This is a genomic window from Pseudoalteromonas sp. NGC95 (assembly GCF_015864705.1).
Taxonomy (GTDB): Bacteria; Pseudomonadota; Gammaproteobacteria; order Enterobacterales; family Alteromonadaceae; genus Pseudoalteromonas; species Pseudoalteromonas arctica.
Genome location: NZ_JADYWR010000013.1, coordinates 57,672 through 115,342 on the forward strand (window position 1 = coordinate 57,672; position 57,671 = coordinate 115,342).

The following is a 57,671-nucleotide window of genomic DNA, read 5'->3' on the forward strand; positions in this document are numbered from 1 at the left end:
GTGTACGTATTTGGTAGGTAATACTTACTTTTTATTACTTAGTAAGGCAACCTGTTATACAGGTTGCCTTTTTTATTGAGTTAAATTTACAATAATAGATATCATTCCAACGTCAAAATCCCTCGATAATTCCCTCACTAAAATGCACTTTAGATGGACTTTAAACGCTACAGTTTTAATCGGCTTTAATACTTACTAGCCCTTGAATGCATTTACCTTTAGAATACGCATTATAATTTTATTCTATTATTTACATATATTAAGGCGAAACGCAGATGGGAAGAGCTTACCAAAACAAAAAAGATTCAATGGCTAAGACTGCGGGTGCTAAAACTAAAGTTTATTCTAAGTACGGCAAAGAAATTTATATTTGTGCTAAAAACGGCGGTGTAGATCCAGATGGTAACTTATCATTACGTCGTTTAATTGAACGCGCTAAAAAAGACCAAGTACCAGCACACGTTATTGACCGCGCAATCGACAAAGCAAAAGGTGGCGGCGGCGAAGACTACTCAGCAACACGTTACGAAGGTTACGGCCCAGGTAACTGTATGATTATTGTTGATTGTTTAACAGACAACAACAAGCGTACCTTTGCTGATGTACGTGTTTGTTTTACCAAAGCAAATGCTAAAATTGGCGCTCAAAACTCTGTTTCACATTTATTTGATCACCTTGCTATTTTTGTATTTGACGGTGATGACGACGAAGCAGTACTTGAAGCATTAATGATGGCTGATGTTGATGTAACTGACGTAGAAGTAGATGACGGTAAAGTCACTGTTTTTGCTCCTCACACAGAGTACAACAACACACGTACAGCGCTTGAAGAAATGGGCGTGACTGAATTTGACGAAGACCTAATTAGCTTTGTGCCACAAATTGAAACGCCGATTGAGGGCGAAGACGTTGAAGTTATGGAACGCTTTTTAGCCATGTTAGAAGATTGCGACGACGTACAAAACGTTTACCATAACGCGCAATTCTAAAGAACGATTTAGTAAGTTAGAACGACTTTAAGCCAACAGCTATGTTGGCTTTTTCATTTTTAGAACGTGGTATAAATATGAACTCCCTTAAAGAGCTTAAAAGTGGCAAACTTGCTGGTGCTACTCACCTGCAATTAGTAGAAGAGTTAACAATATTCCCTGAAGAGATTTTTAGCTTAGCTGACACGCTCGAAGTACTCGATTTATCAAATAATAACTTATCAACACTACCTGATGAATTTGCCTGCTTAACACGCCTTAAGCGAGTATTTTTATCATTTAATCAGTTTAAGCATATTCCTGCTGTGCTGGCTAAATGCCCTGCTTTAATTATGGTTGCGTTTAAAGGTAACCAAATTTCTGAATTTGCTTTAAACAGCCTGCCAAAAAATATTGAGTGGCTCATACTCACCGATAATACTTTAAGCGAATTGCCTGAAGACTTTGGTAATTACACCCAGCTTAAAAAGCTCGCGCTTGCGGGCAATCAACTTAAGCAACTGCCAAGTAGCATGGCGCAGTGTAAAAACCTCGAGCTTGTTAGGCTCTCTGCTAATAACTTAACACACGTAGACGACTGGCTGTTTGAACTGCCTAAACTTGCTTGGCTTGCGTTTGCCGGTAACGATTTTAATAAAGCCCAGTGCCTTACAAAGTGCAGCTTAGAAAATAAACTTCTTAACGATTACACGCTTAGTCATGTTATTGGCCAAGGTGCATCGGGCGTTATTCATTTAGCGCAAGCTGCTAATAGCGCTGTAGCAATTAAATTATTTAAAGGTGCAATTACCAGCGACGGCTACCCGCTTGATGAAGTAAATTGCTGCTTACAAGCAGACGATCACGCTAATTTAATTAAAGTACTTGCCTACATTGAACAAAGTGATCAGTTAGGTTTAGTGATGGAGCTAATAGATAAAAGCTTTGCTAATTTAGGCCTGCCTCCAAGCCTTGAAACCTGTACACGTGATACCTTTAACAATGATTGCCATTACTCAACTCAAGCTATTTTAAAAATTGCACAGCAAATGGTAAGTACACTGCATCACTTACATGTTCGTAAAGTAAGTCACGGCGACATTTATGCGCATAACACTATGGTTAACCAAAACCATGACGTTCTGTTTGGTGATTTTGGTGCTGCAACTAATTTAACGAAGCTAAGTGAGTATCAACAAAAGCAACTAGAGTGGATAGAAGTAAGGGCTTTGGGCTGTTTAATTGAAGACTTATTAGGCACGGTAACCGGTGATGATAGGCAAAGTGAGCTATTTGGTGAAATGTCCGATATGGCAAAGTGTGCTATGCAACCTTCATTAAATCAGAGACCTACATTTACTGAGTTATTAGAAGAGCTAAATATATAATTGAGTAGAGTCATAAAAAAGAGCAACGCGTAGCACGTTGCTACTTTTTTAGTTTATGTTTATTAAATTAATCGAGCTCATTTAGTGCGCTTAAACGGGTAAATCTGTTGTTTAAGCATACCTACCGGCATGTAATCCCCGACTACACCATACGCTTCTGGCCACTCTTTTTGGCCTTTAACAGCAGTACCAAACGCGTAGTCTAAAAATGAAAAATGCGCAGCGTAATTGCGGTCAATTGCGGCTTTATCTGACGCATGATGCCAATGGTGAAACTGCGGTGTAACCATAAAATATTTTAGCCAACCAAATTTCACACGTACATTTGCATGGTTAAACACAGCCTGTAAACCCACAATTATTACGTATAAACTAATTATTTGCTGTGAAAATCCAAGTACAAATATGGGTGTGAGCACTAAGCTGCGCGTTACGAGTATTTCAAGAATATGTTGGCGAGAGCCCGCTAACCAATCCATTTCTTTAGCACTGTGATGTACGCCATGAAAGCGCCATAATAAAGGGACTTCGTGATAAGCACGATGCACCCAATACTGCATTAAATCAGCCACGAGTATTATTAAAAACAACTGCACTACAAATGGTGTTTGCTCTATATAACCTTGTACTGTAGATGATACAGCCCAGCCAAAACCATAATGCACAAAGTGGTTAGTAACGAGTAACACAAAACCAATAATTAAATGGTTTACGAAAAAGTGGTTTAAATCGCCTCGCCATTCGCTACGTAATATTTTTTGCTCTTTTCGATGGGGTAGCAGCTTTTCAATAACAATAAATATGAGTGTTGAGCCGAGTAAATCTAAAATAAACCAATCGAGCCCTATGTAAGGTGTGTCGGTGGCAAACTCATTTACCTCAACGTTTGGTCCGCCAAACATAATTGCAAGAACAATAAAAAACCACGCTGTAGCTCCTAAGCGTTTATTGGTATTACGTACAAAGTTAAGTAGCCCTAAACTACCCGAGACCAATAATGATGCAAACATAAGCTGACGTAAAAAGTCGACACTGTAGCTTTTGCGTAGTTCTGGTGTGGTTAAGTATTCAGGAAAGTGAAACGCTAATACGCCTAAGCAACTCAGTATTGCTAAAAAGCAGGCTATGTAGCCACTTATGTTGCCCTCACCTATCTGAAGATGATTTGTGCGAAATACCTTTCGTGATAAAGCTCTGATCATTTTTATTATTCCTTGCTTCGTTGAGTTGATTAAATACAACGAAATTCCATTGATTTACACACCCACATATTAACAAAATTTAGGGTATAAAAAATACAAATAGTTCCCTCCATAGTCTGAGTTGCAAATATACAGATAAACCAAACGCAAAAAAGCCACGCAATGCGTGGCTTGGTTGGATAAAGCTAAAACTTTACATCATTAGGGCTGTATTATAAAAACGCACCTAATGCTTTAACTTGGTCTAACATGCGGTTTGAGAAACCCCATTCGTTGTCGTACCAAGCCATTACTTTAACTAGATTGCCATCGGCTTTAGTTTGCGTTGCATCAAAGATAGATGACGCTGGGTTATGGTTAAAGTCGATAGAAACAAGCGGAAGCTCATTATATTGTAAAATATCTTTCATTGAACCCGTTGACGCTTCTTTCATGATTGCATTGATTTCTTCTGCAGTCGTATCGCGCTTAGTAATAAACGTAAAATCAACTAAAGATACGTTGATTGTTGGTACACGTACCGACATACCGTCTAATTTACCAGCAAGTTCTGGTAATACTAAACCAACAGCTGCCGCAGCACCTGTTTTAGTTGGGATCATAGATTGAGTCGCACTACGAGCACGGTATAGATCTGGGTGGTATACGTCAGATAGGTTTTGATCATTCGTATAAGAATGAATCGTTGTCATACTCCCCTTTTCAATACCTACGGTGTCGTTAATTGCTTTTGCAAGTGGTGCTAAACAGTTAGTAGTACACGATGCATTTGAGATGATTTGGCTATCAGCGTTAATTACATCGCTGTTTACACCATGAACCACTGTTGCATCCATATCTTTACCTGGAGCAGAAACGATTACTTTTTTAGCACCCGCTGTAATGTGCTTAGCAGCGTCATCACGTTTAGTGAAAAAACCAGTACATTCTAAAACGATATCTACGTTTAGTGCTTTCCACGGTAAATTTGCAGGGTCGCGTTCTTGCGTTAACGTAATTACGTCATCGTCAATTAACATGGTGTTATTTTCAAGTGTTACTTTTTTAGAAAATTGACCATGAACTGAGTCATACTGCGTTAAATGTGCATTAACGTTAGCAGGTGCTAAATCGTTAATTGCTACAATTTTAATTTCGCTGTTTTGAGCTGACTCATAAAGTGCACGTAAAACATTTCTACCGATACGGCCGTAACCGTTAATTGCTACATTAATCATTTTAGACTCCTATTTAAGTTCACTTGCTTGGCGAGCAAGCGCTTCAATTGCTTGCCAGTCTTTATTTTCAATTAGTTGTTTATCTAGCATCCACGTACCACCCACACAAATAACGTTGTTAAGCGCTAAATAGTTCGGTGCAGTTGCTAGGCTAATGCCGCCAGTTGGGCAAAAAGTAATATGTGGTAATGGGCCACCGATTGATTTAAGCATTGCTGTTCCGCCTGCAGCTTCTGCAGGGAAGAATTTTAAATACTTAAAACCATGCGACGCAAGTTGCATAATTTCACTTGCAGTTGCAGCGCCCGGTAAAAATGGTATATCTGATGTTTTAGCCAAAGCAATAAGCTCATCGCTCACACCTGGACTCACCATAAAATCTGCACCTGCGGCAACCGAAAGATCAAAACTTGCTTTATCTACTACCGTACCAGTACCTACATAGGCTTCAGGTACTTCTGCTTTCATCAGCTTTACAGCTTCTGCAGCAATAGGTGTACGAAGTGTGATCTCTAAGGCTTTTAAGCCACCGTTATATAACGCTCTTGCAAGTGGTGCTGCATCTTCTAATTTTTCGATTACAACCACTGGCACCACTGGTGCCGATGCTAAGATTTTTTCAATACTCATTACTTGTTCCTCATTACCCAGTATGGCTAATATTTATTCAAGTCCAAAAGCACTCGCGCCTAAATCGGCACTGCTTACGATATTTCTAAATCCAGTAAATAATTCGCGACCTGTACCAAATGTTGCACTTGGCAGGCTAAGTTCTGCTTCACGTTTAGCAAGTTCTTCGTCGCTAACGTGTACTTTTAATATTCCGTTTGGCGCATCAAGTGTCACTAAATCACCTTCTCGGATTTTAGCAATAATGCCGCCTTCTACTGCCTCTGGTGCTAAGTGAATAGCAGCTGGTACTTTACCTGATGCACCCGACATACGACCGTCAGTAACAATGGCTACTTTAAAGCCTTCATCTTGAAGCGTTGCCATTACTGGCGTTAATTTATGTAGCTCTGGCATACCTTTCGCTTTAGGGCCTTGCTCTTTTAGCACGGCAATAAAGTCTTGGTTTAATTCGCCACGCGTGTATGCATCTTGCAGAGCACTTTGTGAGCTAAACACTTTTGCAGGAGCAGTAACAACCTGATGTTCAATAGCAACAGCTGACACTTTAATAACAGCTTTACCTAAGTTACCCGTTAGAAGTTGCAGACCACCTTGCTTACTAAAAGGGTTACTCACTGGGCGAAGTACTTCTTCATCGTGTGAGTTTGCTGGGCAATCTACCCATTTAACTTTAGTTGGGCCGGTTGAGTTGCTCATGATCAGGCTATCGTCTTTATCCAAACGAGGCTCTGTCATGTAAGGTGCTAAACCATCGCCTAGCATTGTTTTAACATCTGTGTGTAAGTAACCAGCGCTTGCTAGCTCTCGCATTAAGAAACCCATACCGCCAGCTGCTTGGAAGTGGTTTACATCTGCAGAGCCGTTAGGGTAAATACGTGTAAGTAGTGGTACAACTTCTGATAAATCAGACATATCTTTCCACGTAACCTGAATGCCCGCCGCTTTTGCTATCGCAACAATATGAATTGCATGGTTAGTAGAACCACCTGTAGAAAGCAGGCCTACTAAACCGTTTATAATCGTTTTTTCGCTGATCACATCGGCCAAACACGGGCTTTCTTTATCATCTGTAAGCTGCTTAAGCATAGTTTCTACAGCATTACCTGTAAGACCATCGCGAAGCTCAGTGTAAGGATTAATAAACGAACTACCAGGAAGGTGTAAGCCCATTATTTCCATTAACATTTGGTTTGAGTTTGCAGTACCGTAAAACGTACAAGTACCTGCGCTGTGGTAAGACGCGCTTTCAGCCTCTAATAAGTCTTCGCGACTTACTAGACCTTGTGCAAATTTTTGACGAATACGTGCTTTTTCTTTATTAGGAATACCTGATTGCATTGGACCTGCTGGTAAAAAGAACACAGGTAAATGACCAAACGACAATGCACCAATTAATAAACCCGGGACGATTTTGTCACAAACGCCTAAACAAAAAACGCCATCAAACACATCGTGTGAAAGCGATATTGCCGTAGACATAGCAATTACATCACGAGAAAAAAGCGAAAGTTCCATGCCGTCACGCCCTTGCGTAACACCATCACACATTGCAGGAACGCCACCAGCAACTTGTGCTGTAGCATCGTATTTAGTAGCAATGTCTTTAATTAAATCTGGGTAATCTTTGTATGGCACATGAGCCGATAACATATCGTTATATGAGTTGATAATAGCAAGATTTGGCTGCTCATCAGCCTTTAAGCGCGCTTTGTCATCACTGCTACATGCAGCCATAACATGGGCTATATTTCCGCAACCTAAACCGGCACGAACTCTTGTTTGTTTTTTTGCGTGCGAAATACGTTCTAAATAATCTTGACGGGTATTTTTACTGCGTTCGATAACGCGCTGGGTAACTTCTTGAATACGAGGATGTAACATAATTTAACTCATCTCTATTAGTTAGAGGATAAAGGCTCAGTAGCAACTACAGACTCCACGTAAATAACTGTACTGAGCATCTTTGATTTACCCGTTCAAAGGTACGCTACCAGGGAGCCTCTCACAACAGCCCTGACACCGGTGTCACTGTATTAACGCATAGCAATGACACCGGTGTCAACCCCGGGTAACAAAAATAGTTTAATATTTTAACATGACCGAATAATGACCTAATTGATTTTTAGGCACAAAGTATATTTTAGCAAGTTCAGAGCAAAAAAAAGCCCGAATAAGCGTCACTCATATTCGGGCTACTGTGAAAGTGTTTTTAACTCACTATTTTATCGCAGAGGTAGACTCACGTGTAATTAAGCGCGACTCAAGCGTTACCTGATACGGCTGTTCTTGCGGTTGAGCTATGTGTGAAATAAGTTGAGTTACGGCTTGTTTAGTCATTTCTTCAACAGGCTGTGCAATAGTCGTTAAACCAGGCCAAATATGACGTGCAATGGGTGCATTATCAAAGCCGGCTATTGAAATATCATCAGGCACTTTTAATTGGCGCTGGGTAGCTAATTTTAATACCGCTGCCGCCATGTAATCGTTTGATGCAAATACAGCTGTTGGCCTAGGAGACAAATCTAAAATACTGCGTGCACTATCTACACCTGAGTGATAACTAAAGTTACCCTCCTCTACCAAGCGCTCATCAAACTCTATTCCATGGCTTGCAAGTGAACGCCTATAGCCTTTAAAGCGTTGTTGAGTGGCACTGTGATCCGGGTGCCCTTTAATAAACGCTATAGATTTATGCCCAAGGCTAATTAGATGCTCAGTAATTTCAAATGCGCCTTGTTCATCATTACTACGAACTGAAATAGAATCATCTTGAAGTAAAGCTGACGCAACCCTTGCGTAAGGAATTTTTTTAGATTTTAAAAAAGCAACAAGCTCTGCAAAATCACCAAAAGGAGGTGTTAGCACAATGCCATCTAATCGAGAAGTCTGTAGTAATTGCTCAATATTATTTATAAGGGCTTCACCACGAAACTCACAAGGGTGTATCAATAAATTATAGTTATTTTCTTTACATGCTTCTAAAGCACCCGTTTGCACGCGAGTAATGTAGCTTTTACTTGGGTTATCGTAAAGACACCCAATAATAAAGCTACGATTTTGTGCGAGGCCTCGTGCAATTGGATTTGGGGTGTAATCGAGTTCTTTAAATACCGCAAGCACCTTTTCTCGGGTTGCAGCACTAACATTAGGCTCGTTATTTAAAACGCGTGATACGGTTTTTTTAGAAACACCAGCATGACTTGCCACACTGTTTATTGTTACTTTTTTCATCACTCTATTTTTCCAAATGCGAACAAGGAAAGCTCCTTATTTGCTGTTGTGCAAACACGCTGCGGCACCAATTAGTGGAATATTATCTTGTGTTACAAGTGTTACAGGAATTTGCCCTGCGTATTGCGACATAATACCCTTTTGCGAAAATCGTTCAACAAAACGACTCTCTAGAAGTCTTGCTTGCATACGAGGCAGTATTCCACCGCCAATAAATAGTCCGCCTAAAGCACCGTAAACAACGGCTAGATCGCCAGCTACACTGCCGATCCAATCACAAAATTGATTAAGCGTTGCATCGCACACAGCACATTCACCGCTATTTGCTAGACTACTTATTTGCGCAGCATCTAAATTTTTAGCTGTTACACCCTTAACCGCAGACATCGCTTTGTATAAATGCGTTATGCCAGGGCCTGAAAATACAGTTTCGATAGAAACATGGGGATGATCTTTACGTAATTCATTTAATAGTAAAGTATCGAGTTCATTAACTGGTGCAAGCGATATATGTCCCCCTTCTGAACTTAAAACAGCGGTAGATTGCGACGTTCTAACTAAGCACGCGGCACCAAAACCAGTACCGGGACCTATAACACCAATGTTTGCATTATCATCAGCTTGGCCTGATTTAACAATGACATTTTGTTTAGGATCTAAGTAAGGAGCCGCATATGCAAAAGCAGCAAAATCGTTAATGACTTCTAGTTGCTGTAAATCAAAATGAGTTTTAAATTCACTAACACTAAAATGCCAACCTAAATTGGTTAAATGTACCTGCCCAGCTTTTATTGGACCTGCAACGGCTAAACATGCGCGTTTGGGTGTAATATGCGAGACTGTTTGTAAATATTGCTCAAGCGCACTTTCAAGTGAACCAAAATTAGCACTAGGAAAAATATTAATGTGCTCTATTACAAATTGGTTAGTGTGCTCATTAAAAGCAGTTATTAAAGCAAAGCGGGCATTGGTGCCGCCAACATCAGCAACTAAGATGGGATCAAATTGGGCAGAAGAGTTTAGGCTCATAGTATTATCTCTTTTGTTAAGCGACTCGTGCTTATTATTTTACAATGGTATACCATTGTTATTTATACTTTGAGCTATCACCTCAAAGTAGCTATCACAGTAAAAAATGCTGCCTATAAAATATATAAACAGCGAATACGTTTTGACAACAAAATGATAAAACATTTATATTATGACACCGGTGTCAGCCGTTTATCAATAAAAATATACGTTAATTCACAAAAAGCTTGAAATTATTCATTAATAACCGAAAATGGCACAATTATTTATCAAATTAATTAAGTTGTAACAATGAAAGGTAAAGCCACCTCATTTGATATTGCCCACTATGCAGGGGTATCTCAATCAACTGTATCTCGCGCTTTACGTAACAGCCATCTTGTTAATGAAGAAACACGTAAACGTGTTTTCGATATAGCTAAAAAGCTTAATTATAAAGTTGATAAAAATGCCAGCAACTTGCGTACACAACAAAGCAGCACACTTGCATTACTTCTTTTCGAAGACCCTACCTCTGATGAGTCACAAATTAATCCTTTCTTTTTAGCCATGCTTGGCAGCATTACCCGTGCTTGCGCTAAAGAAGGTTACGATTTATTAGTATCATTTCAATCGGCCAGTGCTGATTGGCAAGCAGACTATGAAGATAGCCACAGAGCCGATGGTATTATTTTACTCGGTTATGGCGATTACATTGATTACCAACCAAAATTTAACACCTTACTTGAACAAAACACTAAGTTTGTTTGTTGGGGGGCAACGGTTGATAATCGCCCAGATTTAACTGTTTGTTGTGATAACTACGGTGGCGGTAAGCTCGCCGCTGAGCACTTTATTGCTCACAGCAGAACTGATTGCGCTTTTATTGGGGATGCATCTGATCATAGCCCTGAATTCTTTAGTCGCTTTCAGGGCTTTAAAGATGAGCTACTGGCTAACAACGTTAAAATAAACGAGCGAAAAATGGCTAATGCTATATCTACCGAAGAATCTGGGTATCACGCCACTCGTTCGCTTATCGCTAATAATATTAAATTTAACGCCTTATTTGCTGCAAGCGACTTAATTGCTATTGGGGCTATACGTGCACTTAAAGAAGCAAATATTGACGTGCCAAAAGATGTTGCGGTAGTCGGCTTTGATAACATAGCCATTGCTAGTTATGTAAACCCACCGCTGACGACGATAGAGCAAAACACCACTGTTGCAGGGCAAATGCTCGTAGAGAACTTATTAAAACTGATACGTGGTGAAGAAGTGCAAAGTACCTTACTCCCACCTGTATTAATTTCTCGAAAAAGTAGCAGTTAAAAATTAAATATCCTAATAAGACTTCAACATAACAAAAAGGCTTCTAAATTTATTTAGAAGCCTTTTTTAATAACTACAGCATGTTTTATATTAGTCTTTAAGCGATTCGGCAACCACCGGATAATAGTCCCAAACTTGTTTATCACTGAGTGAGCGTACAAGCTTAATGTATTCTGCATGTGTCCAAGCTAGAGGTGTTGCTGAGTTTGTGCCCTCGCCTAACGCATAACCTGCTTTATTTACACCCACGCCATCCCATACTTGCTCAGGTAGCATCATGCCGCTATTAGCAAACTGCTCTAAACCTTTTACGTAACTATTTTTAATGTCCGCTTGTTTTGCATCATCTAGCGTATTATTTGCGTTTGCGGCCGCTATTTCATAGTGTCCGCGTTCGCCTGTAAAAAATGGCCATACACGACCACGTTGGCCTGGCGTGTTGCTCCCGCTTTCGGCGTAATTAGTACCTGTGGTTTCATCTTCGCCGTAACCGTCGTTGCCATAACGGCGATAGCCTGCAAATGTGCCGCTACCATCGGTAAAGTTAAAGCTGTATTTAACTTGTAAGTTATCTTCAAGCGTTTCGTCGTCATACTCAGGCAGGGTTTTAACTATACTTGAATCGTTGGCACTTCTTACTCCATAGCGGACTAATTCTAAAAAACCACCGTCTAAAATCTGCTTTTTGTTAAAACCTTCACGGCCATTGTTGGCGTTAATTTTAGTATTAGAGTTAGCGTCGGTGTCTTGACCTATACGAATAAAATACTCGCCATCGGTGCTATCACCTTTTAAATTACCTTCGGTGGTAAACATTTGCGATTCTATATCACTGTTGTACTTTTTAGCCGTTGCTAAATAACGATCTGCATTTTGAGTATCACCACTGAGTGTTGCTATGTCACTGGCTGTTATAAGGCCAGCAACAACGGCAGCCGTTGTAGAGGGAGAATAACCACTTTGCTCTTCCCAGCGCTCTTGCTGTGTTGCGGGTGGAGTGATTTGCATGTCGTTCCATAAAATTTTAGCTCTTCCGCCATCAACTAAAAAGTCAGCTGCCGGTTTTAGCATGCGTGCGTACCAATCTTTAAGTTCGTTATCACTTAGTACGTTTGCTTGATGTAACTTCCACGCGAGCATAATTGGCATAGCCGTTTGATCTAGCTGTACCCCTACCCATTCCAGTTCACCATCAACATGTGTTTTTTGTAAAAACCATCCGGTGTCACCATTGTTACCGGGGGTTTTGCTAGTAACTTGTACTTTTTCAAGGTATTCGAAGGCCGTTTTTGCAGTCGCTGTATCGCCTAAGGCCATAAATGCCATAGCTACTTGATAAAAATCACGAACCCATACCGCTTTGTAACCAGTAGAACCCTGTTTGGCTGAAACAGTTTCACCCCAAGGATTAGAAAGTGAGGCAATGAGCGCACCCGCATTAGTTTTGTCTTCTTGCGCTTTTAGTACCATTGCACTGGTATAAAGTAGCTTACCGTCATCGGCTGTTTGCTTAACCATTGTATTTAATGGCTCAAGGCTTTGTAAATAATCTTCCCAGCCTAGCGCTTCACCTTTACCGTTGTAGGCATCAAGCACATTTTGATAACCTTTAGATAAGCTCTGTGCACCTTGTTGCTGGCTTTGCTGCTGCGTTTTACCAAAGCTTAGTGCTAAATCAAATGTGGTATTACTATCGATAGTACCAAGCTCTGCCAGCAGAGTGACGTTACCGGCCTTATCGCCTGTGTTTGAATATTGTTTGCTTAGTGTGTGTTGTTTTTTAAGTGAGGTGATGCCATCGCTCACGCCTGTAAAGCCTACGCTTTGCATTTTGAATGGCGTAGATGATTGTAACGTTAAAAAATTATCATCTTCCCATGCCACTAAGCCTTGCTCAGTGGTTTTTGCAAAATCACCTAAGCCGTTGTTGTTTATATAAGGGTTAACAGCAACATACGCTTTCACGCCTTTAAGTGATGTATTAAAAATACTGCGTACAAACAATGTTTGTCCGTCAGGGTCGGTGAATATGTGTTTTTCGAGGGTAAAACGCCCTTTCTTATCTGTACTTGTGACTTTGTAAGCAAGCGATAGTGGTCTGCCTTTATCGTCTTTATGTAAGTAATCAATTGTAACGTCTAAGTCGTCAGCTTCAGTGACTGTAAAATCTTTACCGGTTACTACAAACTGCATATCTTTAATCTGAGCTTGGTGAATGAGTCCAAACATAGTTTCGGTGATCATACCTTTGGCAATTGAAAACCATACTTTTGATACTTCACCTGTCGCAGCGTTGTTATTATATTGGCCGTTTTGGTATTGCTCAAAAGAAGTACCAATTCCGGTTTTACCCGCGTAAGCCCAATATGGTTCAGCACCCGGTGCGCCAGGAGCTGCTGAAACTGTAGCGTCAATATTTTCGTTATTCGTATTTTGTGCACCACAGGCTGTTAAACCCAAAGTTAAAAGAGCGGTGGTAACAAGGTTATATTTTTTCATTGTGTGACCCTTAGTTTGAATTTTTAACGCGCATTACAGCAATCGCAGCAACAACGAATGATGCAGCACCAATTAATAATGCGTAAATAGGCTGATTAGAAAATACGTGGCGTAAAATAAGTCCTAAAATACTCGCGGCAAGCAATTGCGGTATAACAATAAAGAAGTTAAAAATACCCATATACACGCCCATTTTATTACTCGGTAATGCATTACTTAACATTGCATAAGGAAGCGATAAAATAGACGCCCATGCAAAGCCAACGCCTATCATAGGAATAAGGAGCATTTTTGGATCTGTTATAAACATAAAGCTTGCAAGACCTAACGCGCCCAGCAATAAATTAAAACAATGCGCGCCTTTTAAGCCCATCTTTTTAACTAATAATGGAATACACATAGCGGCAATAGCTGCAAAGCCATTGTAGGCGGCAAATAAAATACCGACCCAATCAGCCCCATCGTTAAAGGCTTTACTTGTTGCATCACTGCTGCCGTAATGAAAGCTTGTTACTGCGGCTGTGGTGTATATCCACATAGCAAACAACGTAAACCAGCTAAAAAACTGCACCCAAGCAAGCTGCTTCATTGCCTCTGGCATGGTAAATACATCTTGTACTACTTGGTAAAAACCGCCTTGTATTTTGTTAGCAGCCTTTAATGCGCTTGCTATCCACTGCACAATACCAAACGCTAGTAAGCCACCAGCAAGTAGGTATAACTCTTTTTCAAGCGATAAACCCATTACTAATGTAAGGGTTGCTAAACCTAGCACCACAAAAATAATGGCACCTTTATTGAAATTGATATCTACTAATGCGGTGTTAGTCGGTTTGGCAGTGTGGTTTTCAAAAGCAGCTAATTGCTCAGGGCTATATTCTTTGGTTCGCATAACTGTCCAAAGAACTGCGACTAGCAATACGACCCCACCCCAATAAAATGAATATTTAACAGATTCAGGAATTTGCCCTAGCGCAGCGGTATTACTTACATCAAACCAATTGGTCATCATCCATGGTAGCGCTGAGGCTAATACCGCACCAATACCAATAAAAAAGCTTTGTAACCCGTAACCTGTAGCGCGTTGTTTTTCTGGCAGGTTATCGCCTACAAGTGCTCTAAAAGGTTCCATAGTGACATTGATTGAGGCATCCATAATCCATAACATACCTGCAGCAATCCAAAGGGTTGGTGAATGCGGCATGATAAAGAGTGAGATAGTAGTAAGTACCGCCCCTATGAAAAAGAATGGACGACGACGACCAAAACGCCCCCATGTTTTATCACTCCAATAACCAATTATTGGTTGCACTATTAAGCCCGTTAGCGGTGCTGCAACCCATAAAATAGGAATATCATCCACTTGTGCGCCTAGGGTTTGAAAAATACGGCTCACATTGCCGTTTTGTAGTGCAAAACCAAATTGAATACCTAAAAAGCCAAAGCACATATTCCATATTTGCCAGAAACTTAGATTTGGTTTGTTGCTGTCATAATTATTATTTTGATTATTCATGATTAGCCTTATTAGTTAAAACTGCGCTACTAAATGCATCTAGCGAAAGCATAAGCTTTGTAACTTCTTTGTCAGTGATGATCTTTACCGTGTTTTGTTCAAGTAAGTCGTGTAGCGGTTTATTTCGCTCAAAGGTATTTGCTTGCTCTGGTGTTAAATTAATTAATACCGTTTGTGGCTCCTCACTAAAATTACTAAAAACATAAACAGATTGCTGTCCCAGCGAGCGTACAAAACCAACAACGCGTTCGCTATTGCTAAGTGAAAGCTCTGACATGGTTCCACCTACAACAGCGGGCAAACTATTAAGAGCCATTATTGATTTATAATAATCACGAAGTGATGCTTGCTCGCTCGATAAGTTAGCGCCGTCGAATTTGCCGTTGTTCATCCATGCTTGATGCGCTGGTACACCAATATAGTCAAAAATACTGGTGCGAGTAGATGTGCCAAAACCTGCGTTTTCAGATCCGTCCTCCCCCACATCTTGGGCAAAATATAATAAAGTAGGTGCGCGACTCATTAAGCTAGAAACGACCATTGCTGGTTTCCCCCAGCGTGCATCACCTGCAAAATCAGGGCTAGCAATGCGTTGTTCGTCGTGATTTTCTAAAAAGTGCAGCATGTGCGCTTCAATATCAGCCACTTGGCTTTGGGCTGCAAAAATAGTATTAGCCGCTTGCTTACCCTGCATAATGGCTTTTAATGTGTCGTAAAAGCCGACTTTGTCATACAAGTAATCCATTTTTCCTTGCTGAATATACGCTCTGTACATTTGTGGGTTGTAAACTTCAGCCAATAAAAACGCATCGGGCTTTTGCATTTTTATTGATGAATTTAAAAAGCTCCAAAATTCAACCGGCACCATTTCGGCCATATCGTACCTAAAACCATCAACGCCTTTATCAAGCCAGTAAAGAGTGATATCTCTAAATTTATACCAGCTATTAGGCAGTTCCTTATTTTGCCAAAACGCATAATGAGCGCGATAATCTTGGTTTTCTAACTCTTTAGGTAATACAGGAAAGTCATAGCTGCCATCAGGCTTAACGCCATAATTCACTCTTACGGTTTCGTACCAATCGTTAATATCTGGCTTGGGTGCACGCGCGCCATTCCCCGTCCATTTCGCTGGCGTTTCATCAAAAAAACCGTCAGCTAAAGGGTGAGTATTACCCCCTAAAACTGTATAGCTTTGTGATGTTGGAACCTGAAAAGACTGACCTGGTACATAATAAAAGTTATTATTTTTATCGTACTCTTTGCTGGTGTCGTCTTGCTCACCAAAGTCTTTTATTCCTTTGGGTTTTGCTACTGATTTATAATTACGAGCCACATGGTTAGGTACAATATCTATAACCACTTTCATGCCATGCTCATGAGTGCGCTCAATCAGATCACTAAACTCACCCATTCTATTAGTCACATTTATGGCTAAATCTGGGTTTACGTCGTAGTAATCTTTTATTGCATAAGGTGAACCTGCACGGCCTTTAACTACATCAGGGTCGTCTTGCGTAATCCCATACTCGGTATAATCGCCCACTAGCGCATGATGTAAAACACCGGTATACCAAACATGGGTCGTACCCAATTCTTTAATACCTTTAAGTGCAGCATCGTTAAAGTCGGCAAATTTACCTACGCCATTTTGCTCTTTTGTACCCCAGGGCACATTCGCGGTCTGTGTGTTACCAAATAAGCGTGTAAATACTTGGTATACAACAGGCTTTGTTAACTCATTTTGCGCCTGTTTAGGCGCTTGCTGTTGTTCGGTTTCATTATTGTCTGAGCACGCACTTGTTATAAGTGCGCTACACAGTAATGCGGGTACATAAACTGATTTTTTCATTGTGTGTCTTTTTGTCAGTAGTGTTATAGCTTTATACTAAAGATATCTGCAGCAAGCATACAGTTGCTGCATACGTATTCACTTAAACATTCACGGCGTATTAATCACTAATACCGTAGCAGTCATTGGCTCTAAGTTAATACTGTTAGTTAGTTTAAAAGTGTGTTGTGTGAATAATGCCTGCGCATTGGCATTTTTTGGTATAACTTCTTGCATGTAATCAAGATTATGCTTTTGTGTTACTTTGTTTTTATTCATAAAAACTAATACTGTTTGCGTATCACTAACGCGAGCATAACTATAAACACCATTGTTCGGACTGAAATGAACGAGCTTACCCTTTGCAAGCGCCGGGCTTTGCTTTCTAAAGTTAAGTAGCGTGCTTATAGTTTCGTGCATATCGCGCTGATCTTTACTTAACCCGACTCCAGTAAACGCATTAGCGTTTTGATTTTTGAACCCACCTGGAAAATCAATGCGTATATCACCATGATCTTTACTCGGCGTATTATCCAATAATATTTCGGTTCCATAATATATTTGAGCAATGCCGCGCGTTGTTAAAAACAAAGTCATCGCCATTTTAGTTTTAGCTAAGTCTTGCCCAAGCTCCGTATATACACGGCTCATATCGTGGTTATCAGCAAACACCATAATGTTATTGGTGTCTGGGTATAAAAAATCGTTAGCTAATGACTGATATACTTTAACCCAGCCTGTGCTCCAACCCTCATCTTCATTTAAAGCTCGAATTACCGCCTCTTGCAACGAAAAGTCCATCACACTGGGTAAGCTTGACACATACCCATCTTGATTTACTTTACCGCGCTGCCAATACGACGCTATTGCAGGGTTTGAAGTCCACTCTTCGCCAACAATATTAAAGTGTGGGTATTCATCCATAATGGCCTTGGTCCAATCACTTAAAAACGCTTTATCTGAGTAAGAGTAAGTATCAACTCTAATACCGCTTAAATCTGCGTATTCAATCCACCAAATTGCATTTTGAATTAAATACTCATTTAATAATGGTTGGCGCTGGTTTAAATCGGGCATGCTAGCGACAAACCAACCATCGCTAAACTGGCGTTTATCGTAGTTACTTGCGTGTGGATCTTGAATTGTTTGGCGCGCATGGCTTGTGGCATTTTTGCCATTTTCAAACTGCCCATTAAAGTTAATCCAATCTTGAGTTGGTTTATCCTTCATCCACGGGTGCTCAGCACCAAAGTGATTAAGCACCATATCCATAACAAGCCCAATGCCCTGCTCTTTAGCCTTTATTGATAACGTTTTGTATAAATTATTTGATCCCATTCGCGGATCAACGTTGTAAAAGTCTGTAATCGCGTAACCATGATAAGAGTAATCTGGCATGTTGTTTTCAAGCACTGGAGTAAGCCAAAGCTGTGTTACACCTAAATTATTTAAATACGGTAATGCGTTAATAACACCTTGAATATCCCCTCCATGTCGCCCGCCTTTAAAACCTGGATTTACAGCTTCTAGCATGCTTTTAACGGTGTCATTTGTGGAGTCGCCATTTACAAAGCGATCTGGGTTAATTAAATATAAAGCATCTGCACTTGTGAAACCTTGGCGTTGCGCGCTATTTTTATCTCGGGTAAATAAAGGAAACTCAAAGCTATGCGCTGTATTAGTGCTGTTAAACTTGAGCGTTCCTGCTTTGGCGTTATCGCTAATATTTAAATGAAGGAAAGCATAATTAGGGTTGTCGGTACGTGTTACGTTATTAAGTTCAACCCCTTTATACTTATCTAATTTAAATTCTTCGTTAGCTATATTTTGCTCATGCACGAGTACTGTAATGTTATTTTTATTCATTCCGACCCACCAATTGGCAGGCTCTACATTAAGTGCATAACTAAAGCTTGGTAAGCTACATGCGCTTACTAGTAAAAGTGTGTTTAAAAATCGCATTGTTATACCTTTTTAATGCTGGCTAAAAAATTCTGGTGAGTTGGTAATTGCGTTACAGTTGAGCTGATCAACGTTTTTAAAGTAGAGAATAAATCGCTCAGTTGATCATCACTTAGTGAATCAACAATACTGTTATAGTCATCAGGGATAAGCCCTTGCCCTATCATGACTTGCTGCCAAGCAACTTCGGCGAATAGTTCATCATCTTCACGTATTACTTTGCCTGTGTGTTTAAATAAATTCAGTTTATGGGTAAGGGAATTTGGTATATCCATTTGCATGCATTGACGCCAAAACGGGGAGTCTTGTCGCTCGGTGAGTTTATAATGCAAAATAATAAAATCACGTATGTGTTCTAATTCAATAACGCTTTGTTTATTAAACTCCGTTACTAACGCATCGCTAATACCGTTGTGTGGAAATAGCTTAATTAAACGCGTAACCGCAGTTTGAATTAAATGAATACTGGTTGACTCTAGCGGCTCTAAAAAACCACTTGAGAGGCCAACCGACACCACATTTTTATGCCATTGCTTTAAACGCCGACCTGTTTTGAATTTTATAATACGGGGCTCTGTAATTGGCTCAGCGGGTAAGCTTTTTAGCAGTAACTGCTTAGCATCATCATCTGACAAGTATCTACTGCAATAAACAAGGCCATTACCAATACGATTTTGCAGTGGTATTTGCCATTGCCAACCAGCACTATGTGCAATAGATCGCGTATAGGGCTTAAGCTCATGAGTACTTTTTGTTTGTACGGCTACTGCACTATCGCATGGTAAGTAATGAGACCAATCAATAAACCCTGTATTTAGTGTTTGTTCAATTAATAGTGCACGCAGCCCGGTGCAATCTATAAATAAATCCCCACTAATTTGACTGTCGTTATCCAGTGCTAGGCTTTTAACATTGCCTGTATCGCATTGTTCAACATGGCTTATTTTTGCATCTATGTGTTTAACACCGCGCGATATAGCCAACTTTTTTAAGTATTCAGCGTAAAGCGTCGCATCAAAATGATATGCGTAACTCAGCCCAGGTAGTTGGGTATTAGGAATTGTATTGAGGGGTGCAAATTTATGCTGTTTAGCCGCTTGGTAATTGAGTGAAAAATCCCATAAGTCGTCTTCGCAACCCGTAATTTGACCTTTTAACCAAAAGTTATAAAAATCGCAAAAGGGAAAGTTTTTACCTAACGAGCCAAACGCATGCATGTAGCTATGCCCTGGCGTTTTCCAGTTTTCGAACTCAATACCTAATTTTATTGAAGCATTAGTAGCATTAATAAAATCTTGCTCGTTTATACCCAGCGCGTTATTAAGTTGAATAATGGGCGGTATCGTTGCTTCACCCACTCCTACCGTACCAATAGCTGATGATTCTATTAGTGTGATATTAATTACTTTACCTAACACTTTATTAAGCAGTGCTGCTGTTATCCACCCTGCGGTACCACCGCCTGCAATTACGACATGTTTTATTGGTTTCATATTATTGCCCACGCTTTAATACAGCGCTCAATAAACTTAATTAAGCTAATTGGTATTAATCAGTGTTTGATAAACTAGCTATAAAAAAGCCCTTGTAAAATAAATCACAAGGGCTTCTACACACAACTTTTATTATAGCTTGTAACTAAAGCCTAACAAGTAAGTACGACCGTAATCTTGGTAGTCACGTACTTGTAGAGCATTATCGCCAGAAAGTGACGTAAACGGTTCTTCAGTTAAGTTTTGTACTTGAAACTGAACAGATAAACCTTCAAGGCTTTCAATGCCGGCCTCAGAGAAGTCATAACCTGCTTGAACATCCCAAATAGTTTCACCTAAAATATCAACTTGTTCAGTGTTAAAACCTAAACCATATACATCACCTTTAAAGGCACTGCGTTTGCGCATACTGGTACGTAATTGCATACCATGCATTTCGTAGTAAACTGTTAAGCTTTGAATTTTATCCGAAAGACCTGGTAGCTCGTAATCGTTACCGTTTTGATCTTCAATATCAGACTCAATACCAGTATGACTAGCAATTAAACCAAAACCTTCAAGAGATGGATGGAATATTTTAAATGGTAACGCTAGTGAAAGCTCGTAACCATATAAATCGCCACCGCCGCCATTTATTTTACCGCTGCCTGTACCTGATGATGTTGCAGGAACTTCACCTGTTGAAGGGTCTGCTACGCCTGACATATCAATTGCATACGTGCCGTCAAAAATCCACTGAGTTAAATCTTTATAGAAAAACGCAGCAGAGAAGTAGCCTTCATCGCTAAAGTAATTCTCGTAAGTAAAATCGTAGCCGGTTGCTTCTTTAGGTTCTAAATTTGGGTTACCACCCGATACAGACCAATAGTTACCATTTTCATCAGGTGTTTGATTATATGAAGCATTAACTGATGAATTCATTTCATCTAAGCGTGCACGAGAAATTGTTTTAGCAGCACCAAAACGTATCGTTTGTTGCTCATCAATCGCAAGTGACAAGTTTAAGCTAGGTAATACGTGCGAGTAATCATGACTTATGTTTGTCGGTGATGTAACAACCACACCATCAACAGTACTAAATGCATTACCTTGTGATGATTGATCAGTTTGTACATAACGCACGCCCACGTTACCCGTTAATGCAAGGCCGCTTACTTCAGCATTAATATTTGCTTGAACAAATGCAGAAGTAATTTCTTCTTTTACAGTCCACGATTTAGTCGCATGACTTGTATTTGTTAAGCTCTCTGCCAATAAGTCGTAATAACCGTCGTTAACTAAGCCATTTACGTCATAAGCAATCATATCGCCCATGCCTATAAAGCCTAAATCAACACTTCCGTTACGGTACTGTTCTGGCACATTAAGCATGCCTGGGTTATCAAGCGAAAAGCTAGATAACGTCATAAAGTAACCTTCTGAATCTTTTGTTTTCTCACGTTCTTTGTAAGACATACCAAATTCAATAGAGCTTATGTACTCGTTTTCTAATACCTTTGAAGCCGCTATTTTTAATGTTGATAGCTCATCTTCAATGGTCGGTGCATTAATAAAACCATCTTGCGCTTGGTTTTCATACTCAGTACCAGTTAAACCATATTTATCGTTAAGTGCAGAGCTTGCACCCCACGATAGCGGGCCTCCTAACTGTATTAAACCATAATCGCTATAATCTAAGTCATGAGTAAAACTTGCGCCGGTATTTCCACCATTAAATGTATAACCTAAGTTATCTGCAACACCGCGAGCATCACCACGTCCTGTACCTGAGTAGCTCTCAACACTCCAGATTTTACGGTCTACTTGTGAATAACTTGCATCAAACTCTACTGACCACGAATCGTCAATATCATATTTAGTATTAAAACCAAAAGCTGTAAGTTCCGCTTCGCGTTCTTCATAATCGTTTCGAACTACTACACGTTGGCCTTGTGTTACTGCACTTGTTATAAAGCCAGATGCTTCATCAACTACAACACTATTTGCATCAATACTACCTTGACCCCATGCAAATGGAACTTCAATACCGCGTAGAATTTTTTCATCTGTAAAATCTACATATAACGCATCAAACGTCATGTTTAATTTGTCTGTAGGGGCGGCTTCTAAAACAAGCATTGCAGAATCGCGCTCAAGCGTTGATGAACGTACAAATGGTTTAGCGCCGCCTAAAATTGAATAATCGTTACCATTTTCGGTGAATTCTGGGTAGCCCCATGAGTTCCAACGTTTTTCTTGATTTGGTGAACTCATTGTATTTAAAGCAAATGCAACACCAATTGTATCGTCAGCAAACTGATCGATGTATGAGATAGTGCCTCGATAGCCGTCATCATTACCATCTGGATTTAATTTACCAAAGCTGGTTTGCTCATACTGCCCATTTACTTGCACAACACGCTCGCCTTTACTTAAAGGGCGCACGGTTTGCATATTAATAACACCGGCAATACCTTCAGCATCAATACTTGCATTTGGCGTTTTATAAACAGTTACACCGCTCATTATTTCTGATGGGTAAAGGTCAAACTCTACGCCGCGGTTATCACCAATCGATACCTGCTCACGACCGTTAAACGTTGTGCCACTTTCATTCTCGCCAAAACCACGAATAGAGACACGACTTGCTCGCCCGTCTAAGCGCTGGGCGGTTAAACCGGGTAAACGCGCAATCGATTCAGCAATAGAAGAATCTGGCAATTTGCCAATGTCTTCAGCCGATATAGATTCTACAACCTGTGTAGAGAAGCGTTTTGTGTTAATAGACTCAACCACACTGCCACGAAAGCCTTTAACTTCGATAACTTCTACATCATCTTTTTTTATTGTATCTTCTTGAGCAGCCTGTGTAGCAAAGCTTGATAAGCCTGCAGCTGTTAATGCCAAAGTTAATATACTTGGTTTGAACATAGACATAATGTTTTCCCGTTACCCATATTGTGATACCCGCGTTCAATGTTTAAGTGATAGTTAAACAAGGCGAGCTAATTTTGTTGTCAGGATGAATATTAACGCCAGATTTATTTTATTAACAACTTTATGCATACGTATTCAACAATTTCAATATAGCCTAATATTAACATACATTACACACATATAATTTTAACCATATGATTTTATTGAAAATAAACAAAACAAAAAACACTGAAAGGGCATGATAGATTAAATCTATTTTGTAGAAAACTAATAGCCTTCCTACTTGAATGTAAACAAGATGAAATTAATTAGCGCTGTTATATAACGTTTAAATAATTGCACATTTACTAAGTGTTAAATTGGTCAGACCATTTCTAGTAAAACCAAGGGTATATTTCCTTTATAGTACAAACTGTTAGGTTAAATTTAACTAAAAAATGAATGAATAACATAATTGGTAAATATTAAACACACAAAACGAACACCGCTAAAGATGCGCTAAGCGCTTATTTTAAATAATTTTATTGCATTATTTTTAGTGCATACGTATGCAGACTTTTTACAGAATTAAAGGCTTCACGTATGCTTTTTGAAAATAACGTGATTAATCGTAATCACAATAAAGAATAGTCTAAATACTGTGTGGAATGACGGAGAAAAGCATGACCAAAAAGCAGTGGTATAAAGGTGCGGTTATTTATCAAGTTTATCCGCGTAGCTTTCAAGATAGCAACAACGATGGTATTGGTGACTTAAAAGGGATTATTAATCGTATTGATTACATTAAAAGCTTAGGCGTTGATGCAATTTGGATTTCACCTTTTTTCAAATCGCCGATGAAAGACTTTGGCTACGATATTAGTGACTACCGTGACATTGACCCGCTTTTTGGTGATTTAAACGATTTTGATGAACTTATTAGCCAAGCCCACGATCGCAACATTAAAATTATAATTGACCAAGTACTAAGCCATACATCAGATCAACACCAATGGTTTACAGATAGCCGCGAAAATCAAAATAACGATAAAGCGGATTGGTATGTTTGGGCTGAAGCTAAAGATGACGGCACAGCACCTAATAATTGGCTGTCTATTTTTGGTGGTGGCGCGTGGCAGTGGGAACCTCGCCGTGGGCAATATTATTTGCATAACTTTTTAACCGAACAACCCGATTTAAACTTTCATAATCCTGACGTAAGACAAGCTGTACTTGATAACGTAGAGTTTTGGCTAAAAAAAGGCGTTGATGGCTTTAGATTAGATGCTATTAACTTTTGTTATCACGATGCACAACTTCGCGATAACCCAGCTAAACCAAAAGATAAGCGTCAGGGTCGTGGTTTTAGTGAAGATAACCCATACGCATTTCAGTATCATTACTACAACAACACTCAGCCAGAAAATATTGAGTTTATGCAAGACATTCGCACATTACTTAATAAATATCCAGGTACTGTATCGCTTGGCGAAATCTCATCAGAGGATTCATTGGCGACAATGGCGCAGTACACCCAAGGTGGCGATAAGCTGCACATGGGATATAGCTTTGAGCTCTTAACAAATGATTATTCAAGTGAATATATTAGAACTACGGTTCAAACTCTTGAACAACGTATGACTGAGGGTTGGCCGTGTTGGGCATTTAGCAACCATGATGTAGAGCGCGTAGCAAGTCGCTGGAGCGAAAATGGCGAAATAAACCCTCAGCAATGTAAAATGCTAACCGCCCTACTTGCCTCCCTTCGTGGCAGTGTATGTATGTACCAAGGTGAAGAATTAGGTTTAGGTGAAGCAAGTGTTGCCTTTGAAGACTTACAAGACCCATATGGCATTACATTTTGGCCTAACTTTAAAGGGCGTGATGGCTGTAGAACGCCAATGCCTTGGGAGCAAGCTGATTCACCTCATGCGGGTTTTAGTGACGTAAAACCTTGGCTACCTGTTGATGATGCACACAAACAGCAATCAGTCGCTGTGCAAACTAATGATAGCAACTCAATTTTAAACGCCTATCGTGAGTTTATGGCGTGGCGCAAGAGCCAAACTGTTTTACTTGAGGGTGATATTGAGTTTATTGAAACGCCTGAGCCTGTGCTTGCTTTTTATAGAACGCTTGGACCGCAAAAAATGCTGTGCATATTTAATCTTAGCTCTCAACAAACAAGTATTGATATGCCAACATCAATCGTTAAAGAATACAATGAGCTTAGCCACCACAGCGCAAAATTAAGCCAAGACACACTTACGCTTGAGCCTTTCGCTTGCTTTTATGCAAAGTGTTAATGACATCAATAATTACACTTAATATTACAGCTAAGCTCTAAACATAAAAAGCCCAAGTAAATTACTTGGGCTTTTTTGTGCGTTTAATTTTTCTAATGACTTTGGGTTTTACTGTTTAAGTAGTCAGTTAAAGCAAATAAAACGCCTGACATTACAAACGTAACATGAATAGTCACTTTCCAAAGTAGCTCATCACTTGGATATGCGCCTGAGTTTATAAATACTTTTAATAACTCAACAGCAGAAATAGCGACTATCGCACTTATTAATTTCATCTTTAGACCTGAAAAACCAACTTTTCCCATCCAAGATGGTCTGTCTTCATGATTATCAATATTAAGCTTAGAAACAAAGTTCTCGTAACCGCTAAATGTAATGATCAGCAATAACCCCGCTAATAATGCCGTATCAACTAAAGTTAGAATACCGACAAGTAACTCTTGATTTGTTGCTGTAAATGTCGCAATACCCATTAAATAAAGCTGCTTAAAAAACTTTATTAACAACAGTACAACTGCAAATAGTAAACCCACAAAAAATGGGGCTAGTAGCCAACGCCCTTTAAAAATAAAAGATTCTAATGCATGCTCTACTTTATTAGCTTGGCGTGGTTTTTTATTAGGGGTGTGTGATGACATTGATTTGTCTTTTAATTAAAAAAAGCGACCTTAGCTTATAAGCCACTGCAACACAATGCTGCGAAATCCTGACAAGTAAATTACTCATCCTCACGATAAAAAAATTTCGTTATCTTTTATTTCGTTTTCGTTTAAAAATCAGTATACCAACAGAGTTGTTCTGGATTGGGCACTACTGGTTTAAACCTAATCTTAAACTGGGTAAATCAGTCATCACACCATTTTTTTAGGAATAAACGAATGAAAAAAGCATTGCTAGCATTAATCGTAGCTCCACTATTTGCAGTATCTGCGACTTACGCGGTAGCAGACGATGCGCCAACAGCTTCAGCCGAAATGGTAAAAGAATACACAGAAATGTGTGTTAACTGGGCTAAAGATGATGACGTAAGCAATGAAGAGCTAAATGCCTACGTATTAAAATGCGTAAATGATGAGCTTGAATCTGAAGGCTATAAAAAAGTATCTTCTGTTAAGATTTAATCATACCAATTGCATTAAATTAGTGATCTATTTTAGCACTAAGAAAATAGCTCAATAGCAAGTGAAATAGCATGACATATAGTTGTTTTATATGAATGTTTTTTAACGCAGTGAGTGGGTTATTTAGTGCAATATAATGACCATTTTTTAATAAAATTGGTATCTCCAATACGCTTAGTTGAATGTACTGCTAATAAAGCCGTTGCGAAAACATTTAACTAGGCAGAAAAAAACCGGAATAGACACAAGCTGTGCGTTCCGGTTTTTTTATGGTTTTTTAAAACCTATAAAAAGTTATGAATAAGCGATAACGTGCTTATTCATCTTCTTTTTTAGCTTTCGCTTTAGGCTTTGCTTTAGCTGGTGCCTTTTTTGCAGCAGCTTTCTTTTTAGGTGCTGCCTTTTTCTTCGCTTCTTCTGTCCATTTACCTGCTTCATAATGAGCAGTCCAGCCAGTAGCTTTACCGTCAACTTCAGTCATAACATACTGAGCTTTATTTTTACGGCTGTAGCGTACAACAGCAAGATTACCATCAGGATCTTTAGCAGGTGCATCTGCTAAGTAATAAAACTTAGGCGAGATACGGTCTCTAAAGCGTTTTAACTCTTCTACCTTAGGTGCACGTGTTTCACGAGACTTAGGAAAAGTATTTGCAGCTAAGAATATACCAGCGGCGCCATCACGTAATACGAAATACGCATCTGACTTTTCACACTCTAACTCAGTAATGTGAACAGGATCTTCTTTTGGTGGAGCAGCTTCGCCACTTTTAAGTAGTTTACGTGTGTTTTTACACTCGTCATTATTACAGCCAAAATACTTACCAAAACGACCCGATTTAAGTTCCATGTCAGAGCCACATTTATCACATTCGATAATTGGTCCGTCATAGCCTTTAATTTTAAAGGTACCTTCTTCAACTATATGCCCTTTACATGCCGGGTTATTACCACACACATGTAATTTACGGGTTTCGTCGATTAGGTATGAATCCATTGCAGTTTCACAAATAGGACAACGCTTCATCTGCATTAACTTTTCAGTTTCTACATCTTCTACATCAGCTGCAACTGCTTCATCACCCGACACCAAGTTCATTGTTGTAGTACAACGCTCTTTTGGCGGAAGGCTGTAACCAGTACACCCTAGGAAAACACCAGTTGATGCCGTTCGTATACCCATTTTTCGGCTACACGTAGGACATTCAATATCGGTTTCAACCATCTCGTTAAGACGCATGCCACCGTTCTCTGGCTCGTCTTTAGCAACAGTTAATTGCGTTGAAAAATCAGCATAAAACTTATCTAGAACTTGTGTCCATACACGCTCGCCTTCAGCGATATCATCTAAACGGCCTTCCATTTTAGCTGTAAAATCAAAGTTCATTAAATCAGTGAAATTTTCAACCAAGCGATCGGTAACTATTTCACCCATTTTTTCAGCGAAGAAACGGCGGTTTTCTACACGTACATAACCACGATCTTGAATCGTTGATATAATTGACGCATAAGTAGATGGACGACCAATACCGCGTTTTTCAAGCTCTTTTACTAAACTTGCTTCACTAAAGCGCGCTGGCGGTTTAGTAAAATGTTGCTTAGGATCAAGTTCGATTAAAGTAAGGACTTCACCTTCTTTAACAGCCGGTAGTGATTGATCTTCTTCGTTTTTCTTACGTATTGCAGGTTGTACTTTTGTCCAACCATCAAAGCGGAGCACACGGCCTTTCGCTTTAAGCTGGAAGTCGTTAGCTGCAACAGTTAGTGTTGTTAAATCGTATTCAGCAGGTACCATTTGGCACGCTACAAATTGACGCCAAATTAGCTCGTACAGCTTTTTAGCATCGGCGTCTACACCTTCAACATGACCAGATAACACGGTAACGCTTGAAGGACGTATTGCCTCATGCGCTTCTTGTGCATTGCCTTTAGAGCTGTAGCTAATTGGATCTTTTGGTAAGTATTTAGCACCAAACTCGTTTGTTACATACTCACGACACATTTCAACGGCATCTTTTGAAAGATTAGTTGAATCGGTACGCATATACGTAATATAACCGCCTTCATACAAACGCTGAGCAAGCATCATGGTCTTTTTAACACCATAACCTAAACGTGTGCTTGCTGCTTGCTGCATGGTTGAAGTAATTAATGGCGCACTTGGGCGACTTTTACTTGGTTTTTCTTCAACGCTAATTACTTTGTATTCTGCATTCTCAAGGCTTTTAACCGCTGCGCTAGCCTGAGCTTCATTTACAGGCTTAAAAGGCTTTCCTGCTTGTTTGGCTACTTCTAAACGTAACTCAGACTCAGTATTTTTAACGTCAGCGTGAATATCCCAAAATTCTTCAGGGATAAACGCCTTAATTTCACGCTCACGCTCTACTAATAAACGTACCGCAACAGACTGAACTCGTCCTGCAGAAAGTCCACGGGCCACTTTAGCCCACAACAAAGGTGATACCATAAAGCCAACAACACGATCTAAAAAGCGACGTGTTTGCTGAGCATAAACCATATCAGTATTAAGCTCGCCAGGTGTTTCAAACGCTTGCTGTATTGCGTTTTTAGTAATTTCGTTAAAAACTACGCGCTTATACTTAGCAGGATCACCACCAATGATTTCTTGAAGGTGCCAAGCAATTGCTTCCCCTTCTCTATCCAAATCCGTTGCGAGATATATTTGGTCTGCATTTTCAGCCAGCTTTTGTAATTCTTGAACAACTTTTTCTTTACCAGGCAGTATTTCGTAATGCGGATCCCAGCCTTGGTTTGGGTCTATACCCATACGCGCGACTAAGTTTGTATAATCTCGTTGCTTTTTATACGCTGCTTTCTCTTCAGGTTCCATTTTACGAACTTCTGCTGGCGTTTTAGTTGCCGGCACTTTAGCTTTGCTCGAACCTGAAGTAGGTAAATCTCGTACATGCCCAATACTGGACTTTACGATGAAGTCATTACCTAAATATTTATTAATTGTTTTAGCCTTAGCAGGAGACTCTACAATTACTAGCGATTTGCCCATAGTTGCCTATTTCTAACCAAATATTGAAAATGTGTTTTGCCGACATAAGCGGCGCGAATATTTATAGGTATATCTACAAACACTAGTTGTTACAAGCTTTTAATACAAACTTTTCAGTATTTACTGAATAAACGAACAATTTTTGTCGTTAAATTAAACAAACTAGTGTTTTTAGATTAATTGATGTGGAATATATAGAACAGAAACAAAAATGCCAACCTAAAGGTTGGCATTTTTTTAGTTTACAGGTTAAAGATCATCTTCTACCGGTATAGAAATAGAAGTTACAAGACCAGATGTTGCCTCTGTAGCAATAGTTAAACTACCAGAAGAACTCTCATTACCGCCCGTAAGTGGCTCTCTCTTAATCCCGAATGAAACTCCAATCGGTACAATACTGGTTGTGTTAGGAAATGTATAATTAGTAGTTCCTGTCAGCTCACCGTTATCTGTAGTTATTGTAACATCACTGCCTACAGGCATTGGGTTATTATATACATCTGCAATATATACAATTAAACTTAAGCTACTTGTTCCAGATGCGGTTTGAGTTAAATCTATAGCACTCACTTGACACATCAGTGCACTAGTTGGATCATTTTGCACTCGACGAACTAAAGGGCTAGTTAAGTCACTATTTACTCGCACTTCAGTCGCTGTAGCTCCAGCTATTGCAGCACAATCATCAGCAAATGTAACTAACCTGTAAAAAGCAGAATCTCCTGACATAACAATTTCTTGGTTTTGAAATACATTAACCATTTTACGGCTACAAATACCGGCAGTTTCATCTGACTCCAAACACAATAAACCGTTGTACAAACCATTACCTGTTGTCCAAGTACCACTTCCATCAAAGTCTATAAAGTCCTCAAATTCATCACCGATAGAGGCATCTTTAGTACATGGTAAGGCTGTACCATCTGCACAATCTTTACCACCGTAAATACCATCTTCATTATGATCCACAAAGGCTTCAGGAATGTCGAATAAATCTTCAAAAAAATCTTCACTATCAAAATAACCATTACCATTGAGATCTGAGAATGTTTCTTCACCAATAGCATAAGCAAGCACCGTTGCTCTACCACCTAATGGTAAATCTACGCTGTAATCATTGTTTAAGATACCAAGCGGACAAGGTAACCCACTATCACACTTCTCTAAAATAGAATTTTCATATAAAGGATCAGTAAATGGGCGAGGGTTGCTGCTCGTCCATGTAACACTACAAGCGCCATTGCTAGTTGTACAGCTCGGTTCGATAACACCACCTTCAGTAATAAAGCTTATGGCCGTACCATCAGGGACTGGATTATTAAAGTGATCAGCTAAACGCGCATTTACTGATACCTCGGTACCATCAACATTCAAACCATGTGGGTTAAATTCAGAGCGTGACAAAGAAAAACTATTTTGATCAGCAATACCTGTGCTAATAACCAAAATATCAGATGGTGCTGTTACAACAACAACTTCGCCATTTATATCTTCTTGGCTTGATGCGATAACACGAACTGGCGTAGCAACTGCTCCCGACTGAACTGTTGTTTGTATTTCACCAGCGCTATTAGTGATAGCTGAAGTTGGAGTAATAGTGATACCACCAACTGAAGTTGATAAGCCAAAGTTAACAGTTTTAGAGGCTAATGCATTTCCGTTAGAATCAATAAGCTTAAACTTAACATTTGAAATTTCACTTCTATTTGCACCACCAGTGCCTTTCAATGAAATAACTGGTTCTGTAACTTCAATAAATTGTATAAAGCCAATATCTGCTGGAGACACATCTATTGTTGTTGTACCTGATATAGTATCACCACCGGTAATAACCGTTGCAGTAATTATATCACCACCTACACATGTTAAAGGACGGTATGTTGAGCGCGCAAAACCACCTATACTGGTTACTGACTCATCCATTACAGCTAAACCACTCGCTACACAACCTGAGGTAAATTCAACATTTAGTGGTGTTGTATATAGTTGACCGTCTTTAGTAATTTCGATAGAAATTAATGCAGTAGCTCCAGCCGATAATAACTCATTCGCTGCTAATGAACTTGTAAGGGTAATATCAATGTCAACAGCCGCAATTTGAAATGCTTTCGTTAAATTACTGTCTAGCACTGATACTGTAACTTCACCTGCTCCTACATCACGTCCAGGTACGATATCTAATATAGCAATACCACTAGAATCTGTAATTGCAGTACCTGTAGTAGGTGAAATTGTACCAATAGTTGTAGTTGCAGTAACTAGTGTTTGAGTAAGTGGTGTTGTTGAATTTTCATTAGTCACTTCAATAAATAAAATAGCTGAAGAATCACCTGAGATACTTGTTATCTCTTCACATAAACTTGCATCTCTGATTGTTTTAAAATCAACCGGGCAATTTTGCAAAATTTTAAAATTGATATCCGCAGTGCTTTGATTAGGGTCAATAGCATCACCACGAGTATAAAACCCTACCGTTTCTGTAATAGCTTCGTACTGAGTTGTAACATTACCAGCTCCTTCAATTGTACCTGGTGTCAAATTTAGAGTGGCAATACCATTAGTATTTGTTAGCGCCGTACCCGAACTCGGTAAAAGACTACCTAAAGTAGAGCTAAAAGAAACCACTTCTCCCACTACTGGGTCACCATTTGAATCTAGGACTAGAGCTTGCACTAGGCCATTATCGTTAGCACTAATTTCACTTGTTTGTATTAGTGTTGTTGACGATATTAAACTTAGATCAATTGTGAAATTATCGGCATCACCTTGATCAGGAGAATCACCTGCAGTTGTATATGTAAAAGCTTCAGCTGTAAAACTTGTGTTATCGCTATCAATATATTCGGCCGTAATTGAACCGGCTCCGGCTTCTGTCCCTGCTAATAAATCAACCTTCGCAATCCCCAGTTCATTGGTCAGTGCAGTACCATTAGAAGGATTAATAGTGCCTAAGCCTGATAAATTAAATGCTACTAACTTATAGGCACCTGGCTCACCATTTAATAATAGTTGTGCCTGAGCAACAGCAGGGCTTAAAAAATCTACATTACGAGTGGTCGAACCATCACTTGCTAATAAGCTCACCGTAATTTCAGCCTTTTCAACAATGATAGATTCAAAGTCAAAGGCTTCCGATGAGTACGTAACACCATTATTTATGTAAGTTACAGATAATTCTGAAGCACCTTCAATATTTCCAGCTAGAAGCTCAATAGTAGCTATACCATTACTATTGGTTAAAACACTACCAGAACTAGGGTTTAAAATACCTATATTACTAGCTAACGAAAAGTTAACACTTTGTGAGCTAACTGGAGTACCGTCATTAAGTAGCGTTGCTCTTAGTTCAAGTGGCACTAATGAAGTAACCGTATTTGATTGAACTTCCGTTCCGTTTGAATACCCTTGCAAAGTTAAACTATAAGCTGGTTGGCTCCCTTCTTTGCCATCTGATTGAAACGAAAATGTAGCACTATAAGTAATACTATTTTGAGTGAAACTTGCTGTAACTTGACCAGCTCCTTCAATTGTTCCTGATGTTAATTCTACTTTCGCTTGTCCATTAGTTTGTGTAAGTGCCGAACTTGCATTTAAAGAACCCACATTACCCGATAGAGAAAATGTTATTACCTCACCAGATACTTGACTACCATTATTAGTTAGAGTAGCGATTAAATCGATTGGAGTATCCCCTGAAACTGAATTAGTTTCAGACCCATCCCCTTGAGAGAAGCCTTGTAATTGGATCACGTATTCATTATTTGGATTTATAGCTGCATCACCAGCTGAACTAAACGAAAAGCTTTCTGCATAAGACTCACCACTGACAGTATAAGTGGCTGTAATTATACCAGCACCTTCTATAGTGCCAGCTGTTAATATGACTGATGCTTGACCCATTTCGTTTGTTAAATCTGATGTTTTATCTAAAACACCAATATTATCTGAAAGTGCAAACGTGATACGCTCTGCTACAACAACTGAGCCTTCATCATCAAACAGTGTTGCTTGAATATTTAAAGGGTTAGCGGCCGTTACCGCTGTTGCTTCTGTACCATCAGATTGAGATAAACCTTTTAGCTCTATAGTGAAGTCGCTTTCAATATTTTGTTCTGAATCACCAGCAGAGCTGAACGAAAAAGTACTCGAATAGGACTCTCCGTTTATAGAATAAGTAGCGGTTACTTCACCTGCTCCCTCTGTAGTGCCTGCGGTTAACTCAATTGTAGCTAGACCATCAGCTTGAGTTAGTGCCGAAGATTGAGCAAGAGAGCCAATGTTGTCTGCTAGTGCGAATGTTATACGTCCACCTGAAATAATATTTTCATCTGCATCAGAAAGTCTAGCTCGTATATTTAATGGGAAATCGGCTGTAACAGCATTTGACTCACTACCGTCGACTTGAGAATAGCCTTGCACACTAATTGTGTATGCGTTTTCAACATCACTTGCTGCATCACCTGTTGAGCTAAACGAAAAACTATCTGTGTAGGTTGTGCCATCAACTGTATATGTGGCAGTTACTTCTCCAGCACCTTCTACAGTACCAGCCATTAGTTCAACTTCGGCTTCTCCATCTGCATTTGTAAGTGCAGATGTTTGGCTTAAAGCCCCAACCGTATCAGTTAAAGAAAATGTAATTCGCCGACTACCAACAAAATCACCATCGTTATCAGTGAGTATTGCTCGCAGGTTTAAAGGAGAATCTGCCGCAACAGCGTTTGACTCTGTTGCGTCTGTTTGAGAATATCCCTTTAATGAAACCGAGTATGTAGCAGGCTCTGTAGTGGAATCACCATCACTAATAGAGCCGTCTTTTTCAAGTGACCCACCGCCACCACAGGCTGTGAGTAAAAAACTTAGCAATGAAATGCCGAGCAGTCGCATTAAAGGCATGAACCTCTCCCTAGCGTTGTTATTATAATTAAAATTAATTTACACTTAATATTAACCTATAACTTAGTCTAAAATCACAGTTTTTTATTACTTTTTTGTGCAAAATATTTTTAAATAAATACTAACTTTTTCTGTAGTAAATATTTCCTTGCTGGTAGTCTATGGCAAATTTATAAAATGTAGATCAGGAAATATGTCAAAAATCCGTTCAATGAGTTTAACCACTCGCATCATGATTGGTATGGCGCTTGGGGTTACAGTAGGTTTTATATTTCAGGCTATATTAGCTGGTGAAGACGATTATCTAATACCACTTGGGTTATTCTCTTTGCCAATTAAAGCCTTTTTTGTTGATGGTATTTTCCATGTTGGTGGTCAAATATTCATTGCCAGCTTGAAAATGTTAGTTGTGCCTCTTGTTTTTGTATCGCTTGTTTGTGGTACCTGTAGCTTAAGCGACCCTAAAAAACTAGGTCGATTAGGTGGTAAATCTATTGGTTTATATTTATTAACTACAGCTATTGCTATAACAGTGGCGATTACACTTGCCTTATTATTTAGCCCTGGTGAAGGTATAAGCTTGCCATCTAATGCAACCTACGATGCTAAAGAAGCACCTACCCTTGCACGTGTAATTATAGACATGTTTCCTACAAATCCTTTTGAAGCAATGGCCAAAGGCAATATGCTTCAAGTTATTGTGTTTGCACTTTTATTTGGTGTAGCAATGGCATTAAGTGGTAAAGCAGGAAAACGCGTTGCTACCGTATTTGAAGATTTAAACACTGTGATTTTAAAACTAGTTACGCTTTTAATGAATATTGCCCCTTATGGCGTGTTCTTTTTAATGGCAAAACTGTTTACAACAATTGAGCTTAACTTAATTGTGAGCTTAGCGAAGTACTTTGGCGTTGTAGTACTTGCACTGTTATTACATGCTTTTGTAAACTACACATTGCTTTTAAAAATATTAACGGGCTTAAACCCGCTTATTTTCTTAGCAAAAATGAAGCACACATGCTTATTTGCATTTAGTACCTCGAGCTCAAGCGCAACTATGCCTATTACACTTGAAACTGCTACTAAAAAGTTAGGTGCTAATAACTCGGTTGCCTCATTTACTATCCCACTGGGTGCTACCATTAACATGGATGGCACTGCCATCATGCAAGGTGTGGCTACCGTGTTCATTGCACAAGTGTTTAGTGTCGATTTGACAATATCTGATTATTTAATGGTTATATTAACAGCAACACTTGCCTCTGTAGGTACAGCAGGCGTACCTGGTGTTGGTTTAATAATGCTGGCAATGGTACTTAACCAAGTTGGCTTACCTGTAGAAGGGATTGCAATTATTATCGGTGTAGATAGATTACTTGATATGACACGTACAGCAGTTAATGTAACCGGCGATTGTATGGTTACCTGTGTTGTTGCCAAGTCTGAAGGTGAGCTAGATGAGAGCATCTTTAACGACCCTAATGCAGCTAAAGACTTAGAAGATTATCATAAATCTATTGACTCATAAGCTACATTTATACAGCTATAAAAAAACCTTGATGCAATCCATCAAGGTTTTTTTTCGAGTAAAAATAATTAAACTGAATCCTAAAAAAGATTCTAATCTAAGGATTTAACGACTTAAACTTAGAAAGTAAGTTTATTCCCACTTTATTAACACCACTACTCAAGCCAAGAGCTAGCTTATCGCTCAACCCTTTTTTAACTTTGTATTTAATCTTATAAATTTGGCGCTCATGTTGCTGCTCTAGCAATGCATCATCACTTGTTTTTATAACATCTACCAAGCCTTTATCAATCGCTTGAGTTGCAAACCAATGCTCACCTGTCGCAACTAAGCTTATATCTAAGCTTGGACGTTGAGTGCTTACAAACGTTTTAAATAAATCATGTGTTTGTTCAATTTCTTCACGAAATTTTTCACGGGCCTTATCTGTGTTTTCACCAAATAAAGTAAGTGTGCGTTTAAATTCACCTGCTGTTATTTGCTCAAATTCAACATCATTTTTCTTTAATATTTTATTAAAGTTAGGTATTTGAGCTATCACACCAATAGATCCAACTATTGCAAAAGGCGCTGCAAGTATCTCGTCCGCGACACACGCCATCATGTAACCACCACTTGCTGCCACTTTATCAATTGCAACACTTAGAGGAATACCCGCACTTTTAATACGCTGTAACTGAGATGCAGCAAGTCCGTAGCCATGTACAACACCGCCACCACTTTCTAAACGAATAAGTACTTTGTCTTTACTTGGATCGGCAATAGAGATAATAGCCGTTATTTCTTCTCGTAAGCTTTCTACTTCGTGAGCGTCCATACTACCCACAAAGTCAATTACATATAAACGAGGTTTAGGCTCATCTTTATCTGCTTTTTTACTCTTTGATTTAAATTGTTTTTGATGCGCTTTAAGCTCTTTTTTACCCAGCGTATTTTGTAAAAAACTTTCTTTAAGTTCAACTAGCTGCTCTGATATATCATCAATTTGTATTTCACCTTTTTTGGCCTTTGGCTTAACTGCAGCGCCAACTATTAGCATTAAAACAACTGCGATAGCGATAACAAAAGTAACTGTTTTAGCAAAAAACAAACCGTATTCGTATAAAAATTCCAACTGGTTTCTCCATTTATAAATTTCAGCTAATTTAGCATGCTTTAAAGCAAAAAAAAGCCACTTTTCAGTGGCTTTTAAAGGTTAATTATTTTACTGGTTATTAATCAGTCACAACCTCAGGGTTGGAAACTAATAACATCCGTCCGCGAGCAGCTAAGTAAGTAGCTACTTGCAACTGCATTTCTGCATTAGCGGCCGCACTGCCTTCAACAGTTGCAGCCTGTGCAGCATCTTGAGCTGGTGTTAATATAGAACCATGATGCCCTTTAGTAAATTTAACTAAGTAGCTTGCTGGTGTTTCACTCAATGCTTGCGAAGAACTTACTGTCTCAAGACCCATCAAGTTAGCTAATGGAATTGTGCCAGAAATAGGATTATTAGATGCCATTGGTGGTATCACTTGGTCAGGCTTGTTATCAACACCATCACCCACAACAACATTAGTATAAACAGGAGTACCTAATGCTTTCACAGTGGCTGCGTAATTCGTTGGGTCACCACTATCTAGCGCTGTTTGCGCCGCAAAAGCAAACTGTGTAAATACACCTTGAATGTTAGTAAGTTTAGTCGTTTCACCCGCAGTGGTAAGTGATGCAATATATTCGTTGTAGCCACACGTCAAGTAAGCTTCCATGTCTGGTATTAATGAGCCACAGTTAGAAACTGCATCTCCTTGTAAATATGCAGTAAATTCATCAGCTTCTGTTGTACCCGCTTGTGAAAGTACTGAACCTTGAATAAATGGACCAAACGCAGCAGATTCAAGTAAGAAGCTTGCTATACCGCCACCACCACTTGCAAGCGCTACCGTGTTTACATTAAATAGCAGATCAAGCGTTTCTGCCATTGGCGTATTAGCTTGAGCAATAAATGCTGGAGCAACAATAGAACCTAGCGAATGCCCAATGTAGGTAACGTCTTTACTATTAATAGTTGTATCGTTAATAAAGTTTAAGCCTAAACGAAGGCCTAATAAATCAGCAGCCGATTGGCGTAAGCTATCACGTGCAACAAGTAATGAACTTAAGTTCATGTAACTAAGCACAGAACCCGTTGTTGCATTAAAGTCGTCTGTTCCATCACCATCAACATCTATTCCGCGCTCACCATGTCTTGGATGGTCAATAGCAACCGTTGCAAAGCCTTGAATAGAAAGCTGCGCAGTTAAAGCAAGCATACTTTCTTTTTGTGTTGTAATACCGTGCTGCATAATCACAACAGGCCATCCACCTTCAGGCATTGCGATAGGATCTAATTGTAACTGTGCACGGACACCATTAATTATCGGTAAAATAGGTTTAGTAACTTGCACTGGCACATTTGCCATGCTTTGTACTTTTGGAATTGAGTTGTATTTTGTTAAATGACGTGTGCTGTCTAGTCCTAAGTCACGTAATTGTCCGTCACTTAATGCAGAACATAAACCATCATTTTCACTAATAGGATCTGTCGGAAATGCATCGCCTGCAACGGCCTTATAACCAATTATTGCCACCGCGTTATCACACATACCTTGCCAATATGTATCACTTAAATCACTAATATCAGTACCCGTTGGTGTACCTAAGTACATCGGTAACATAATGCTACCTTTTTGATATTGCACACCAGAGAATGCAGCAGAGACTTCTACACCCTGAGAAGCAAATACTTGTTGTACATTTACCATAGGTTGTTCAGGAACTTGAAGCGCAGGAGTTGGTAACGCAGGCTGTTGCAAGCTTGCAGCTAGTAACTTTTTAATTGTCCCAAGTACAGGGCCTGCTGATTGAATAGTCATCGCACTAGAAAAAATAATATCTTCTTTTGTGATATCGCCTGAGCTAACTACTACATTTTCGTAACTGTTAACAGCCCCCTGCAAACCAAGTTGGGCTTCTGTAATTAATGGCGCTTCTTGTTTAACCAGCCCATAAGTAGAAGAAGGCTCAATAGAACGCCCTAATGAATCTTTAAGACCAGTAGTTAATACATTGATGTATGAGCTACCTGCCGTAAATGGTTTTAAAGGAATAATTGCAACGCCATCACCTGAAGCTTGAGTAACAAAGTCAACACCAAAAGTAAGCTCACCGAGCAATTTACAAGCAGTACCGGCAGCTACAACTGAACATTCTGCATCAGTTAAACTTGCACCCATTACAACTTCAAAAATTCTTACTGTACCAGGGGTCCCAGCAGACGCTTCATCTAAACTCACATTTGGTGGGAATGTTAAATCGATTTTATAAGGAACCTGCGAAGACCAACCATCAAGTGCACCTAGTGCAAGCTGAGGGTTTGCATAAGCTGCGCGCGAAATAGACACATTGTTGTCATCTAATTCACCAGGAATATTAAGTGTACCGTCTTGAGTTCCACTCATTAATAAATCATTAGGTACCGATAAGATACCTGCTGCTGGATCAAATGTAACTGTTGCTGTTGGGATAACTGGTGCTGTGTCGTTTTTGACATCTGTTAACGTTTCTCCACCGCCACAACCTGCTAAAGCAGCTGTAACCGAGAGTGAAAGTAGCATTTTTTTCATATTGTTGGCTCCGCACGTATTTTATTTTTATAGTGTGTTTAATCAGTGTATTAAGTTAAAACAATGTAATCAGGTTATTAATGAGACATTAGACCAGTTAAACTTAACGTAAAGTTTCTATTTTCGCCACCTAATTTTACAATAAATTCGATTACTTCACGTTTCGCTATGTTAAAATCAAAAAAATTATATGAATTGGTACTTTTATGCACACATATCAAGCAGCTGAAAACGCACTTAAAGATAAAGTTATTTTAATAACAGGCGCCGGTGATGGTATTGGCCGAGTTGCAGCAATTACGTATGCAAAATACGGCGCTACAGTTATATTATTAGGAAAAACAACTAATAAACTTGAATGTGTTTACGATGAAATTGTTAATGCTGGCTACCCTAAACCTGCAATAGTCCCTATGGATTTAAAAGGCGCAACGAAGCAAAACTACCGTGACCTTGCTGCAACAATCGAATATCAGTTTGGACGCCTTGACGGGTTGCTTAATAATGCAGGTATTTTAGGGTCACTCGGTCCGCTTGAACATTTTTGCTCATCTACGTTCGAAAACATAATGAAAGTAAACGTGACTGCACAAGCAATGATAACTAAAGCACTTTTTCCTGTTCTTCGTAAGTCTGATAATGCATCGATAGTATTTACGTCATCAGGTGTAGGCCGCAAAGGTCGTGAATTTTGGGGGCCTTATGCCATCTCAAAATTTGCAGTAGAAGGTATGATGCAAACATGGGCATGTGAAGTAGGTAAAACGAATATTCGTGTAAACTGTATTAACCCAGGCGCTACTCGCACTTCAATGCGAGCTGCTGCATATCCAGGTGAAGATAGAGACGCACTTGCTACACCAGAGGATTTAATGCCTACATATTTATATCTAATGAGTGACGATTCAAGTGAAGTGAATGGCGAATCGTTAGATGCTCAAGTAAAAAAGTAATTTAGAGTTTAAATAGTTTAAACAACACATTAAAAAAGCCGCAATTAGCGGCTTTTTTGTGTTCAATAAATAACTAATTGATTATTTACGTTTAGTCGGCTTAACACGCTGATTGTGTTTTTTAACTGCTTTACGAATTTGATTGATTTTAGCGCGTTTATCTTTGCGTTTTTCAGGCATAACAGAAAGCTTAGTTTGTGTTTCGCGGCCTAATTTAACGGTTTTACGCAAGTAGTTTACTGTTTCTAAATCATACTCCATCCAACCACCTTGTGGCACGCGCTTATCAAGCTCTAATTTACCGTAACGAATACGAATAAGACGAGATACTTCCGCATCTTGAGACTGCCATAAACGACGAACTTCACGGTTACGCCCTTCATTTAACGTTACGTTAAACCAACGGTTAACACCTTCGCCACCCATAGGGGTTACAGTCGTGAATTTGGCTGGACCATCTTCAAGTTCAACACCACGTAGTAAGTTTTTAACCGTCTCGTTGGTTACTTCACCAAATACACGTGCAGAGTATTCACGCTCTACTTCATAGCTTGGGTGCATTAAACGGTTTGCCAGTTCACCATCGTTTGTAAAAAGCATTAAACCCGATGTATTAACGTCTAGTCGACCAACCGCAATCCAGCGATCGCCATCAATACGAGGAAGTCGGTCAAATACAGTACGACGCCCTTCAGGATCTTTACGTGTGCTTAACTCACCTTCTGGTTTGTTATACATAATCACACGACAGATTCGGTCTGCTTTTTCTTCGATTTTTACACTGTGTCCGTCAACACGAATCAAATCGGTTTCTTCAACACGGTCACCTAACTTTGCCACTTTACCGTTTACACTAACGCGGTTTGCGTCAATGTATTTTTCCATTTCACGGCGTGAGCCTACGCCTGCACGGGCTAAGACTTTTTGTAACTTTTCACCTTGTATAATACTCATTCGGATGGTTCTCTCACAGAAGGATCGCTCAATAACTGGTTAATTTTACTTTGCTGCTCTGTTGGCAACGCAGGTAAATTTTCAAGTCCAGTTAACGAAAAATAATCTAAAAATTGCTTAGTAGTTGCATATAAAGCCGGCTTTCCCGGAACCTCTTTATGCCCTACCACTTTAACCCACTCTCTTTCGAGTAAGGTTTTAATAATATTCGAACCCGTAGTAACACCTCTTACTTGCTCAATTTCGCCGCGTGTAATGGGCTGCCTGTATGCAATAAGTGATAATGTTTCCAGTAAAGCACGCGAGTATTTTGGTGCGCGTTCTTGCCACAAGTTATTTAACCAAGGGCTTAAACTACTGCATGCCTGAAACCGATACCCACTACCCACTTCAACTAAGCGAATACCACGAGTTTGAAAATGTTCTTGTATTGTATCTATTGCGTCATTTATTCGCGTCATAGAAATAGCTAAATCTATTAATACAATGTCTTTAAGGTGGCGTTTACTAACAGGCTTATCTGCAACAAAAATAGCTGCTTCAATGATCTCAACTAGTTGTTCATCACTAATTCGCCGACCCGCCATACACACTCTTAACAAATAAAAATACACAGCCATCTATTATGACAGAACAACACCAAACTAGGAAAATATATCTATCAAATAACTAAATTTAAAACACAAAAAAGCCAGTGACTAGCACTGGCTTTAATCTTACTTACTAAAATGGTAACTATTAGTTACTTTTAAAAGCTTCTAATGCATCATCTTCAGCTACTGCGTTACCGTATTTTTTAATGTAACCCATAAACTCGCTTTTACTGATACGCTTATCTTGGTTTTTGTCCATGTAACCAAAATGATTTGAAATATCATCATCGTTACCTTCAACTACCGAGATATAGCCATTGCTGTCGTTATCTAGACTTGCAAAGCTGCTTTCAATTTTATCGAATTTAGCAATTTCAGCTTTAAATGCCGACTCACTTACTTCAGAATCAGTGGCTACTTTGCCATTATTGAGCTTCATATAAGTGTTAAATTCTTTGCGGCTAATTTCGTTATCCATATTGGTATCAATATTTGAGAAATGACCCCAAATGCTATCGTCATCAGCTTCAACTTTTGAGATGTAGCCATCGCTATCATTATCTAAACTTGCAAAGTCACTGTCTATTCTTTCAAGACCTTGATTAGATGAACAAGCCGCTAGGCTTAATGATGCTAAAATAGTGGCTGCTAATGTTAACTTTTTCATAAGACGTATCCTTCGTAATTAATTAAATGTCACTTTAACTAATACAAATCCAATGCCAATAATAGTTAACTTATAATAATCAATAACTTAATCTCGTTCGGTATATTTATTAAACAGTTTCAATAAGTTAAGCTTGCAAGCTTTGCAAACAACCTTGTAATTTTTGCAAAAAAATACCCGGTAAAAACCAGGCATTTCAAATTTACTTATATAGTTAAGCTAATAATTAGATTGCTGCGTTTTGGTAGCGTTTAACAAACTCAGTAACGTTTTGACCATTACATTTTAATGAGTTTAGGTTACCAATTTTTTGACGAACAGGTGTTAAACCTTGTTTTAAAGCCGTCATACATAATTGAGTTTCTTGTTGAGCGTCTTTTGCAAATACTTCTACTTTCTCAACTGATGCGTTGCTTAATGTCGTTTTTTTAGCAATATCACGAATATCTTCACCATTACATAAAATGCTTTTAGAAAAACGAGATAGGTAAACACCGTGCTGGGCAGCTTCTTTACGAGCAACGCTAAAGCCTTCGTTTGCACTTAGTACACATAACTTAGACTCAATTTTGTTATCTTGGCTAAAGTAAGTATTGCTTTGAGCTGACGCAGTTGCAGATGCTAGTAAAGCAGTGGCTAAAAGTAGTTGAGTTTTCATGAGAGATCCTATTTGAACGAGCTAAACAAGTGAATTTCGCGCATTATATATTCAATAAAGTTAAGTTCAATTGAATTTTTTATTTATTTAAATAATTAATATTGTATTCACAATGTTTAAACTTTACCCATCATTTGATCAACATTTGCGCAGCTATTATCGCAATTCAGTCATGTTATGTACGCGTATTTACTGATACAATTTAATCTATTAAATAGAACCAATTTTAAGGTAAATTTTATGAAAGTGATTTCTTTCAATATCAATGGTCTGCGTGCTCGTCTTCACCAATTACAAGCAATTATCGACAAACATCAACCAGACGTTATTGGCTTGCAAGAGATTAAAGTTCACGACGAAGCATTCCCATTAGAAGATGTACAAAAAATGGGATATCACGTCTACTTTCATGGTCAAAAAGCGCATTATGGCGTAGCTATGTTATGCAAAAAAGAGCCTAAATCGGTCTTAAAAGGTTTTGCCACCGATACAGATGAATCGCAAAAACGCATGATAAGCGTCACTGTTGAACAAGAAAACGGTCGCGACCTTACTGTCATGAATGGCTATTTCCCACAAGGTGATAATATTAATCACGAAACTAAATTCCCTTATAAACGTCAATTTTATAAAGATTTAATGACACACCTTGAAACCAATCACACACCCGATCAAGACGTCATCGTTATGGGTGATATCAACATATCACCTACCGATTTAGATATTGGTATTGGCGAAGTAAATGCTAAACGTTGGTTAAAAACGGGTAAATGTTCTTTCCAACCGGTAGAGCGTGAATGGCTTGCAACATTACTCAATTGGGGTTTTAAAGACACCTTTAGAGAGCAAAACCCCGAAACAGACGATCAATACTCATGGTTTGACTATCGCTCTAAAGGGTTTGTAGATAATCGAGGACTTCGTATAGATGTAGTGCTTGCAACCAATGAGCTTGCAGCACGCTGCATAGATACAGGTATTGATTACGAACTTCGCGGTATTGAAAAACCGTCAGATCATGCCCCTATATGGTCAACATTTAAGTAATTATTATGCTCAGCCTAACAATGCAGGGGCTACTTTGGGCTCTTGTAATTATTATTGCTCTATTGAGCTTTGATAAAAAAACATATAAAACATTGCTTAATACGCCAGTCCGTCAAACTGGCGTACTTGCGTGTGCGTTAGTGTTTGCAGTGCTTTGGCGAATAAAGGCTGGCATTTTAACTGGCCTTGATTTACACATCCTAGGTGTTACGGCTGCTACATTAATTTTAGGCTGGCGATTGACTATTTTAAGTAGCCTACTTGCCACAGCCCTACTCGCTGCCTTTGGTCAAATTGAACTTGAGCTGTTACCAGTACAACTGCTTATTGGTGCGTTTATTCCTATTTTATTGAGCTATCTTGGCTTTATAATTAGTTACCAATATTTACCTCGTCATTTTTTTGTTTATATATTTGTTTGTGCGTTTATAACCGCAGGATTTATAGCCTGTATAAAAATAGGCCTAGGTGCTTTATTTTACTTAGCTATAGGGCAATACAATTGGCAAGAACTTGCAGATAACTACGTTTATTTAAGTGCCATAATTTGGTTTCCTGAAGCAATGCTCAACGGCATGGCTATAACAATTATGATCACCTATCGCCCGCATTGGGTAAAAACTTTTTACGATAAGGACTACCTAGGCTCATGAGTCTTGAATATCAATGCCCGCTGTGTAACCTAGCACTTTTGAAAACTGATTCAACACTTCGTTGTGCTAACAACCACAGCTTTGATTTTGCTAAAGAAGGCTATGTTAATTTATTGCCTGTGCAACAGAAAAATTCAAAACAACCGGGTGATTCACTTGAAATGGTACAAGCCAGACGTGCATTTTTAGAGCGTGGGTATTATCGTTTTTTACAGCAAAGCCTTAGTGATATAATCAGTAATATAAGTGCGAATACTATTATTGATTTAGGATGCGGTGAAGGGTTTTATACCCAAGCAATCGCGAATAAAACAAATGCTGTTGTATACGGTGTCGACATTTCAAAATCAGCGGTTAAATATGCAGCAAAGCGCTACCCTAATTGCCATTTTAGTGTGGCATCAATCAGCCAAGGCCCCTTTAAAAGCCAATTTGCTGATGTACTTGTTAGCGTATTTGCACCTTTATTTGAGCAAGAGCTTGAACGCCTAGCAAATCAAAACGCAACATTAGTGGTTGCAAGCCCAGGACCTTGTCATTTAAAAGAGCTAAAATCGTATATATATTCAGAAGTAAACGAACATACTGAAATAGCCACTCCAAAAGGGTTTCAAAAATCAGAGCAGCTCCTTTTAACAGAGCATGTAGCGCTTAGCTTTACTGATATTAAAAACTTAATAATGATGACGCCATTTGCATGGAAATTTAGACCCGAGCACTGGACAGCACTCGAAGAAAAAGGTGAACACACTGTCACCTTATCGTTTTATATTACTCAGTTTACCAAAATAGATAATGATGTAACTCTCTAAAACTGCTCTTTAGTAAACGCCCTGTCCATTTTATCAAACATATCTTTAAGTAAATTGGCAAGCTCCATATAACGGGGCTTGTTTTCACTTAACTGCGTTTGATATCCATTAGCTGCCATTTTAGTGTACAGCTCGTTATACCATTTTTGCATCGCAGGCTCTAAAGGCGTTTGCGCTCGCTTACCCAACCAAAATAAACCTTGTAAAGGTAGCGATATAAAAAATAATGCACTTGCAATGGCTTGCGGTAAAAAATCAGAACCCAAGTAATTTAGCTGAAAAAACAATGTTAGCATGGCTAAGATTGGCATTACTGTAATGGCAAGCTCAGTCGCTCTAATTACTCTAAACTCTAAAAATAAGGGCGCAAGCTCTTTGCGCATTGGCCATTTTTTACCATACAAACGGCCAGTTTGTAGTTGTGACATCACACTTTTTTGCATCATGACTCCTCACAGATACTGCTTTTAAATACAATGGAAAAACGAGCTATACGCAAAGTGTAACACAAAATGAAAGAGTTACACTTTCTCAGTAAAACAGCTTAAATTTACCTTTTAATGGCGAACAATCCTAACTTAAACATCTTAATTAAGGTAAAGTAATTAACATTGCGTTAACCACTTTGCAATTGAACATTCAATTGTTTTAGCTTTATTTAATACCGTAAGTGTAACGATTACGTATTAACGTTTACTTACTAAATTTGTTTATGGAAATTGAATCTATGCCAACAACCCCTCCTGAATCACAACACGTTTTAGTTTTAAATTGTGGTAGCTCTAGCTTAAAGTTTGCCATTATTGATGCGAACGATGGTCACGAAATCATTTCAGGTCTTGCTGAACGCTTAGGCGACAAAGCGCCCTCTATTAAATACAAATTTAATGGTACTAAAACAGTTATCGACTTAGCGGCTAATCAAGCACATGCTGAGGCTATAAATACGCTTGTAAGCTTAATAAAAGATCACAACTTAGACGAGCAACTTATCGCAGTGGGCCATCGTGTTGTACATGGCGGCGAGCACTTTACGCGATCGGTATTGATTGACGAAAAAGTAATTGCAGGCATTACACAGTCGGCAACGCTTGCGCCGCTTCATGGGCACGCTAATTTACTAGGTATATCGTCGGCGCAGGCATCGTTTGAAGGTTTGCCACAAGTCGCGGTGTTTGATACTGCATTTCACCAAACTATGAATGAAGTTGCCTTTCTTTACGCTCTTCCATATAAGTTGTACACCGAGTTTGGTGTTAGGCGTTATGGTTTTCACGGCACAAGTCATTTTTATGTTGCAGGGCAAACAGCAAAGTTACTTGAGCAACCTATCGAGCAAAGCAATTTTATTAGTGCCCACTTAGGCAACGGCTGTTCTGTATGCGCTATTAAAAATGGTAAGAGTGTTGATACCAGCATGGGACTAACGCCTCTAGAGGGGCTGATAATGGGCACACGTAGCGGCGATATTGACCCTGGTTTATTTAACTTTTTAACCACTCAACTTGATTACACAGCCCAGCAAATAGATAACCTACTAAATCAAAAAAGTGGCTTGTTAGGTATTAGCGAGCTTTCTAACGATTGCCGTACCATTGAAGAAGCCGCTTTGGCCGGGAATAAAAAAGCGATACTCGCAATTGAAATGTTTTGCTACCGACTTTCAAAACAAATCGCGGCGTATATGGTGCCATTACAGCGCCTTGATGCTGTTATATTTACTGGTGGTATTGGTGAAAACTCAGATATTATTCGTGAAAAAGTAATTACACAACTTGCCTTTTTAGGTATTAATTGTAATCCGCAAGCCAACCTCAATGCGCGCTTTGGTCAAGAAGGCGTTATTAGCTGTAAAAATTCACACGTCAAAGCAGTAGTAATGCCAACTAATGAAGAATGGGTTATTGCCCTTGATGCTGCAAATATTGTAAAGGAGCTTTAATATGGCACGTCGTATTATGTTAATTCCTGTTTCTACCGGTGTGGGTTTGACGTCGGTATCAGTTGGTTTAGTGCGTGCACTTGAACAAAAAACAGTTAAAGTTAACTTTTTTAAACCAATAGCTCAGCCACGTTCTGGTGAAACAGGCCCTGAAAAATCAACGCAAATAGTTACTCAAGGCTCACCTATTAACCCACCAATGCCTTTTGCACTTGATTATGCTGAGCAAATGATTGGCGACGGTAAAGGTGACGACCTACTAGAGGAAATTGTTGAACGCTTTGAAAGTAAAATAAACGACGACGAAGTCGCTATTATTGAAGGTATGGTACCTACTCGTCGCCAACCTTATGCTGGGCGTGTAAACCGCGAAATTGCGCAAACACTCGGCGCCGAAATTGTATTTGTACTTACCCCAGGTAATTACACCATTACTCAAATAGAAGACCGCCTTGAAATTGCAGCAGGTAACTACGGTGGTATCGATCATCCTCGCGTACTGGGCTGTATTTTTAATAAAGTAAATGCGCCACTTGATGAAGAAGGTCGTGCACGCGCCGATTTAGTCGATGCCTATAAACCTGAAGAGCTTGAAAACGAGTTAAATCGTTTAGCCTCCCTGCCTATTTTTAAAAAAAATCCGTTTATGTTACTTGGTGCAATCCCGTGGGATTTTGACTTAGTAGCCCCGCGCGTAAAAGACTTAAGCGCATACTTAAAAGCCACGATTATTAACGAAGGCGATATGCTTCATCGTCGTCTGCGCCGTATTACTTTTTGTGCTCGTACGGTTTCAAATATTTTAAATTATTTTACGCCAGGCGCTTTATTAGTAACACCGGGCGATCGCTCTGACATACTTGTTGCTGCGTGCTTATCTGCTATGAACGGCACTAAACTTGGCGCTATATTACTCACCGGTGGTTTTGAGCCAGAGCCACGTATTATGGCCTTGTGTGAGCAAGCCATGCAAACCGGCTTACCAATACTCGCAACCGATGCAGACACGTGGCGTACATCATTACTACTGCATAACTTTAATATGGAAGTACCAAATGATGATGACCAACGTATTGAAAAAGTAAAAGATCACAACGCAGAGCATATCAATTCAAGCTGGCTAGATACTCTAGCTAAAAGTGTAGGTAAAACTCGTAAGTTATCACCACCCGCATTTCGTTACTTACTTACTACTAAAGCGCGTAAAGCAGGTAAAACCGTGGTTCTACCAGAAGGTAATGAACCTCGTACAATTAAAGCGGCTGCTATTTGTGGTCAACGCGGAATTGCTAAAACTATATTACTGGGCGATCGCGAAGAAATAATGCGTATTGCACAGCAGCAAGGTATTGAGCTAAACGAACATGTAAGTATTATCGAGCCAAAAAGTATTATTAATGATTATATTGCCCCTATGGTCGAAATTCGTAAAAGCAAAGGCCTAACTGCCGTAGTAGCACAAGAGCAACTACAAGATAACGTCGTACTGGGTACAATGATGCTTGAGCAATGTAAAGTAGACGGTTTAGTATCGGGTGCAGTAAACACTACGGCAAATACAATTCGCCCACCACTGCAATTGATTAAAACAGCACCAGGGTCATCACTAGTATCATCTGTATTTTTTATGCTACTGCCTGACCAAGTGTTAGTTTACGGTGACTGTGCGATTAACCCAGACCCTAATGCTGAACAACTTGCAGACATAGCGATTCAATCTGCCGACTCTGCAGCTGCATTTGGCATAGAGCCGCGTGTTGCCATGATCAGCTACAGCACGGGCACTTCTGGTACAGGTGCCGATGTTGAAAAAGTACGTGAAGCCACAAAAATTGCAAAACAAAAACGTCCTGATCTAATTATCGACGGCCCACTACAATACGATGCAGCTATAATGGAAAACGTAGCACTTAAAAAAGCACCTAACAGCCCTGTAGCCGGTAAAGCGACCGTATTTATATTCCCAGATTTAAATACGGGTAATACCACGTATAAAGCAGTACAACGTAGTGCCGACTTGATAAGTATTGGCCCTATGCTGCAAGGTATGCGTAAACCTGTAAACGATTTAAGCCGTGGTGCATTAGTTGATGATATTGTGTATACAATCGCCTTAACTGCCATTCAGGCAGCTCAAACAGAAGCGCTAATTACTCATTAAACGTAACGTGTGCTTTTTATAGCCTAGCTATTATTTATTTAATAATTAACTAGTTAGGTTATTTATACCCTGCAACCCCCATACTTATCCACAGAAATTGTGGGTAAGTTTTTACTCCCTTCTTTTATCTACTTATTTACTGCTGAGTTAGTCGTTGTTACACCTTTAATTTAAAGCCAATAATCTATACTATAAAGCTATCAATATTGCTGTTCGCAGGCTTTTAATGTCAAAACAAACATTACAATTACACAGCACCATTTTATCTATACACAGTTTAGATGTAGATGCCGACATACCTGCGGCACTTTTAAAGCAATCTTTGTTTTTTATTTCTAAAACCCATGATGAACTTTCAATTGTATGCCCAAGCGATTTTGAAGTAAAAAGCCTGGATACCGAACCCGACTGGCAAGCTTTAGAGGTTGTAGGTCCACTTGGCTTTTCGTTAACCGGAATTATGGCTAATATTTCAGGGGTATTAGCGCGCGCTAAAATTTCTATCTTTTCAATCTCAACCTACGATACTGATTATATTCTCATAAAAAAACACACTGCAGAAAATGCTATTTCCGCTTTAAAAAAAGAGGGTTATAACGTGGTGGTAAACTAACTTATGAAAGCTCAAAAAATTGACTATTTAGCTCAAAATAAAACGCCTCTTAATGCAATAAATATTACCAGCCCATTTACAGGTAAAGTAATTGAACTGAAAGAGCACCCAGAACCTTTTTTTCGTTTTGGCACTCTGGGCCCCGGTATTATGGTGCAACTAACAAGTCATAAAATTTTAGCACCGTTTGATGGAACTTTATTACAAGTAAAAAATGCAGGTACTGAGTTTATTCTACAAGCTAATAATGGTCTAAAAGTCTTGATTAACTTAACTATTTTTGATTCACAATCAATTACGCATACTCATATTGCGCAACTCAATGGTAGCAAAATATGCAAAGGTCAACGCCTTGCTTATTTTGATTTACGAGAACTTGATACTCCAATGCTTGCTAGTTTAATTTTACTAAACGGCCATAACCTTGGCACATTTCATTACTCGCATTCGCATGTAAATGCGGGTGAAGACACCCTATTAACTATTATTAAGAAGAACTAGATTTATGATCACTCTATACGGCATTAGCAACTGCGATACGATAAAAAAAGCTAAAAAATATTTAACCGATAACAACATCGAATTTACGTTTCATGACTACCGCAAAGATGGCGTAAATGAGCAAATGGTGAGTGAATTTGCAGACAAGCTCGATTGGGAACAACTCGTTAATAAACGTGGAACAACTTATCGCGCATTAACTGATGAGCAAAAACAAAACCTAACTAAAGAAAGTGCTATCCCATTGTTGGTTGAACAACCTGCCATGATCAAACGTCCAGTACTGGTAAACAATGGCAGTTACCATTTAGGTTTTAAAGCAGCCCAATACGACGAGATTTTTAAATAATGACTAATGACGTAATTCAACTCGCCCAAGCGCTAATCCAACGTGAATCGGTAACGCCCGAAGATGCTGGCTGCCAACAAATGATGAACGATCGCCTTGCTGCGGTTGGTTTTAATATAGAATCATTATTTTTTACCGACACACTTAATACTTGGGCTCGAAAAGGCACACAATCGCCGCATTTTTGTTTTGCTGGTCACACCGACGTTGTACCAACAGGCCCTGAAAAAAATTGGCAACACCCGCCGTTTTCAGGATTAATAAAAGATGGCCTACTGCACGGGCGTGGCGCTGCCGATATGAAAGGCTCATTAGCCGCAATGCTTGTAGCAACCGAACGTTTTGTTACTAAACATCCAGATCATAAAGGCTCTATTTCTTTTTTAATCACTTCTGACGAAGAAGGACCGTTTGTAAACGGGACTACTCGCGTAATTGATACGCTAGAGGCACGCGGTGAAAAAATTGATATGTGCCTAGTAGGCGAACCCTCATCACGAGATGTATTAGGCGATGTTGTTAAAAATGGCCGAAGAGGCTCACTTACCGCTTATCTAACGGTTAAAGGCGTACAAGGTCATGTTGCCTACCCACATTTAGCACAAAACCCAATTCATCTAGCAACGCCTGCACTTACTGAGCTTAGCCAAACGGTGTGGGATAACGGAAATGAGTACTTCCCAGCAACTAGCTTTCAAATTTCGAATATTAATGGCGGCACAGGTGCTGGTAACGTGATCCCGGGTGAACTAGAAGTACAGTTTAACTTTAGATTTAGCACGCAAGTAACACATGAGCAATTACAACAGCGTGTAAATGACATTCTACAAAAGCATAACTTAAATTATGAATTAAGTTGGATAGTAAATGGCTTACCTTTTATTACCGAGCACGGCCCGCTTGTTGATGCCACAGTTAAAGCGATTAAATCAGTAACCGGTTTAACCACGAATCTAGAAACTACCGGCGGCACATCAGATGGTCGCTTTATTGCACAAACAGGCGCTAAAGTAATTGAACTAGGTCCACGTAACGCCACTATCCATAAAGTGGATGAATGCGTAAGTACCGATGATTTAATAGCCCTTACCGACATTTACGAGCAAATATTAGAGCAACTTTTAGCATAATGGATGTAACTAAACCAACACCAATAATGTGTATCACAGGGCAAAGTGATACACATTTAACTGATATACAAAATCATCGCTTGCACAGCGCTATTATCAGCGACTTTTTAGCGCTGCAAAGTGCAGCACAAAAAGCAGGATTTGAGCTTACTATTGCCTCAAGTTTTCGCGACTTTAATCGTCAATCAATTATTTGGAATAATAAGTTTTTAGGTATTCGACCTGTTTATAATAAACAGCAAAAGGTTGTAGATTTAACTAAATTAAATGATGTAGATAAATGCATAGCAATAATGCTCTACTCTGCATTACCTGGGGCAAGCAGGCACCATTTAGGCACCGATTTAGATGTGTTTGATAAAGCTGCGGTAAGTGATGATTATAAACTACAGCTAACACCTGATGAATACCTGCAAGGTGGGCCGTTTGCGCCTTTAAGTAATTGGCTTGATACTAACTTAGATAAATTTGGCTTTTATCGCCCTTACCAGCATGATTTAGGTGGTGTCGCACCTGAGCTTTGGCATATAAGCCATATTAAGCAATCGCAATTATTAGTGAATAAGCTTAGCGAACAAGTACTTTTTGAATGCATAAAAAACAGTGAACTACAGGGTAAGCAGGCAATACTTGATAACTTACCCGCTATTTATACACGCTTTGTAACGAACGTTAGTCTGCCATAAAGAACTTGTTTAAGTGGTATCACACCTTCTTTTTATTTAAGATAAATACCAGCACAGCCCCTAATATTAACGAGCTTGCTACTATAAATTCCATTGTTACCTGCTCTGATAAAAACAAGACCCCGGCAACGGCTGCAAGTACAGGTACACAAAGCTGCACAACAGCAGCTTGGGTACTTTTAAGCAGTGGCATAGCCACATACCAAACACTGTAACCAATTCCAGACGCTATCGCACCCGAGGCACATGCAAGCAAAACCCCTTCAATACTCATATTTTTTAAATAACTCATACCAACAAGTAATAAAACAGGGATAGCCACTAAGCTTCTTATAAAGTTAAACCCCGTAGTACGTAGTGGCGATACGCACACTTTACCGCGAATACTGTAAATACCCCATGCCACACCACTGAGTGCCATAAGTGATGCACCTAATAATGAAGGTACAGCAGCAGATGGCAGCATTAAATATACAAACCCACCTAGCGCCACTATAAACGCGCACCACTGAAGCACACTCAACTGCTCTTTTTGATATATACCCCAGCCAATCATAGTGAGTTGCACGGCTGAAAACAAAATCAGTGCACCGGTGCCTGTATCCAGCTCTACGTATGCAATCGAAAAACAAAGTGCATAAACTAATAGGCTTATACTGCTTCGCCAGCTTCCTTTATCGCTTAAAATAGCGGGGTTAAAAGTGCCTTTTCGTTTTAAATTATGAGTATAAATAGCCATTATAATGCCCAAACACGCAGCACCACTGAGTAAGCGAATAACTGTAAAGTTCCAAGCATCTATATAGCCTTCGGCTAAAGCCATTCTGCAAAAAAGAGAGTTTGCAGCAAACGCAATTAAAGCAATGATTGTGTACAACGTAGCTTTCAAAAAAATTCCTTAGCAATAAAAACAAATTACAGCGTTATTTCAATTAATTAATTAATTAACCTACTAAGCTAAAAACATTGTCATAAGCGCCTATAAAACCGCTTACTGAGCAGCACATTTAAACAGGATTGGTATAACTGTGCAAAGGGAGTATTTAGTTTTAATAAATTAGATTATTTATACTAAAATCTTAGCCGCATTTGCAAAATACGGTGTCTACAACACAAGATATCCTTTTAGTATTTTTCGTATACGACTTAGTGAATAGCAATTACTTCATTTAAAAAATTCATTTATCATTACGCTTTAGGGATCATTGTATTCAATAAGACCAATAAAGTACCTTAAGCATTTCAATATTGTTACCCAACAAGAAAATTCACACTTTGTTCACCAATGTCATTTTATATTTCTTTATTAGCAGGCAGTTTTACTCTACGATTTTTTACAATATTTCACACATTTAGCTAAAAATAATATGTTAATGTATACAGGTGAATTTAGAGGAGTGCGCAGTGCGCCTAAGTATAATTTTAAGCTTTTGTTGTATTTTAAGTGGGTGTAGCACAATGGGCTTTAATGACCTATTTAATGACTATGCCACGCAAATGACACCAATAAGAAATGCGATCGAGAAAAACAATATCGAAGAAGCGCAATCCCTTATTGCCGATAATAGCACCATGCACAGCAGCTACTTACTCAACCAACTTGAGCAAGCTCGCTTAAACGACTTAGCCAATATGCCACAAGAGGCACAAAGTAAATTTGAGAACGTGTATACGCAAATGCAAAAAAAACGTGAAGCCGCCAAAATACAAGTAAGTGCGGGGCTTGAGCAAAGCAATGCGTTATTTACTAACGACTCAGCCATAACTTATGTGCCACCGGCTTACGAAATGAGTATGCTTCATAGTTATAAAGCACTTAACTACGTGTATAAAAATGATGTAGAAGGCGCTTTGGTCGAAATTCGCCGCGCTAATAAAGTACAAGTTGATGCACTAAGCGAAAATAAAACAGATGGCGACTCAACAGTTAAAGAAGCGCAGCAGCACTACCCTAGCATGGGCAATGTGACCAGAGACGTGAAAAATGGCTTTCAAAATGCCTACACATTTTATTTATCTGCTTTGCTTTACCAAAGTGCTAAACAGTATGACGATGCTTATATTGATTATAAAAAAGCACTGGCTATACAACCTAACAATATTTATTTACAGCAGGACGTAATGCGCCTTGCTAAAAAACAAGGGTTTGACCAAGACCTAAGCGAATTTAAAAAACGTTTTAGTGATGCACCCACTATTTCTGCAACACAAGGCGAAGTAATTGTTTTATTTGAACAAGGCTTAGTACCAAAACAAGATGAATTTAAACTGCGCTTACCAATTTATTCATCACGCGGCGATGCACGCTTTTACAGCCTTGCAATGCCAGTATATAAAGATAATGCCTATGTGCGCCGCCTTAATAATATAAACATAGATGCACAAAGCTTAGAGCTGAGCCCATTAGTACACATTGAAGCACTTGCAGCAAAAACATTAGAAGATCAAATACCTGCAAAAGTAGCTCGCCAAGTACTTAGATTAGTAGCTAAAGAGAAAGTGCGTGCAGAACTTGCTCGCAGTGCAGGTGATGTAGGTAACATACTTGCTAATATTTATAATTTGGCGTCTGAGCAAGCTGATACACGTAGCTGGCTTACACTTCCAAATCAAATAAGTGTTGCAAGGCAAAGCCTAAATACAGGTGAGCATTCTCTGCATATAGGCACACAAGCACCTATAAATTTTACCGTTAGTAAGCAAGGGTTAACGTTAATTTACTTAACCTCCGTTAATAACTACTTTAATTACCACGTAGTTCAACTTTAGGAGCCATCATGAAATACATAGCGCCATTATTAGCAGTCTTAATGCTCAGTGCATGTTCCAGCAAACCGGTTACATCGGGTATTTCTGTTGAACAAAATAAAAATCAGTTTAATGAGCAATTACGTGTAGATAACCCAGAGCTCGGTAAAAAGCTGGCCATTACTGATGTTAAAACACGTCAAACCAACCAGTTAACCGATGTAGTAGTGACACTTTCGAGCCAGTATAAAAAATCACAGTATTTGCAGTATCAATTTAATTGGTTTGATAAAGACGGCTTTGTTATTAAAGGCAATCATTCACCTTGGCAAGCACTCACCTTATTTGGTTTTGCAAAAACACAATTACCGGGCTTAGCACCTAGATCTGATGCGGTTACCTTTTCTTTAGCAGTAAGAGAAGTGTCTACCAAATCACAAGAATTTAAAGATTAAAGGAAACAACCATGATCATCAGTAACAAATTTAAAACAGCATCAACTTACGCTTTAGTTGGCTTGAGCGCTTTAGTATTAAGTGGCTGTGCTAATAAAGCCGTAGTAAGTTATGGCGATGCACAAGCAGTAGAAACAACAGATATTAATTTTGGTTCTACCGACTTACAAAAAGTAGCGAGCCAAATGACCGACTCACTACTCAGCTCACCTGTTGTTGGCACAATGACCGCTAATAAACGCCCTGTAGTATTTGTTGAGCGTATTAAAAATAAAACCAGCGAGCACATTGATACAGAATCAATCACCGATTCAATCTCAACACAAATGCTACGCAGCGGTAAGTTCCGTTTTGTAGATATGACCCGTGTTGAGTCAGTACGTGAGCAATTAACGTTTCAAAATGAAGATGCTCTTGTTAACCCTGCAACAGCCGTTGCATTTGGTAAACAAATTGGTGCGCAATATATGTTATATGGAAACTTATCAAGTATTGTTAAATCAAATGCCGATAAATCAGACGTATACTACAAATTTACAATGCGTTTAATGGATATGGAAAGCGGCCTAGTTGAGTGGGCAGACGAAACTGAAATTCGTAAAACTAAAGAAAAATCAACCTTTGGCTGGTAGCTAATACCAATCTGCTTATATATGGGGTCTATTTAACGTTAAGAAAATTACGCTAGTACTAGGCAAAAATTTTTGTATTAAGTTGTTCTAAATAAAAATTTTTTAACGACGTTATAGCGCAATTTAATTCGTTAAATTGATCAAAGATTTATGCAGGTTGGTATAAAAGGAGCAAGTTATGAAAGCAATTACAGTAATTATGTGCGCTTTACTTACAATAAGTGCACCTACGTTTGCTAAATACGAGCGCAATAAAGCAGTCCCTGTGCAGCAAGTTTTATTTGGTGACGTAAAATCGGTACGCAATATTACCGAGCAAGAAATCATTCAAGACAAAAACAACGGCTGGCAAACCTTTGGCGGTGCATTACTCGGCGGCGTAGTAGGCAACCAGTTTGGTGGTGGTAGCGGCCGTACAGTAG

The 57,671-nt window shown here is 39.1% G+C and carries 45 protein-coding genes (2 of these 45 cut by a window edge); 22 read left to right on the plus strand and 23 right to left on the minus strand.

Annotated features, from left to right (window positions below):
- The 3 genes from I6E70_RS13045 to I6E70_RS13055 form a co-directional block, all read left to right on the plus strand.
- Positions 1–17: the 3' end of a M13 family metallopeptidase gene (locus I6E70_RS13045; RefSeq protein ID WP_197188874.1), read on the plus strand. The gene continues 2,062 nt to the left of window position 1, outside the view; 17 of the gene's 2,079 nt are visible here — the last part of the coding sequence; the start codon falls outside the window, past its left edge; it ends in the stop codon at positions 15–17.
- Between the two features lie 258 nt (positions 18–275).
- Positions 276–989, plus strand: coding sequence for a YebC/PmpR family DNA-binding transcriptional regulator (locus I6E70_RS13050; protein ID WP_010555049.1), 714 nt, complete (start codon positions 276–278; stop codon positions 987–989).
- Positions 990–1,030: 41 nt separating this feature from the next.
- A complete protein-coding gene (locus I6E70_RS13055; protein ID WP_197188875.1) occupies positions 1,031–2,356 on the plus strand; it encodes a leucine-rich repeat-containing protein kinase family protein in 1,326 nt (441 codons plus the stop codon).
- Positions 2,357–2,433: 77 nt separating this feature from the next.
- Here the strand turns inward: I6E70_RS13055 and I6E70_RS13060 are convergent, their stop codons facing one another.
- The 6 genes from I6E70_RS13060 to glk form a co-directional block, all read right to left on the minus strand.
- The gene (locus I6E70_RS13060; RefSeq protein WP_197188876.1) at positions 2,434–3,558 is read right to left on the minus strand and encodes a sterol desaturase family protein; all 1,125 of its coding nucleotides are present in this window, start codon (positions 3,556–3,558) and stop codon (positions 2,434–2,436) included.
- Positions 3,559–3,770: 212 nt separating this feature from the next.
- Positions 3,771–4,775 (minus strand): type I glyceraldehyde-3-phosphate dehydrogenase, encoded by a 1,005-nt coding sequence (gap, locus tag I6E70_RS13065; protein WP_007582622.1) that lies wholly within the window; start codon positions 4,773–4,775, stop codon positions 3,771–3,773.
- Between the two features lie 9 nt (positions 4,776–4,784).
- Entirely contained in the window at positions 4,785–5,405 is a 621-nt protein-coding gene (eda, locus tag I6E70_RS13070) for a bifunctional 4-hydroxy-2-oxoglutarate aldolase/2-dehydro-3-deoxy-phosphogluconate aldolase (RefSeq protein ID WP_197188877.1), read from the minus strand.
- A gap of 33 nt (positions 5,406–5,438) precedes the next feature.
- Entirely contained in the window at positions 5,439–7,289 is a 1,851-nt protein-coding gene (edd, locus tag I6E70_RS13075; protein ID WP_007582619.1) for a phosphogluconate dehydratase, read from the minus strand.
- A gap of 336 nt (positions 7,290–7,625) precedes the next feature.
- Positions 7,626–8,639 carry a LacI family DNA-binding transcriptional regulator gene (locus tag I6E70_RS13080; protein WP_010555045.1) on the minus strand — a complete coding sequence of 338 codons (1,014 nt, stop codon included), beginning with the start codon at positions 8,637–8,639 and terminating at the stop codon, positions 7,626–7,628.
- A gap of 36 nt (positions 8,640–8,675) precedes the next feature.
- On the minus strand, positions 8,676–9,668 hold the full coding sequence (glk, locus tag I6E70_RS13085) for a glucokinase (protein ID WP_197188878.1): 993 nt from the start codon (positions 9,666–9,668) through the stop codon (positions 8,676–8,678).
- 291 nt (positions 9,669–9,959) lie between these two features.
- On the opposite strand from glk, the gene I6E70_RS13090 reads away from it, so the two are divergent.
- Entirely contained in the window at positions 9,960–10,979 is a 1,020-nt protein-coding gene (locus tag I6E70_RS13090; RefSeq protein WP_197188879.1) for a LacI family DNA-binding transcriptional regulator, read from the plus strand.
- A gap of 90 nt (positions 10,980–11,069) precedes the next feature.
- On the opposite strand, the gene I6E70_RS13095 is transcribed toward I6E70_RS13090, so the two are convergent.
- From I6E70_RS13095 to I6E70_RS13120, 6 genes are all read right to left on the minus strand, one after another.
- Entirely contained in the window at positions 11,070–13,478 is a 2,409-nt protein-coding gene (locus I6E70_RS13095) for a glucan 1,4-alpha-glucosidase (protein WP_197188880.1), read from the minus strand.
- A gap of 10 nt (positions 13,479–13,488) precedes the next feature.
- Positions 13,489–14,994 carry an MFS transporter gene (locus tag I6E70_RS13100; RefSeq protein ID WP_197188881.1) on the minus strand — a complete coding sequence of 502 codons (1,506 nt, stop codon included), beginning with the start codon at positions 14,992–14,994 and terminating at the stop codon, positions 13,489–13,491.
- Positions 14,987–16,846 carry an alpha-amylase family glycosyl hydrolase gene (locus tag I6E70_RS13105; RefSeq protein ID WP_010555039.1) on the minus strand — a complete coding sequence of 620 codons (1,860 nt, stop codon included), beginning with the start codon at positions 16,844–16,846 and terminating at the stop codon, positions 14,987–14,989. Before I6E70_RS13105 ends, I6E70_RS13100 begins: the two co-directional genes overlap by 8 nt.
- Positions 16,847–16,936: 90 nt before the next feature.
- Positions 16,937–18,787: a glycoside hydrolase family 13 protein gene (locus tag I6E70_RS13110; RefSeq protein WP_010555038.1), complete on the minus strand. Its 1,851-nt coding sequence runs from the start codon at positions 18,785–18,787 to the stop codon at positions 16,937–16,939.
- A 2-nt stretch (positions 18,788–18,789) separates the two neighbouring features.
- Positions 18,790–20,280: a tryptophan halogenase family protein gene (locus I6E70_RS13115; RefSeq protein ID WP_010555037.1), complete on the minus strand. Its 1,491-nt coding sequence runs from the start codon at positions 20,278–20,280 to the stop codon at positions 18,790–18,792.
- A gap of 132 nt (positions 20,281–20,412) precedes the next feature.
- Positions 20,413–23,196: a TonB-dependent receptor gene (locus I6E70_RS13120; protein ID WP_007582601.1), complete on the minus strand. Its 2,784-nt coding sequence runs from the start codon at positions 23,194–23,196 to the stop codon at positions 20,413–20,415.
- A gap of 662 nt (positions 23,197–23,858) precedes the next feature.
- Between I6E70_RS13120 and I6E70_RS13125 the strand changes: the two genes are divergently transcribed.
- Positions 23,859–25,481 (plus strand): alpha-glucosidase family protein, encoded by a 1,623-nt coding sequence (locus I6E70_RS13125; RefSeq protein WP_197188882.1) that lies wholly within the window; start codon positions 23,859–23,861, stop codon positions 25,479–25,481.
- A 92-nt stretch (positions 25,482–25,573) separates the two neighbouring features.
- On the opposite strand, the gene I6E70_RS13130 is transcribed toward I6E70_RS13125, so the two are convergent.
- Positions 25,574–26,119 carry a TIGR00645 family protein gene (locus I6E70_RS13130; RefSeq protein WP_007582598.1) on the minus strand — a complete coding sequence of 182 codons (546 nt, stop codon included), beginning with the start codon at positions 26,117–26,119 and terminating at the stop codon, positions 25,574–25,576.
- 240 nt (positions 26,120–26,359) lie between these two features.
- Between I6E70_RS13130 and I6E70_RS13135 the strand changes: the two genes are divergently transcribed.
- Positions 26,360–26,602 (plus strand): hypothetical protein, encoded by a 243-nt coding sequence (locus I6E70_RS13135; protein WP_007582596.1) that lies wholly within the window; start codon positions 26,360–26,362, stop codon positions 26,600–26,602.
- Positions 26,603–26,918: 316 nt separating this feature from the next.
- On the opposite strand, the gene topA is transcribed toward I6E70_RS13135, so the two are convergent.
- Entirely contained in the window at positions 26,919–29,627 is a 2,709-nt protein-coding gene (topA, locus tag I6E70_RS13140; RefSeq protein WP_024592543.1) for a type I DNA topoisomerase, read from the minus strand.
- Between the two features lie 249 nt (positions 29,628–29,876).
- Positions 29,877–34,523, minus strand: a complete 4,647-nt coding sequence (locus I6E70_RS13145; protein WP_231620112.1) for a beta strand repeat-containing protein — start codon at positions 34,521–34,523, stop codon at positions 29,877–29,879.
- Positions 34,524–34,716: 193 nt separating this feature from the next.
- On the opposite strand from I6E70_RS13145, the gene I6E70_RS13150 reads away from it, so the two are divergent.
- Complete coding sequence (locus I6E70_RS13150; RefSeq protein WP_007582590.1) at positions 34,717–36,051, plus strand: dicarboxylate/amino acid:cation symporter; 1,335 nt, start codon at positions 34,717–34,719, stop codon at positions 36,049–36,051.
- 97 nt (positions 36,052–36,148) lie between these two features.
- Here I6E70_RS13150 and sohB read toward each other — a convergent pair whose 3' ends face one another.
- Together sohB and I6E70_RS13160 are read right to left on the minus strand one after the other, a co-directional pair.
- Entirely contained in the window at positions 36,149–37,165 is a 1,017-nt protein-coding gene (gene sohB, locus I6E70_RS13155; protein ID WP_197188883.1) for a protease SohB, read from the minus strand.
- Between the two features lie 100 nt (positions 37,166–37,265).
- Entirely contained in the window at positions 37,266–39,695 is a 2,430-nt protein-coding gene (locus I6E70_RS13160; RefSeq protein ID WP_197188884.1) for a VolA/Pla-1 family phospholipase, read from the minus strand.
- A 206-nt stretch (positions 39,696–39,901) separates the two neighbouring features.
- On the opposite strand from I6E70_RS13160, the gene I6E70_RS13165 reads away from it, so the two are divergent.
- Positions 39,902–40,648, plus strand: a complete 747-nt coding sequence (locus I6E70_RS13165) for a YciK family oxidoreductase (RefSeq protein WP_007375386.1) — start codon at positions 39,902–39,904, stop codon at positions 40,646–40,648.
- Between the two features lie 81 nt (positions 40,649–40,729).
- Here I6E70_RS13165 and rluB read toward each other — a convergent pair whose 3' ends face one another.
- The 4 genes from rluB to I6E70_RS13185 all read right to left on the minus strand — a co-directional run bounded on the left by rluB (position 40,730) and on the right by I6E70_RS13185 (position 43,520).
- Positions 40,730–41,602 (minus strand): 23S rRNA pseudouridine(2605) synthase RluB, encoded by an 873-nt coding sequence (rluB, locus tag I6E70_RS13170; protein WP_007582584.1) that lies wholly within the window; start codon positions 41,600–41,602, stop codon positions 40,730–40,732.
- Positions 41,599–42,189, minus strand: coding sequence for an SMC-Scp complex subunit ScpB (scpB, locus tag I6E70_RS13175; RefSeq protein ID WP_024592539.1), 591 nt, complete (start codon positions 42,187–42,189; stop codon positions 41,599–41,601). The genes rluB and scpB overlap by 4 nt, the downstream gene beginning before the upstream one ends.
- Before the next feature lie 151 nt (positions 42,190–42,340).
- Entirely contained in the window at positions 42,341–42,862 is a 522-nt protein-coding gene (locus I6E70_RS13180; RefSeq protein WP_165721507.1) for an EF-hand domain-containing protein, read from the minus strand.
- Between the two features lie 226 nt (positions 42,863–43,088).
- On the minus strand, positions 43,089–43,520 hold the full coding sequence (locus tag I6E70_RS13185) for an exonuclease III (protein WP_197188885.1): 432 nt from the start codon (positions 43,518–43,520) through the stop codon (positions 43,089–43,091).
- A gap of 240 nt (positions 43,521–43,760) precedes the next feature.
- Here I6E70_RS13185 and xthA point away from each other — a divergent pair, with 240 nt between their 5' ends.
- From xthA to I6E70_RS13200, 3 genes are read left to right on the plus strand one after another with little or no spacing between them, the layout of a single operon-like run.
- The gene (gene xthA / locus I6E70_RS13190; RefSeq protein ID WP_165727397.1) at positions 43,761–44,567 is read left to right on the plus strand and encodes an exodeoxyribonuclease III; all 807 of its coding nucleotides are present in this window, start codon (positions 43,761–43,763) and stop codon (positions 44,565–44,567) included.
- A gap of 5 nt (positions 44,568–44,572) precedes the next feature.
- Positions 44,573–45,220, plus strand: a complete 648-nt coding sequence (locus tag I6E70_RS13195; RefSeq protein ID WP_010554248.1) for an energy-coupling factor ABC transporter permease — start codon at positions 44,573–44,575, stop codon at positions 45,218–45,220.
- A complete protein-coding gene (locus tag I6E70_RS13200) occupies positions 45,217–46,032 on the plus strand; it encodes a putative RNA methyltransferase (protein ID WP_197188886.1) in 816 nt (271 codons plus the stop codon). The genes I6E70_RS13195 and I6E70_RS13200 overlap by 4 nt, the downstream gene beginning before the upstream one ends.
- Here the strand turns inward: I6E70_RS13200 and yfbV are convergent.
- Positions 46,029–46,475 (minus strand): terminus macrodomain insulation protein YfbV, encoded by a 447-nt coding sequence (gene yfbV, locus I6E70_RS13205; protein WP_007582569.1) that lies wholly within the window; start codon positions 46,473–46,475, stop codon positions 46,029–46,031. The two genes, I6E70_RS13200 and yfbV, sit on opposite strands and share 4 nt — an antisense overlap.
- Before the next feature lie 284 nt (positions 46,476–46,759).
- Between yfbV and I6E70_RS13210 the strand changes: the two genes are divergently transcribed.
- From I6E70_RS13210 to I6E70_RS13240, 7 genes are all read left to right on the plus strand, one after another.
- On the plus strand, positions 46,760–47,974 hold the full coding sequence (locus I6E70_RS13210) for an acetate kinase (protein ID WP_197188887.1): 1,215 nt from the start codon (positions 46,760–46,762) through the stop codon (positions 47,972–47,974).
- Between the two features lies 1 nt (position 47,975).
- The gene (gene pta / locus I6E70_RS13215; protein ID WP_197188888.1) at positions 47,976–50,135 is read left to right on the plus strand and encodes a phosphate acetyltransferase; all 2,160 of its coding nucleotides are present in this window, start codon (positions 47,976–47,978) and stop codon (positions 50,133–50,135) included.
- Between the two features lie 226 nt (positions 50,136–50,361).
- Positions 50,362–50,748, plus strand: a complete 387-nt coding sequence (locus I6E70_RS13220; RefSeq protein ID WP_007582563.1) for an ACT domain-containing protein — start codon at positions 50,362–50,364, stop codon at positions 50,746–50,748.
- Positions 50,749–50,751: 3 nt separating this feature from the next.
- The gene (locus tag I6E70_RS13225) at positions 50,752–51,249 is read left to right on the plus strand and encodes a PTS glucose transporter subunit IIA (RefSeq protein ID WP_007582561.1); all 498 of its coding nucleotides are present in this window, start codon (positions 50,752–50,754) and stop codon (positions 51,247–51,249) included.
- 4 nt (positions 51,250–51,253) lie between these two features.
- The gene (locus I6E70_RS13230; protein ID WP_197151315.1) at positions 51,254–51,598 is read left to right on the plus strand and encodes an ArsC family reductase; all 345 of its coding nucleotides are present in this window, start codon (positions 51,254–51,256) and stop codon (positions 51,596–51,598) included.
- Complete coding sequence (dapE, locus tag I6E70_RS13235) at positions 51,598–52,728, plus strand: succinyl-diaminopimelate desuccinylase (protein WP_197188889.1); 1,131 nt, start codon at positions 51,598–51,600, stop codon at positions 52,726–52,728. Before I6E70_RS13230 ends, dapE begins: the two co-directional genes overlap by 1 nt.
- Positions 52,728–53,414, plus strand: coding sequence for a M15 family metallopeptidase (locus I6E70_RS13240; protein WP_197151307.1), 687 nt, complete (start codon positions 52,728–52,730; stop codon positions 53,412–53,414). The genes dapE and I6E70_RS13240 overlap by 1 nt, the downstream gene beginning before the upstream one ends.
- Before the next feature lie 19 nt (positions 53,415–53,433).
- Here the strand turns inward: I6E70_RS13240 and I6E70_RS13245 are convergent, their stop codons facing one another.
- Positions 53,434–54,303, minus strand: coding sequence for a DMT family transporter (locus I6E70_RS13245; RefSeq protein ID WP_024590438.1), 870 nt, complete (start codon positions 54,301–54,303; stop codon positions 53,434–53,436).
- Positions 54,304–54,818: 515 nt separating this feature from the next.
- Between I6E70_RS13245 and I6E70_RS13250 the strand changes: the two genes are divergently transcribed.
- From I6E70_RS13250 to I6E70_RS13265, 4 genes are all read left to right on the plus strand, one after another.
- Complete coding sequence (locus I6E70_RS13250) at positions 54,819–56,183, plus strand: COG3014 family protein (protein WP_197188890.1); 1,365 nt, start codon at positions 54,819–54,821, stop codon at positions 56,181–56,183.
- A gap of 8 nt (positions 56,184–56,191) precedes the next feature.
- Complete coding sequence (locus I6E70_RS13255; protein WP_197188891.1) at positions 56,192–56,617, plus strand: YcfL family protein; 426 nt, start codon at positions 56,192–56,194, stop codon at positions 56,615–56,617.
- 11 nt (positions 56,618–56,628) lie between these two features.
- The gene (lpoB, locus tag I6E70_RS13260; RefSeq protein ID WP_007375407.1) at positions 56,629–57,249 is read left to right on the plus strand and encodes a penicillin-binding protein activator LpoB; all 621 of its coding nucleotides are present in this window, start codon (positions 56,629–56,631) and stop codon (positions 57,247–57,249) included.
- 178 nt (positions 57,250–57,427) lie between these two features.
- Positions 57,428–57,671, plus strand: the 5' portion of a protein-coding gene (locus I6E70_RS13265; RefSeq protein WP_197119734.1) for a glycine zipper 2TM domain-containing protein. The gene runs 224 nt beyond the window's last position; the window shows 244 of its 468 coding nt (coding positions 1–244); the start codon lies at positions 57,428–57,430; its stop codon lies off the right edge, out of view.

Coding starts and splice junctions, on each gene's coding strand:
- yfbV (WP_007582569.1), bottom strand. CDS start 46,475: ATGCAAAAAAGTGTGATGTCACAACTACAAACTGGCCGTTTGTATGGT.
- I6E70_RS13150 (WP_007582590.1), top strand. CDS start 34,717: ATGTCAAAAATCCGTTCAATGAGTTTAACCACTCGCATCATGATTGGT.
- I6E70_RS13160 (WP_197188884.1), bottom strand. CDS start 39,695: ATGAAAAAAATGCTACTTTCACTCTCGGTTACAGCTGCTTTAGCAGGT.
- topA (WP_024592543.1), bottom strand. CDS start 29,627: ATGGGCAAATCGCTAGTAATTGTAGAGTCTCCTGCTAAGGCTAAAACA.
- I6E70_RS13220 (WP_007582563.1), top strand. CDS start 50,362: ATGTCAAAACAAACATTACAATTACACAGCACCATTTTATCTATACAC.
- I6E70_RS13240 (WP_197151307.1), top strand. CDS start 52,728: ATGGATGTAACTAAACCAACACCAATAATGTGTATCACAGGGCAAAGT.
- I6E70_RS13050 (WP_010555049.1), top strand. CDS start 276: ATGGGAAGAGCTTACCAAAACAAAAAAGATTCAATGGCTAAGACTGCG.
- I6E70_RS13130 (WP_007582598.1), bottom strand. CDS start 26,119: ATGTCATCACACACCCCTAATAAAAAACCACGCCAAGCTAATAAAGTA.
- gap (WP_007582622.1), bottom strand. CDS start 4,775: ATGATTAATGTAGCAATTAACGGTTACGGCCGTATCGGTAGAAATGTT.
- I6E70_RS13080 (WP_010555045.1), bottom strand. CDS start 8,639: ATGAAAAAAGTAACAATAAACAGTGTGGCAAGTCATGCTGGTGTTTCT.
- I6E70_RS13135 (WP_007582596.1), top strand. CDS start 26,360: ATGAAAAAAGCATTGCTAGCATTAATCGTAGCTCCACTATTTGCAGTA.
- I6E70_RS13195 (WP_010554248.1), top strand. CDS start 44,573: ATGCTCAGCCTAACAATGCAGGGGCTACTTTGGGCTCTTGTAATTATT.
- I6E70_RS13145 (WP_231620112.1), bottom strand. CDS start 34,523: ATGCCTTTAATGCGACTGCTCGGCATTTCATTGCTAAGTTTTTTACTC.
- I6E70_RS13100 (WP_197188881.1), bottom strand. CDS start 14,994: ATGAATAATCAAAATAATAATTATGACAGCAACAAACCAAATCTAAGT.
- I6E70_RS13165 (WP_007375386.1), top strand. CDS start 39,902: ATGCACACATATCAAGCAGCTGAAAACGCACTTAAAGATAAAGTTATT.
- I6E70_RS13255 (WP_197188891.1), top strand. CDS start 56,192: ATGAAATACATAGCGCCATTATTAGCAGTCTTAATGCTCAGTGCATGT.
- glk (WP_197188878.1), bottom strand. CDS start 9,668: ATGAGCCTAAACTCTTCTGCCCAATTTGATCCCATCTTAGTTGCTGAT.
- I6E70_RS13210 (WP_197188887.1), top strand. CDS start 46,760: ATGCCAACAACCCCTCCTGAATCACAACACGTTTTAGTTTTAAATTGT.
- scpB (WP_024592539.1), bottom strand. CDS start 42,189: ATGGCGGGTCGGCGAATTAGTGATGAACAACTAGTTGAGATCATTGAA.
- I6E70_RS13200 (WP_197188886.1), top strand. CDS start 45,217: ATGAGTCTTGAATATCAATGCCCGCTGTGTAACCTAGCACTTTTGAAA.
- dapE (WP_197188889.1), top strand. CDS start 51,598: ATGACTAATGACGTAATTCAACTCGCCCAAGCGCTAATCCAACGTGAA.
- I6E70_RS13060 (WP_197188876.1), bottom strand. CDS start 3,558: ATGATCAGAGCTTTATCACGAAAGGTATTTCGCACAAATCATCTTCAG.
- I6E70_RS13105 (WP_010555039.1), bottom strand. CDS start 16,846: ATGAAAAAATCAGTTTATGTACCCGCATTACTGTGTAGCGCACTTATA.
- I6E70_RS13185 (WP_197188885.1), bottom strand. CDS start 43,520: ATGAAAACTCAACTACTTTTAGCCACTGCTTTACTAGCATCTGCAACT.
- I6E70_RS13120 (WP_007582601.1), bottom strand. CDS start 23,196: ATGTCTATGTTCAAACCAAGTATATTAACTTTGGCATTAACAGCTGCA.
- I6E70_RS13225 (WP_007582561.1), top strand. CDS start 50,752: ATGAAAGCTCAAAAAATTGACTATTTAGCTCAAAATAAAACGCCTCTT.
- I6E70_RS13095 (WP_197188880.1), bottom strand. CDS start 13,478: ATGAAAAAATATAACCTTGTTACCACCGCTCTTTTAACTTTGGGTTTA.
- xthA (WP_165727397.1), top strand. CDS start 43,761: ATGAAAGTGATTTCTTTCAATATCAATGGTCTGCGTGCTCGTCTTCAC.
- I6E70_RS13090 (WP_197188879.1), top strand. CDS start 9,960: ATGAAAGGTAAAGCCACCTCATTTGATATTGCCCACTATGCAGGGGTA.
- I6E70_RS13115 (WP_010555037.1), bottom strand. CDS start 20,280: ATGAAACCAATAAAACATGTCGTAATTGCAGGCGGTGGTACCGCAGGG.
- pta (WP_197188888.1), top strand. CDS start 47,976: ATGGCACGTCGTATTATGTTAATTCCTGTTTCTACCGGTGTGGGTTTG.
- edd (WP_007582619.1), bottom strand. CDS start 7,289: ATGTTACATCCTCGTATTCAAGAAGTTACCCAGCGCGTTATCGAACGC.
- I6E70_RS13055 (WP_197188875.1), top strand. CDS start 1,031: ATGTTGGCTTTTTCATTTTTAGAACGTGGTATAAATATGAACTCCCTT.
- I6E70_RS13125 (WP_197188882.1), top strand. CDS start 23,859: ATGACCAAAAAGCAGTGGTATAAAGGTGCGGTTATTTATCAAGTTTAT.
- I6E70_RS13230 (WP_197151315.1), top strand. CDS start 51,254: ATGATCACTCTATACGGCATTAGCAACTGCGATACGATAAAAAAAGCT.
- I6E70_RS13110 (WP_010555038.1), bottom strand. CDS start 18,787: ATGCGATTTTTAAACACACTTTTACTAGTAAGCGCATGTAGCTTACCA.
- lpoB (WP_007375407.1), top strand. CDS start 56,629: ATGATCATCAGTAACAAATTTAAAACAGCATCAACTTACGCTTTAGTT.
- rluB (WP_007582584.1), bottom strand. CDS start 41,602: ATGAGTATTATACAAGGTGAAAAGTTACAAAAAGTCTTAGCCCGTGCA.
- eda (WP_197188877.1), bottom strand. CDS start 5,405: ATGAGTATTGAAAAAATCTTAGCATCGGCACCAGTGGTGCCAGTGGTT.
- I6E70_RS13180 (WP_165721507.1), bottom strand. CDS start 42,862: ATGAAAAAGTTAACATTAGCAGCCACTATTTTAGCATCATTAAGCCTA.